Consider the following 55,160-nt stretch of genomic DNA (forward strand, 5'->3'; position numbering starts at 1 on the left):
GCTTGCGCGGTTGCGCGGGGAGTCTTAGAGGTCGTTCTCTTTCCGAACCTCGTGTGCGGATTCCGCTGGTCAAGCATGGGATTGCGACTGTCGCGGAAGCCTGGACTCGTTGCTGATCGAGTTGCCGTGGGGGTGTCGGATGCCGTCGATGCGGGCGGTTCTGGAAGCGCGACGGAAGGCCGCGGCCGTGCGAGTGGAGGAGCTTGAAGCCGAACTCGAGCGGGTGCGGGAGGACTTGGCGGACGCCGAAGAAGTCTGGCCGAGGAGGAAGCACCTGCCGATACGGCCGTCGGTCCGTCACGGAGGAAGCCGGTGGGACCGCGCCGTGCGGTGCCGCATCGGGAGAACGCGGCCGGACTCGAGGATCTCTCGGTGGACTATCAGGCGGTGATGGCCGCTGCTGCGGAGGCCGGAGCTGACGGGTTGGGTGCCCGGCGGGCAGCAGTGGTGCTGGGCTGGGACAGTGGGTCCGCCTCCCGCGTCGAGGGCGCGAGGGCTCGCTTGAAGCGGCTGGTGGAACGGGGCTGGCTGATCGAGGAGAAGCCGGGCAGGTTCACGCTGCCCGAGCGGGAACAGCCCGATGATGATGCCGGGCGGCCAGGCGGCGGTTCATGAGGGCGATCATCGACCAGCGGATGACGGCTTCGCTGGTGTCGGTGCGTCGTTCGTAGTCCCGGACCAGGCGTCGGCTGCGCAGGAGCCAGGCCAAGGACCGTTCCACGACCCAGCGGCGAGGCAGTGGCTGGAAGCCGCGGACGTCGTCCGGGCGGCGGACGATGTCGAGGACGATTCCCAGGTGCTGGGCGGTCCAGTCGGTGAGGTGGCCGGTGTAGCCGCCGTCGGCCCAGACCCGTGCCAGGTGCCGGAAGTCCTTCTTTGCCGCGGGCAGAAGGGTCCGGGCGGCGTCCCGGTCGGTCGTAGATGCGGGGGTGACCTGCACGTTTAGGAGGAGTCCGAGGGTGTCGGTGAGCAGGTGCCGCTTGCGGCCGTTGATCTTCTTGCCCGCGTCGAAGCCGCGTGAGGCGTGGGCGACGGTGGCGTCCGCCTTCACCGACTGCGAGTCCACGACCCCCGCGCTCGGCTCGATGCTGCGGCCCTCGCCGGTGCGGACGGCTTCCCGCAGCCGGTCGTGCAGCTCGGTGACCAGTCCCGTGTCCCGCCAGCGGGTGAAGAAGGCATAGACGCGCGGCCAGGGCGGAAAGTCCGCGGGCATCGCCCGCCACTTGATGCCGTTGTCGACGAGGTAGCGCACCGCGTCGATCATCTGCCGGTGGCAGTAGCCCTCCGGACGCCCGCCGCGGCCTGAAAGCCAGCCCGGGACCGGCAGCAGGTCCCGCACCACGGCCCACTCGGCATCACTCATGTCCGAGATGTATCGGGGCCGGCGCTGCGGCCATTCGACGGCGTTCCCGAACCTGTGGGCGAGGCAGTCACACCCACGAGTGGACGAACTGGACTCGGTGACCACGACCACGCGACACTTCGACAACAGGGCCTCTTGGTTCTCGCTGGACTCGACATCCGCGAGCTACCAAGAGGCCCTTCCTTCATGCACCCGCCCCGGACAACTCACCCGAACCAGCACCGCGTTCGAACCTGTCCGACCACACGAGCGGATAGAGAACAGGCAGTTAGGCCGTGGGGACGGCGTCCGCCCGCAGGGCGTCGACGGCCTCGGCCGCCGTGTAGGTGGAGGCGAAGGTGAACGCCCGTGGGGAGGGGCCGTTCGTCCGCAGGTCCGCCAGCCGCTCCAGACCCTCGTCCACCGTGGGTATGTGCCCGGCGGGCACCCACCACAGCACCAGGTACGCCTCGACGTGCCGGTCGAACCACTCGCGTCGCCGCCGCATCACCTCCAAGTGGCCGCTGCGGTACGTGAATTCCCACAGCGCCTCGGGCGTCTCCCACACCGACATGGTGACGATGACGTCCTCACCGGCCGGGCGCAGTGCGGTGGCGTCGTGCGCCCCCTCCTCCACGAGTCGCCACACGAACCCGGGCGCGCCGTCGGCGGCGCCGTTCACGGGGTTGAGCAGCTCGACGAACGACTCCATGCGCGGGTCGTCCAGGGGGAAACGCAGCTTGGCGAGGTTGAGCTCGGCGAGGTGGGCGGCAGGCACGGCTGAGGTCATGACCTCATCCCAGCACGAGCCGCTTTTCTATGTCAATGATTATTGTTTTTAGAAGCCTCGATGATCACGCAGCACTCCCCCGGCCTGGCGTCCATCCGGGCGCGCACCGCCCCGTCCGCCCCGATCAGCCCCTCCAGCAGCGCGAGGTTCATGCCGCACACCAGGGGCGGAAAGCGCTCGGCCACGGCGTGGAACGGGCAGTTGCGCATGCGGACGACGCGGGAAACCGACCCGCTCGCCTCCTCGTCCGCGCCGTCACCCGTGGCCTCGATGTGCGGTTCGTAGCCGCGCGCGGCCAGCAGCTCCACCGCCGCGTCCAGGTCCTCGCAGGGCTCCGCCGGTCCGCGCAGGGCCTCGCCCCTGCGGCGCGCCGCCGCGCACAGCCCGTCGTCCAGACCGGCCTCCTCGGCGGCCTCGGCGAGGAGTTCGGCGGCGGTGCGGTAGTCGCGGGCGGGCAGCGAGATCGAACGTTCGGCCCGCGCCCGCGTGTAGACCTTGGCGGGACGGCCCGCCCCCGGCCCCGAACGGCCCGTCAGGCGCCGGCTGCCGCTCTCCAGGAGCCCGGCCTCTGCCAGCTTGTCCAGGTGGTGCGCCGCGAGCGTGCGTGCCACTCCGGTCGCCTCGGCTGCCTCGTTGCGCCCGACCTCACGGCCTTGCCCCGCCACGTACTCGTACAGGCGACGCCGCACCGGATCCTGCAGTGCCGCGATCGCGTCGATGTCCTCCACCTGGCCATTCTAGGAACAACGGCCGGCGGGAGACTCTGCTCGGCCGGAGGCGTGGGCCGCCGCTTCCTCCAGCAGAAAGGACGCCACGAGGGAGGTGACCGCCTCGGGCCGCTGCAACGGCAGCATGTGGTCGCAGTCGGGAAACGAGACGAACCGGCTGCCCTCGATCGTCGCGGCGAACGCCAGCAGCTCCTCGCGCGGGTTCAGGTGGTCGTGGCCACCGCTGAAGACCAGCGTGGGCACCCCGGACAGCCCGCCGTGCAGGGGGCGGCGGCGGGTGATCAGGGCGGTGGCCAGCAGGTCCACCTTGCGCGGCACGTGGGCCGCGTTGCGCATGAAGCGCCGCAGATAGCCGCGGGTCAGCGCCCGGCGGTGGACGTGGTGGCTCTCGTCGAGGCACAGCAGTCCGTCGGCCATCAGGGCGGCGAAACCCTCCGCGTCGCCGGCCCTGGCACAGCCGACGGCGGTTCGCAGGTGGCTCTCGATCTCGTCCGTGACGTCGCCGGGGACGCCGCCGAGGAGCAGCCGTGCGACACGCTCGGTGTGGCCCTGCGTGTACTGCAGGGCGACGGCGGCGCCCAATGAGTAGCCGTAGAGGCGGACGCGGGGGGCGCCGAGGTCCTCGACGATGGCCTCGATTCCTTCGCAGAGGAGGTCGAGGCCGTCCCCGTTCCGGAAGGCGGCGGGGTCGAGGCCGGGCAGGTCCACGGTGACCAGGCTCGTCCTGGGCAGGACGGTGTCTTCCAGGTAGGCCCAGTCGTGCATGCCCTCCAGCACCCCGCCCAGCGCGACGACCGGCTCGGCGCGTGTCTCCGGGGCGGGGTCCGACTGCCGCAGCACGCGGTAGTTGTACGGCACCCCGTGCGCGGTCACTGTGCGGACGTATTCCTCGATCATGCTTCTTTCCGGTTCGGTCACAGCGATCGTTCAGGGGCGGGGGCGAGCGGTCTCGGGCAGGGGCCGAGCGGTCTCGGGCGGTCAGTCGCGGGCGAAGACGAGTACGGAGTTGTGCCCGCCGAAACCGAGCGACGTGCTCACCGCACAGTCCAGGCGGGTCGGCCTCGCGGCCCCGGCGACCACTTCCACGGGTACGCGCGGGTCCTGCGTCCGGAGGTTCACCGTCGCCGGCACCAGCTGCTCCTCCAGGGCGAGCACGGTGAACGCCGCCTCGATGCCGCCCGCGGCGCCCAGCGTGTGACCGGTCATGGACTTGGTCGAGGTCACCAACGGACCCTCGCCCAGGACGCGGTGCAGCACGGCGGCTTCCACCAGGTCGTTCATGACGGTGGACGTGCCGTGGGCGTTGACGTGTCCGATGTCGCCGGGGGCCACGTCCGCGTCGGCCAGCGCGGCGCGCAGCGCCAGCTCGATGCCGGCCTCGCTCGTGGCGACGGGCGAGGAGGCCTCGCTGGAGGTGGCCGCCCCGTACCCGCGAACGGTGGCCATGGCCTTCGCGCCGCGCGCCCTGGCGTGTTCCACACGCTCGAGGACGAGGATCCCGGCCCCCTCCCCCACCACGAACCCGTCCCTGTCGACGTCGAACGGACGGCAGGCGGCGGTGGGTTCCGTCGTCCGGGTGGACAGCGCCTTCGCGTTGCACGTGCCGGCGAAGACGGCGCGGGAGCACATGGACTCCGCGCCGCCCGCGACGGCGATGTCGCAGGCGCCCGCGCGCAGCAGGTGGAGGGCGGTCCCGATCGCGTCGGTGCCGGAGGAGCACGCGGTGGCCACCGCGAGGCTGGGCCCGCGGGTGCCGAGGTCCCGGGCGACGCTGCCCGCCGCGCCGTTGACGACGGTCAGCGGCGCCATCCTCGGGGACACCCGGCGCGGGCCGCGCTCGGTGAGGACGCGGTGCTGCTCGTCGTAGAAGGTGAGGCCGCCGTGGGCCGAGCCGACGACCACGGCGACGCGCGCGCTGTCCCACACGTCGGGGCCGAGTCCGGCGGCCGCCACGGCCTCCCGGGCCGCGACGACGGCGAGCTGCGCGAAGCGGTCCATGAGCCGGTGGCTGGCCACGCCGAGCACGGCGTCGATGTCGAGGTCGCCGTCGTCGATCGTGTACATGAAATCGCAGGGCAGATCCTGCAACGGGTCCGGCCGCCGGACCCCTTGGGGGACGGTGGCGGTGGTGACCTGGTGCCAGGTGTGCTTCACGCCGACGCCGGCGGCGGTCACGAGGCCGAGACCGGTGACGACGGCCGCGGGCGCGGAGGCGCTCGTGGTGCCGGCCGTCATGCCGCGGCTGCCTTCTGGCGCACGACGGACATGAGCGTCGCGACGGTGTCGCGCGACGAGAGGGTCTTGTCGGCCAGATCGATGGCGCACTCGTCCTCGATCAGCAGGAGCAGTTCCTCCAGGGCGAGGGAGTCGATGGCCAGCTGATAAAGGGGGACGTCCGACGACACGTCGTCCAGACGGACCCCGAAGTTCTTCTTCATGAGAACCGTGACACGCTCGGTGGCTTCCACGTCGGTACCGCTCCTTGGTCGCGATGGTCGACTGGGGAACGCGCCACCGCACGGGAGGTCACGGGTCACGGGCGGGGAGGGGTGCATTCTCCGGTGCGTCCCGTCCCGCGTCATTCACTCGCGGGCGGAGTGTCGGCATAGCGGCGTTGACGGCGCGGGGGCGGCAGCACCGGGGGGACGGCTGAATGCCGCCTATTCGCGGACGTGTGCATGCCAATATGCTGTGCGACCTTCGCGTCCTGGGGGTGTCGTGAACGGTCTTCGTACTCTTCGTACGCTCCGCACGGTCGGATTCTGCTTGGTGATCGCGTGCGCCGCGGTGGTGTCACCTGCCGCGGTCGTGTCGTCGGCCGCGGCCGCGGAGCCCGGCACGACCGCGGGGCCCGGCACGGCGGCGCACGCCGACTGGTCGGCGCTGCCCGTGCCGCCGGCCGCCGCGCCTCCGGCCGTCTCCGATCTCGCCGCACGCGGGCCCGACGAGGTGTGGGCGACCGGATCCGAGCAGGCCGCCGACGGGCAGCGCCCGATGCTGTACCGCTGGGACGGCACGGCGTGGCGCCGGGACACGACGTTCCCCGGCGCCGAGGAGCCGGGACGCCTCGGCAAGGTGCGGTTCGTGGGCGAGGAGACGTGGATTTTCCGTACGCGGGACGGGGCCGGGGAGATCCTGCGCCGGTCGGCGGAGGGCACGTGGAGCACCGTCCCGCTGCCCCAGACCCTGTGGGCGTACCAGGACTTCGTCGCCGTGCCGGGTGCCGCGTGGGTGGTCGGCGAGGACAGCACGGGACTGAAGGTGCTGCACTACGACGGGTCCCGCTGGACCCTGCAGCCCACCCCGGACGGCGTGCTGTACCTGATGGGGATCACCGCGCGTACGGCCACCGACGCCTGGGCCTGGGCGGACACCAGCACCGGAGCCGGAACGGTTGTCCTGCACTGGGACGGCACACAGTGGCGGGACGCCGAGGTGCCGCTGCCGACGAACAGCAACGTCCACACGATGCTGCTGGAACTGGCCGGGCGGATGACGATCGTCGGCAGCCAGTACACGGACAGTGTGGGCCGCACCTACCTGATGACGTGGAACGGGCGCGACTGGCGCACCACGTACCCGGCGCTGGGTGACACCGACGCCTCCGGCATGGTGCGCGGCCCGGACCGCGCGCTGTGGCTGCCGGTCCGCAGCGACCGGGCGTTCCAGTCGAAGTACGCGCGCCTGGACGGCCGTCGCATCACCTACTCCTACGGTCCTGAGCGCACCAACGCGATCCTCGTCAAGCCGCGGGCGCTGGCCACCGTCGGGGACTCGCTGCTGTCCTTCGGGACCGTGGAGATCTACGGCTCGAAACCGAATCTGATGAGCGAGCGGCTGGGAGGCCGGCGATGACCCGTACAGGGGCTGTCGGACGACGTCTACTCGTCGCCGTGCTCGCCGTGGCCATGACGGTCGTGGCCGTGATGGCCACGGCCGCGGCGGAACCCCGGTCCTGGCAGCACGTTCCGGTTCCGGAGCAGGTGCGGCCGCAGGCCGGCTTGAACGAGGCCGTGGCGGTCGGTCCGGACCGGGCGTGGGCGGTGGGTGCCGACGCCGTCGGGCGCGAGGCGCCGGGGTTCCCGCTGGTGCTGCGCTGGGACGGAACCGCCTGGCAGCGCCAGAGCCTGCCCGGTGTCGGCTGGCAGGGCGAACTGCTGTCCATCGCCGCGGAGTCGGCGACGGAGGCCTGGGCGGTGGGGCGCGACGCGGCGGGCGGCGCGCGTCTGCTCCGCTTCGACGGCAAGGCGTGGCGCGAGAGCCGGGCGCCGCGCGGCGTCGCACTGGCCAAGGTCGTGGCCGGTGGCGGCGAGACGTGGCTGATCGGTTCGCGGGAGGGCGCGCAGGTGCTGCTGCGCCGGGACGGCGGCGGCTGGCGGGATCTGCCGGTGCCACCCGGGTCGGTGTACGGGCTGCACATCCTGGCGGCCGACGACGTCTGGGCCGCGGGCTCCAGCGGGTCGGGGGCGACCGTGTCGCACTGGGACGGGAAGGCGTGGCAGCAGACGGTCGTCGACGGGTTCCCGCGGGCGGGCGTGGGCACGGTGCTCGCGACGTCGCCGACGGAGGTGTGGGCGGGCGGCACGGCCGGGTTCGTCGGCGGTCCGCCCGGCAAGCCGATACCGCCGCTGCTGGTCCGGTGGGACGGGGAGAACTGGAGCCGGGTGACCGTGCCCACGAACTTCGGCGCGATCACCTCGCTGGCGCCGTCCGCGTCCGGCAAGCTGGGCTGGGTCGCGGTGGCCCGCTCCCAGAAGTGGGGCCCGCCGGGCACGTACCCTCCGCTCGTACCGGGGCCGGACTTCCTGGCCTGGGACGGGCAGTCCTTCGCCGAGTACAGCGAACCGGCGGTGCCGGGCGAGGGCGACTCCTCGGTGCTGCAACTGGCGCCGGTGCCGGGCACGGAGTCGGTCTGGGCGGTCGGCCGTGCGGCCGGACCCGAGGGTACGTTCGCGCCGCGCATCCTGCGGTTCGACTGAGACCGGGGCGACCGGGGCGACTCGGGCGACTGCGGCGCCAGGTGCGCGGCTACGCCAACTTCGCGCTCTGGGCGTCCACCACTGCCTTGCCGATCTTTGCGTTGCCGGGGCGGGCCTGGGTGAAGGCCATGCCGTCCACCGCGTAGTACAGGGCGATGGTGTCGCCGTGGCGGGCCGCCTGGGCGCACATGGTGTGGGTCATTCCCTCGTACTTCGTCGTCACCTTGAAGGCGAGGGACTCGTCGGCGCCGTTCGGCTCGGGCGCGGTTTCCGCGGTGATCGACGAGTACGAGCCCGTGTTGCGGCCCGCCTTGGCGGAGAAGCCCGTGCCGCAGGAGCGGACGGCCTTGGACAGGTCGGCCAGGGTGGTCTTCGCCTCGCCGTCGCCGTAGGTGGCGAGCGTGACGTAGGTGAAGTCGCCGGGGCCCTTCGCTCCCGTGGCGAGACGGATCAGGTCGGCCTTCGGGGTGCCGAGGGGGAGTTGGTTGGTCGCGTAGGCGACCGGGGCGCAGGCGGCCTTGTCGACCTTCAGTTGCTCCTGGGACGAGGCGAACGCGTACTTCTTGTCCGGCTTCTTGACCGTGAACCCCTTGACCTCGTGCTCGGTGAGCGCGGCACGGCGCAGCTCCGCGGCCGGGTCCACCGGCTTCTCCGGGGACTTCGCGGAGTCCTTCGACGTGCCGGTGGAGGTGTCCTCGGATGACGAGGAAGACGAGTCCGAGTCTCCGCAGGCGCCGAGGGTCAGGGCTGACACCAGGGCCAGAGCGGGCGCGGCCAGGGCGGTTCGGGTCCGCTTCATGAGGGGTGGGGCTCCTGTCTTCGGGCTCGACTCGGCGTACGCCGGGCGCGTCCGCGGCACTCTAGTGCGGGGCGGCCCCACGGGGCACACGCGCCCCACGTCGGGGCTGGTTTTCGCCGTCCGGCTACGGCCGGCCCGCCGTCCCGTACGCCTTCTCCGGCAACTCCCCCACCAGGCCGCCCTTCGCCTCCGTGTACCCCGCCCGTCCGGCGGCGTCCCGCGTGAGCGGAATCGGGTGGTCCGGTGCCCTGAACGCTTCGCGTCCCGTGATGCCCAGGTCGCCTTCGTGGCGGTGACCCCGCTCGGTCAGGCGCGAGATCAGGGTCGGCATGACCGACTCGTCCGCCACCACGATGTCCACGTCGATGATGGGCTTGGCCGCGCACCCCGGCACGGCCGTACTGCCGACGTGTTCGATGCTCGCCGCGATGTCCGCGGCATGCGGGGCGAGTTGGCCGTGCAACTGTCGGAACCGGTCGGCCCAGTGCGGAGTGTGGTCGGTGACCACGATCGTTTCGCTCACCGCGCCGGTCTCACCTGGACGGGCGGGCCGCTTCGTGGCGGCGGACCAGACCCCACTGGTAGGCGAGGGAGACGAGCTCCACCCGGTTCCGGGCGCCCAATTTCGCCATGATGCGGCAGGCGCGGGTCTTGGCCGTGGTGCAGGAGATGAACTGCTTGTCGGCGATCTCCTGGTTGGAGAGGCCGGTGCCGATCAGCACCAGCATCTCCCGCTCGCGCGGCGTGAGGCTGTCCATCGGAATGCCGGGGGCCTGGTCGGCGGCCCTTTCGCGTAAGACACATTCGTCGATGACCCGCTGCACGATGCGGGGCGACAGGTGCGCCTGCCCCTGGGAGACCACGCGGATCGCGCGGAACAGCTCCTCGGGCTCGGCGTCCTGGAACAGGAAGCCGCACGCGTGTGCCGCGAGCGCGTCGAACACCTGCGAGTCCGCCGCCGGCGCGGCCATCGCGAGGACGCGTACGCCGGACAGCTGCGGACGGGCCGTGATGCGCCGGGTCGCCTCGATGCCGGTCATGACGGGCAGTTGAGGGTTCATGAGGACGACGTCCGGGCGGAGCCGCTCCGCGAGCTCCACGGCCCGGGCACCGTCTCCGGCCTCCCCGACCACCGCTATGTCCGGCTGCGCGGCGAGCAGCGTGGCGCAGCAGGTGCGCAGCAATGCGTCGGTGTCCACGAGGAGCACGGAGATGCTCATGGCTTCTACTCCCTAGGCGAGCGGCGAGGGATGGACGGGCGGGGCGGGGACGGGCTCCGCCGGGGGACGGCGGTGGGGACCGGCGCGGCTGTGCCCTCTCCCTCTTACTGACGAATCAGGGCAGGGAGATGTGAGGTCCGCCGGTCGTCTCGTCTCGCGCTGTCGTCCGGTCCACGTCCCTCAGGACGTGCTCGCCGTCGGCTGTGCTCCAGGTGCCGGTGCCGGAATCCTCGGGATGTGCTGGGCGTGGAACTGCTCCAGTCGCCGCTGCGCGAGCAGCAGCGTGCCGCGCTGGCGGCCCGGAACCTGGCGGCGCAGGGAGACCAGGGCGGGGCCCAGGGCGCGAACCGCCTCGGCGTCCTTCACGCGGTCCCAGAGATGGTGGGCGCGGTCCGCTGCCGCCTCCACCTCGGGGGAATCGGGGGCCTGGCCCGACGTGAGGCGGGCGGACGCCACGGCGAGCCACGTTTCGCAGCTGCGCGCGGGGTCACCGGCGAACCTCGCCAGGTCCGCCCGTACTTCCATCCAGTGGATGACCTCCTTGGACCCGGGGCCGTGCGTGCGCAGCGCGCTCTGTTCCCAGGAGGCCGCGAGCGAGGCCGCCTCGCCGTGCCGGCCCGCCTCGACGGCAGCGGTGATCGCCGCGTGCGGGTCCATGGGGGCGTCGGCGGACTGCGCGGGCCGCCGGGGCGGGCTCGGGGGCGTTGCGGGGTCGTGGAAGGGCAGCAGGTCGGGGGCGTCGTCGCCGAGGCCCTGCGCGGCGGCCTGCTGGTGGAGCTGGAGGGGCGGCGGGCGGTGGCCGCTGCGGAGGATCGTGGCGACGGCCTTCATGTACGCGGGAATCGCGGGTGTGCGGCGCCGGGCGGGCGGGGCGATCCGACCGTGGAGCGCGACGCCGGGTCCCGCGTCGAGGGCGTGTTCGGTGAGGGCCTGCCAGCTCTCCGTGTCGGCGTGCAGGTCGGCGATCACCGTGGTGCTGCCGGCCGGGCGGTGCCGCAGTTCCTGCGTGAACCAGTGCCACGGGAAGCCGGTGTAGCGCACCGTCGCCGTGGTGGTGCGGGCGAGCGCGACGTGCAACTGCCGCTGGCGGCGGTCGAGGTGGACCTGCCCGATGAGGTAGACCGTCAGGTGTCCGGGGGTCACGGCCGCGGCTCTCAGGCGGGTCAGCACCGTCTGCGGGTCCAGCGGGTCCGCCAGTTCCACGATGCTCGCGGTCGGCGTCCCGGCGAGCGTCTCCGTGGGCACGGCCGCGAGGACGGGAAGCACGGAAGCCGCGTCCACCAGGCGTCCCTTGCCCACCGGGGCGGCCGCGACGAGCAGCACGGTTCCAGGCATGGGTCCCTCCCTCTCGATCATCACGTCAGCACCGTATCCGCATCTCACGCTCGACGCGCCCATCGAGATTTTCCCGTAGTACGGCGGCCGGTACGGAGACCGGTGGGGTGACGGTACCGGGTGCGGCTCCTGCGGGGGTGTGGTTCGGGGTGCGGACCCCAACTGCGGCCTGCGCTTTTGGAGTCGGCGACGACGATACGGGCGCGGTGGCGCCGCAGAATCGGCCCGGACCGACCTGAAGGGAAGGGCCGCGCTCGATGACGGTGCGACGTACGCGACGTCCGATGCTGGGGATCCTGGGCGGGATGGGACCGTTGGCCACGGCCGCGTTCTACCGCAAACTGGTCGAACGCACCCCGGCGGACGCCGATCAGGGGCATCTGCCCGTGATCGTCTGGGCCGACCCCGGCGTCCCCGACAGGACCTCCGCCCTGCTCGGCGAGGGACCCTCCCCCCTTCCCGCGCTCGTGGAGGGCGCCCGGGAACCGCGGCGCCCGGGTGCCACGTGCATCGCGGTGCCGTGCAACACCGCGTACGCGTACGTGGAGCAGGTGACGCGGGTGACGGGAGTGGAGGTCGTCGACATGATCGACGCGGCGCTGGAGCAGGCCGCGCGCAGTGCGCGGGCCGTCCGGCGCGTGGGCGTCCTCACCACCCGCGGCACCCGCGCCGCGGGCCTGTACGAACGGGCGGGCGCACGCCTCGGGCTCACCGTGGTCCAAGTGCCCGACGAGGCACAGTGCGCATACGTGGATCCCGCGATCCGCGCGGTCAAGGCGGGGGCGGACATGGCCGGGGCCGCGCGGTGGATCGCCGCCGCCACCCGTGTCCCGCAGGAGCTGGGCGCGCAGGTGGCCGTCGCCGCCTGCACGGAGATTCCCCTGGTGGCCGGGGAGGTGGCCCGGGTGTTGCCGATGGTCGACTCGGCGGAGGCGCTCGCCGACCGCGTGGTCGACCGGCTGTGGCGACCCTCTCCGCGGGAGTTCGTTCCGGGGGACGGGAACGGCCGCGTAATCTCGTGTCCACGTACGGATGCGCAGGAACGCACCGGTCCTAACCTGCGGAGATGATCAGGCACATGTCGACGCACCCCGCCCGCGGTCTGAGCCGGGTGCTCGAGGACCTCGGGCCCTCGCTCCTGGATCTGCTCCTCGGCGACCCCGCGGCCGCGACGGAGCTCGGCGGCGTCGGCATCCACGACCCGCACGACGAACAGCACCACCCCGATCGGGCCATCGTGCTCGGCGTCGGCGTGCACGGGGCGGAGGAGACCGCCCGGCTGATGCGCGCGCTCGCGGGCGCGGGCGCCGCCGCGCTGGTCGTGCGCGAGCCCGTCGACACGGCGGACCTGGAAGCCGTGGCGCAGGAGACCGGAATCGCTCTGCTGGCGCTGACCCGCGGGGCGTCCTGGGCCCAGCTGGCGGCGATGCTGCGGACCCTGCTGTCGGAGGGCGACGTGGGCGGGGTCGACGAGCAGACCCTGGGCGGCGTGCCGTCCGGTGACCTCTTCGCACTGGCCAACGCGATCGCGACGCTGCTGGACGCACCGATCACCATCGAGGACCGCCGTTCGCGCATCCTGGCCTTCTCCGGACGTCAGGACGAGGCGGACCCGGCCCGGGTGGCGAGCATCCTGGCCCGGCGGGTGCCCGAGCGGTATCTGCGCCTCCATGAGGAGCACGGCGTCTTCAAGGAGCTCTACCGCACCGACCGGCCCGTCCACATCCCGCCGCCGACGCTGGGCGACGAGGTCGCGCTGCCGCGCGTGGCGATCGCGGTGCGGGCGGGCGACGAGGTACTCGGATCGGTGTGGGCGGCGTTGCGGAAGCCGCTCACCGAGGAGCGGGAAGAGGCGTTCAAGGAGGCGGCCAAGCTGGTCGCCCTGCACATGCTCCGCTTCCGGGCGGGCGCCGACGCCGAGAACCGGCTGCGCGCCGATCTGGTGACGACGGCGCTGGAGGGCGGCTCCGGGGCGGTCGCGGCGCTCGGCCGGCTGGGTCTCGCCGACGAACCCCTCCTCGTCCTGGCCATGGGGCTCGCACCCGCGTCCGCGACGAGCGGCGACCACGCGCAGCTCGCCGCCGAGCGGCAGCGGCTGGCCACGGCGCTGGCCGTGCATCTCACGGCGGTGCGGCCGCGGTCGGCCGTGGCGCTCCTCGGCGATGTCGCCTACGCGCTGTTCCCCGTCGCCGACGACTCGGCGGCCGCGCGGGAGCGTGCCGTCCAGGTGGCGGCGAACTTTCTGCGGCGCACGGGCGATCGCGGCGACGCGGTCGTCGGCATCGGCTCGGTGGCGCCGGAGCCGGCCGCACTGGCCAGGTCCCGTACGAACGCGGACCGCGCGCTGCGCGTGCTGACGAGCCGTCCCGGTGACGGCGGCAGGCGCGTCGCCGCCATCGCCGACGTCCACATCGACGCGCTGCTGCTCGAGATGCGGGACCTCGCGGTCGCCAACCGCGACGAACTGTCGGGCCCGCTCGCCCGGTTGACGGCGTACGACCGGCGGCACAACGCGCATCTCGTCGAGACGCTGCGGGCGTGGCTGGACGCGTTCGGCGACGTGATCGGCGCGTCGGCGAGCGTCTTCGTCCACCCCAACACCTTCCGCTACCGGATCCGGCGCGTCGCCGAGGTGGGGCAGATCGATCTGCGGGATCCGTCCGCGCGGTTCGCCGCGATGCTGCAGTTGCGGCTGATGGGGGCGTACGACGGGGGCGGCGACGCTTCCGGGGCGGGCCGCCGGACGGGCGACTGATCAGAGCCGGACGCCTGGCGGCACCGCCAGGTCGGCGTGCGTGTCGTGGAAGGTGTTCGCCCGTTCGACGGTGCGTACCCAGTCATCGTTTCGGTCTGCCGTACGAAAGCGCGGGCCACATGTGTGATGCACGTACGAACCCCGTTCCTCGCGTCCTGCCTAGCGTGGTGGTCATCCGCGGTCACCCCATCCCTGGAGGACTCCCCCGTGCAGGCCGACCATCCTTCCCTCCCTGCGCCGCCACCCCTCGGCGCGCTCCTCGACGACCTCGGAGAGCTCGTGACCTGCGAGTCGTACTCCGCCGACCACGCGGCCGTGGCCCGCAGTGCGCGGGTCGTCGCCGATCAGGGCAGCAGGCTGCTCGGCGCGCGGCCGCGGACCCTGGAGGTCGGCGGGGTCACCCATCTGCAGTGGAGCTTCGGGACCCCGCGCGTGCTGCTCCTCGGCCACCACGACACGGTCTGGCCCATCGGCACCCTCAAGACCCACCCGTTCTCGGTGCGGGAGGGCGTCGCGCGGGGGCCCGGCATCTTCGACATGAAGGCGGGGCTCGTGCAGATGTTCCACGCCTTGTCGATGCTGCCCTCCCTCGACGGCGTCTCCGTCCTGGTCACCGGGGACGAGGAGGTCGGCTCGGACACCTCGCGCGCGCTCATCGAGGACACGGCGCGCGTCTGCCGGGCCGCCCTCGTCCTGGAGGCGTCGGCGACCGGCGGCGTCCTGAAGACCGCCCGCAAGGGCGTCTCCCACTACGAGATCACGGTCCACGGCCGTGCCGCCCACTCCGGCCTGGAACCGGAGAAGGGCGTCAACGCCGCCACGGAGCTCGCCCACCACCTCCTCGCCCTGCGGGGCATCACCGACGCGGTGAACGCCCGCACCGGGCCGGGCACGACGATCACGCCGACGGTGATGTCGGCCGGTACGACCACCAACACCGTTCCGGCCCGCGCCCGGCTGAACATCGACGCACGCGTCCCCACCTCGGCCGCCCAGACAGCGGTCGACGACCTCCTGAAGGGCCTCGTCCCGCACGACCCCGAAGCCCGCCTGGAGGTGTCCGGCGGCCCCAACCGGCCGCCCCTGGACGCCGCATCCTCCCGGAGCCTGTTCGCGCTGGCCGCAGGCATCGCGGACCGCATCGGCCTCGGCCCGCTCCGGCAGACGGCCGTCGGCGGGGCGTCCGACGGCAACTACACGGCGGGCGTCGGCTGTCCGACGCTCGACGGCCTCGGTGCCGTGGGCGACGGCGCGCACGCCGACCACGAGCACGTCGTGACCTCCGAGATGGTGCCCCGCACCCAACTCCTCGCCCACCTCGTCGGAGCGCTGCTGTGAACCACCTCGACATCCGGGAACTCCACACCATGGAGGAGTTCGAGGCCGTCTGCCGTCTCTACGCCGACATCTGGGGCACCGAGCCGGGCACGGGCCCGATCTCCGCCGAGGTGATGCGGGCGCTGAGCCACGCGGGCAACTACGTCGGCGGAGCGTTTGAGGACGGACGCATGACGGGCGCCTCCGTCGCGTTCTTCGCGGAGCCCGCGGGCACCACCCTCCACTCCCACATCACGGGCGCCGCCATGGGCCGCGGCATCGGCCTGGCCCTCAAGCTGCACCAGCGCCAATGGGCCCTGGACCGCGGCCTGAAGCGCATCACGTGGACGTACGACCCCCTCATCCGCCGCAACGCCCACTTCAACCTCACCAAACTCGGGGCGCGTCCCGTGGAGTACCTGGAGTCCTTCTACGGCGCCATGGACGACGCCATCAACGGCGGCGACGAGTCGGACCGCGTCCTGACCGCCTGGGACCTGTCGGCGCCGCGCCTCGCGGCCGAACACGACGGCATACCCCTGCCCGCCGGCGCCGCACACGCCGTGCGCGACCACGAAGGACTCCCCCGGCTCGGGTCCACCGACGCCGAGTTCGTCCTGATCGACCTGCCGGACGACATCGAGGCGCTGCGCCGCACCGACGCCGCCGCGGCCCGCGCCTGGCGGCTCGCCGTGCGGGAGACCCTCGGCGCCCTGCTCGCCGACGGCGGCCGCGTCCTCGGCCTCCACGACCGGCGCAGCTACGTCGTCCACCGCGCGCCAGCCACCTCCGCCCACCTGCCCCATGGGAGCAACCAGTGACCAAGTCGAAGATCACCGGCGTCGAACTGCGCCGCATCGCGATGCCGCTCGTCGCGCCGTTCCGCACCTCGTTCGGCGTAGAGTCCGCCCGTGACGTGCTGCTCGTGCGGGTCGTCACCGCCGACGGCGAGGGCTGGGCCGAGTGCGCGGCGATGTCCGAGCCCCGCTACTGCAGCGAGTACGTCGACGGGGCCCAGGACGTCCTGCGCAAGTTCCTGATCCCCGCGCTGCCCAAGGACGGCGTGGACGCGGCGGCCGTGGGCCGGGCCCTGGAGCCCTTCACCGGCCACCACATGGCGAAGTCCGCCCTGGAGAGCGCGGTCCTCGACGCGCAACTGCGGGCCGGCGGCGAGTCGTTCGGGTCGTACCTGGGCGCGGCGCGCGACCGCGTCCCCTGCGGTGTCTCCGTGGGCATCATGGACTCGGTCCCCCAACTCATCGACGCCGTCGAGCGGTACGTCGCCGAGGGGTACGTGCGGATCAAGCTGAAGATCGAGCCGGGCTGGGACGTCGAGCCCGTGCGCGCGGTGCGCGAACGCTTCGGGGACGATCTGCTGCTGCAGGTCGACGCGAACGCCGCGTACACGCTCGTCGATGCCCAGCACCTCGCCAAGCTGGACGACTTCGGTCTGCTGCTGATCGAACAGCCCCTGGCCAACGACGACATGGTGCAGCACGCGCAGCTCGCCAAGCTCCTGCGCACCCCGATCTGTCTGGACGAGTCCATCGAGTCCGCCGCGCACGCGGCCGCCGCGATCTCGCTCGGGGCCTGCTCGATCATCAACGTCAAGCCGGCCCGGGTGGGCGGCTATCTGGAGGCCCGGCGGATCCACGACGTCGCGCGCGCCCACGGCGTCCCCGTGTGGTGCGGCGGGATGCTGGAGACCGGTATCGGCCGGGCCGCCAACGTCGCGCTCGCGGCGCTGCCCGGGTTCACGCTCCCCGGCGACACCTCCGGCTCGCACCGCTACTTCGCCACCGACATCACCGAGCCCTTCGTGCTCGCGGACGGCCACCTCGACGTCCCCACCGGGCCGGGCCTGGGCACGGAGCCACTGCCGGACGTCCTCGCCCAGGTGACGACGGCCATGGAGTGGATCGGCCTCTAGGGGGTAGTGCATGGCGCGGCCCGGCCGCTGTGGACCTCGGCCGCGCCGCGCCGTAGTTCGTCCGCCGTCCCACGGACGCGGTCGACAAGCACCGTGGTGTCCGCCGCGTCCATGCCGGGAATCCGGTCCTTTCAGAGAGGCCGGGGGACTCCGTACCTCGACGAGTTCCACCCTGAATCAAGTGCGCGATGCATCGCTGCCCTACCCCCTCGATGTGCATGGAAATGGGCCGCCGTACATTCCTGACCGCTCTTTCCTTGCGCGACCAGTATCGTGCCGGGGCTCTCAAGGCGTCCAATATCGGTTCGTACTGAGCACTAGTCCGGTCAGTTATGGGGGTTTGTGCCCCCGTTCCGGAGAGCGGAACGGGCGGGCCCCGTGTCCTCCGGATGGCGCAGCCGACGTGCGTACCCGCGTCCCTGCCGGTCTGCTGAGTGAGATGGGCCACCACATAGAGAGCCCGCGCGAAGCGGGCACCACACGACGTGACGTACTGGGCATGGCAGCGGTGCTGCTGGCGGGCGGCGCCCTCACGGCGGGGGCGGCCGCACCGCGGCCGGTCGAGGAACTCGACTCCTGCGAGGCCGACTACGACGCCGAGTTCGAGTCGGCGCTCGCCGACGGCGACGCGGAGTTCCCCGAGGACGAGGAGCGCGGCTTCGCGGCCGGTCCCCGCCGGTTCACCCTCCCGCTGCGCCGCAGGTACCGGATCACTTCCCGGTACGGGGCGCGCGGCAACTGGCTCGCCGGCCACCACACCGGTATCGACCTCGCGGTCCCCCGCGGCACCGCCGTGTACGCGGTGGGCGGCGGGGTCGTCGTGCTCGCGCGCTGGTCGGGTGCGTACGGCAAGGCCGTCACCGTACGGATGCCGGACGGGCACTACGCGGTGTACGGACACCTCTCCCGCATCCGGGTGCGCAAGGGTGCCCGCGTCCGCGCCGGGACGCGCCTGGGGAACAGCGGCAGCACGGGGCGTGCCACCGGGCCCCATCTCCACCTGGAGATACGGTCCCGGCGCCACTACGGCTCGGACGTCAGCCCCTACCGCTATCTGGCGCGGCGGGGAGCCCGCCTCTGGTAACACTTCCGGCACCGGAGGCCTTCAGGAGCCCAGGGACTTGAACGCCCGCGTCTGCTCGACGATGGCCCGTTCCGTGGGCAGCCGTTCGATGGACGAGGCGCCGAAGAAGCCGACGATGCCGGTGGTGTGCTCCAGGACGTACCGGGCGTCCTCGGGCTCGGCGATGGGACCGCCGTGGCAGAGCACGAGGGCGTCCGGGTTGACCCGCTTGGCGGCGTCGTGCATGTCCTGCACGGCGGCCGCCGCCTGGTCGAGCGTCATGGCGGTGCCCGCGCCGATGGATCCCTTGGTGGTGAGGCCGACGTGCGGGACGAGGATGTCGGCGCCCGCCCTCGCCATCTCGGCGGCCTGCTCCGGGTCGAAGACGTAGGGCGCGGTGAGCAGGTCGCGTTCGTGGGCGGCACGGACCATGTCGATCTCCAGGCCGTACCCCATGCCGGTCTCTTCGAGGTTGACGCGGAACGTGCCGTCGTACAGGCCGACGGTGGGGAAGTTCTGCACGCCGGTGAAGCCCATGGCCTTGAGCTGGTCGAGGAAGAGGTCCATGCGGCGGAACGGGTCCGTGCCGCAGACGCCCGCGAGGACCGGGGTGTCGCGGACGACGGGCAGGACCTCCCGTGCCATGTCGACGACGATCTCGTTGGCGTCGCCGTACGGCAGGAGTCCGGCCAGGGAGCCGCGGCCCGCCATCCGGTAGCGGCCGGAGTTGTAGATGATGAGCAGGTCGACGCCGCCCTCCTCCGCGCACTTGGCGGAGAGTCCGGTGCCCGCGCCCGCTCCGATGACGGGCTGTCCCGCGGCGACCTGGGCGCGCAGCCGGGCGAGTGCTTCCTTGCGGTTCATGGGGTTGCTCCTCGAAGCGGTGGGTCAGCGTGCGGCCTGTGAGGCGGCGCGTTCGCCGATCAGCTGGTGCAGGCGGTCGGCCATGGCCACCGCGAAAGCCCCGTCGTTGATGTGGGAGTCGACCTCGTGGAGGCGGACGCCGCTGCCGCAGACGGTGGCGCGCAGCGCGTCGAGGCCCGTCCTGTCGGCCACCGGGTCGGCGAAGGGCGCGTCCGGCATGTCCACGGCCGAGAGTCCGCGCAGGGGCCAGAAGAGTTCGGCGGGGCCGCGGGCCGCGGCGAGCTTGTGGCCGAGCATGGCGCCGAGGGCCGCCATCTCCCGTGCGGTCGTCCGCATCAGGGTGACCGTCGGGTTGTGGACCAGGAACCGCCGGCCCGCGAAACGCTCGGGAACGCTGTCCGCGGGGCCGAAGTTGACCATGTCGAGGGCTCCGGGCGCGACGACCTGCGGAATGGCGGCGGCACCCGCCGCGGTGAGCCGGTCGGGGCCCGCGCTGAGCACTCCCCCGACGAGTTCGTCGGCGAGTTCGGTGGTCGTCAGGTCGAGGACGCCGTCCAGCAGACCGTCGGCGGCGAGCTTCTCCACGGCGCGGCCGCCGGCGCCGGTGGCGTGGAAGACCAGGACCTCGTAGCCGAGTTCGGCGAGGCGGGCGCGGGCCGTGTCGACGGCGGGCGTGGTCACGCCGAACATCGTGGCGGCGACGACCTTGCGCCGCGGGCCCGCGAGCTCTTCGTAGCTGCGCTCCTGGCGGCGTGCCATGCCGGCCGCGGCGGCCGCCGCGTTGCCGAGTATGTGGCTCGACACGGAGTTGATGCCGGAGATGTCGACGACGCTGTACATCATCGTGAGGTCGCTGCTGTCGACGTACGGTGCCACGTCACCGCCCGCCATGGTGGAGACCAGGACCTTCGGCACGCCGATGGGCAGGGCGCGCATGGCCTGCGCGGCGATGGCCGAGCCACCGCTGCCCGCCGCGGCGAGCACCGCGTGCAGCTTGCCCTGGTGGTGCAGGTCGAGCACGACACGGGTCAGTCCGTCGGCCATCGCGGCGACCGCGGCGCCGCGGTCCCCGGCGGCGCGCAGCGAGCCGAGGTCGTGTCCTGCGGCCCGGGCGACCACGTCGGCGGGCACGTCGGCCACGGGCGCGTGGGCGGGCGGCGGCAGGACGCCGACGTCGACGAGCAGGACGTCACTGCCGTACTCCCGGAGCCGTTCGCGCAGCCACGCGTACTCCTCGCCCTTCGTGTCCAGCGTGCCGACGAGGACCACGGTCGCCATGTACTCCACACTCCTTCAGGTGCTCGGTGCTGTGATCCTGCGACCGGTCCCCGTCCCGGGCAACGGCCAGTGGGACCCGATTGGCCTGCGCGGCACGCGAGTAGGCGAAGATGAAGGGCATGGCGAAGATCCCGACGGCCCGTTTGTCGCGGCTGCTCACCGGCTGGTCATCGGAGGGCGCGGCTCCACTTCCGCGCAGGCTCGCGGACGCTCTGCGGGAGCTGGCGGAGCGGGCGGACGTGGCTCCCGGCTCGACTCTGCCCTCACAACGCGAACTCGCGGGCGTGCTGGGGGTGAGCCGCTCCACCGTGACCGCCGCGTACAGCCTCCTGGAGGCCGAGGGCTGGCTGGAGAGCCGGCGCGGCAGCGGTTCGCGGCTGCGCGGCTCGGGGGCCCTGGAGCAGCCCGCGGACGAGGACCGGCAGGGGGGCGAGGGCCGGCTCGCCAGTTTCGACGCGCGGACGAGCGGCGCCGATCTGTCGAGCGGTGCGCTGGACGGGCTCGGCGCGGTGGCCGACACGGTCGGCGCGCTGACGGGCGCGGAGCTCGCCCCGCTGCTGCGCGCGGACGGCTATCTGACGCACGGGCTACCGGAGTTGCGCGAGGGCATAGCGGCGTACTACCGCGGGGCCGGGCTGCCCACCGAGCCGGAGCAGATCCTGGTCACGGCGGGGTCGCAGCAGGCCGTGTGGCTGGTCGCGCAGGCGCTGGTCGACCCGGGTGACACGGTCGTGGTGGAGAACCCGACCTACCGTGGCGCCCTGGAGGCGCTGCGGTCGCGCGGCGCGCGGCTCGTCCCGGTCGGCGGGGACGGGCCGGGCGGGGGCGGCGCGGGATCGGACGCGGCGGCCCTGCGGCGGCTCGGCGCGAAGGTGCGGCCGCGGCTCGTCTACCTCCAGCCGTCCGTGCACAACCCGACCGGCCGCAGTCTGGACGGCGCGGCGCTGCGGGAGTGGGCGTCGGCGCTGGGCGAGCGCGAACTGTTCACCGTCGAGGACACGGCGTGCGCGGAGCTCGGCCTCGCGGACGACGGTGCGCCGGTGCCGCTTTCGGGCCGCCTCCCCGCGACGTCCACGATCACGGTGGGAACGCTGTCGAAGCTGTTCTGGGGCGGGCTCCGGGTGGGCTGGGTGCGGTCGTCGCCGCACATCGTGGCGCGCCTCGCGAAGATCAAGACATCGGTGGACCTGTCGTGTTCGGTCGTGGACCAGCTGGTGGCGTCGCGGCTCCTTGCCGGGCTGCCGCAGGCACGGACCGCTCGCCGCGCGGTGCTGCGCGGGCAACTGAAGGGCGCGGAGAAGCTGTTGCGCTCGCGCGCCCCGCACTGGGAGTGGGACCGGCCGGCCGGTGGACCCGCCTTGTGGGTACGGGTGCCGGGCACCGACACGGAGGCGCTCGCGCAGCTGGCTCGGCGCCGGGGCGTGGCCGTCGTGCCGGGCTCGGCGTTCTCCGCGGTGGACGGGTTCCGCGACCGGCTGCGGCTGCCGTACGCACACGGCGTCGACCTGCTGGAACGGGCCCTGCCGACGCTGCTCGACTGCGCGGCGCGGAGCCGGGTGCCCACCGGGAGCTGATCCCCCGTCACCGGGGCGGCGGGCCGAGCCCGTTGTCAGACCCTGCTGTCAGCATGACGGCATGGGATTTTTCGACGACTTGGTGTACCCGGCGGGGGAACGGCTCGAGGACCCGCCCGGGGGACCTGCGGGGCGGCGCGGCGAGTCGGTCCGGCTGGGCCCTCCGGACGACGATGTGGCCCGGCAGCGGCCGCCGCTCGACTGGTTCGCTCCGGCCGTGGTGCCGCAGCCCGCGGTGGCGGGGAGCGGACCGGCGGCGAAGGTGCTGCTGTCCGGCTGGTCCGTGTGGCCCGGCTCGGTCACGCTGCACCTCGCCGTGCACCGGACGGTCATCCGCCAGGGAGACGGTGAGGCCCGGCAGCAGTCGGGGCTGCGAGTCGGTCTCCTGCTGGGCGACGGCCGGCGCGTGACGTCGCTCGATACGGACGGGTCGGAGTTCACGAGGGTGCTCGGTCCGGCGGCACACGTGGCTGCCGCCCGGTCGGGGAGGTCGACGGGGCTGATTCCGCTGGACTCGGGCGGGATGGGCGACTCCCTCTTCAGGACCGAGGTCGACCTGTACCTGCCGGAGCTGCCCCCGGCCGGGGAGACGCGGCTGGTGGTGGAGTGGCCGGACGAGGAGATCCCGGAGACCGGTACGCCGGTGGACGCCGACGTCCTGCGTGCCGCGTCCGCCCGCGCCGTCGAGGTGTGGCCCGGCCTGCCGGCGCCCCGCGCCACCTCGGGGGACCGATTCCTCGTCTTCAGCCGGTGGGGAGGCCCGCCCGGCTTCCTCGCCCGCCCGATGTCCGCGCACGAACTCGGCGTCCTGCGCGAGCGCGAGAAGGCACGGCGGCGGTACGTGCCGCGGGGCGACTGGGAAGGCATGGGGTACGAGGACTGGCGCGACGCGGCGCTGATCCGGGCCCGGCTCGACGGGGGCGCGTCCGCCGACGCCGACGTGTGGTCCGGCTCCACCCCGCTGCACATGGCCGCCCGGCACGGCGGCGCGGAGTCCATGCGCCTGCTCCTCCCCCACGTCACACACGTCGACGCGCCCGACGACGAGGGGCACACCGCGCTGTGGCACGCCGTCTGCGAGGGCGACGAGGCCTGTGTCCGTGCGCTGATCGGCGCCGGCGCGGACGTCTGGACACCGCAGACAGGACCCTGGTCGCCGGGGCGGCTGCTGCTGACGACACCGCTCGCTCCGGTCGTCGCGGAACTGCCGGGCGCGGCGGCGCTGCCGGACGAGGAGCTCGCGGCCTTCCGCGCCGCGGACGCGCTCGTCGCGGCCTTCACCGACGAGGGCCGGTGGACGGAGGGGCTCGGCGTCGCCTTCGTGCGTGGTCTCGATGGTGCCGAGGTCGTCCGCCGCCTGGGCGCCGACCCGGCGCGCTGCCCCGAAGTCCTCCCGGAGCACGCCCCGTTCGACGACCTGGACGAGGACGACGAGATCGACGCCGACGGTGACGACACGTTCCTCCGCTTCGTCTCGGTGAGCGAGGTTCCGGGCGACCCCGGCGGCTGCGTGATCACCCAGGACGGATACATGCCGAGCGACGAGACCCTGCTGGGCGCGGTATCGGCCGGTACCACCGCCTACGGTCTGTACTTCAACCCGAAGGGCGGCACCCACGGGACACTGGCGCGGGACGGGGTGTGCGTGCGGCACGAGGAGGTCGGCCTCTCCCCCGACGCGACGGACCCGACCGCGTACTGGCACTTCCGTTTCTGGCGGACCGGCCCGGACGTGCCGTACGACGCGCGCGATCTCGCCTACGCCTGCGCGGCGGCCGGGCTCCGTGTCGTCGACGGCCGCCCGGCCCTCGACGGCACCGCGCCGCGGCGCCGGGTGGAACTGCCCGCCGACGTCGTGCGCTGAGCGCGGGAGTCCCTAGGGTGATGATCACGGAACAGGAAGGGGGCCGGGCGTGCTGGAGCGGCTCAACGAGGCCATGGAGTACATCGAGCGCCGGCTCGGCGGGACCGTCGACGTGGCCGAGGCGGCCCGGATCGCGGCCACGTCCGAGTACCACCTGCGCCGGATGTTCTCCGCGCTGGCGGGCATGCCGCTCTCGGAGTACGTCCGGCGCCGGCGGCTCACGCTCGCGGGCGCGGAGGTGCTGGCGGGCCGTGACACGCTCCTGGAGATCGCGGTCCGCCACGGCTACGGCTCGGCCGAGGCGTTCGCGCGGGCGTTCCGCTCCATGCACGGCGTCGGGCCGGGTGAGGCCCGGCGTACCGGCGCCGCGATCGGCTCCCAGTCCCGGATGACCTTCCGCCTCACGGTCGAGGGGAGCAGCGACCTGCGGTACCGCGTGGTGGACAAGCCGGACTTCACCGTCGTCGGGCCCAGGGCCCGCGTGCCGCTGGTGCACTCGGGGCCGAACCGGGCCATCGTCGACTTCGTCCGCGGGATCGCGCCGGAGCACCTGGAGCGCCTGGAGAAGCTGTCGGACCAGGAGCCGCGCGGTGTCCTCGCCGTCTGCGACGGCCTGGACCCGAGCCGCGCCGAGGGCACCGAACTCGACTACTACCAGGGCGTGATCACGACGGCGGCCGCCCCGGCGGGCGCGTCCGTCCTGCCCGTGCCCGCCGGGACCTGGGCGGTGTTCGCGACGTCGGGGCCCGCGCCGGAGGCCATCCAGCACCTGTGGCGGGACGTTTTCACGGAGTGGTTCCCGTCGAACCCGTACCGCAGCCGCCCCGGCCCGGAGATCCTGCGCACGCACATGTCGCCGGACCACACGGAGGCGGACGCCGAGCTGTGGCTTCCGGTCGAGCGGGAGCAGGAACGGCCCGCGCAGGACTCCTGAGCGGGACGCGGGGAGCACACAAAGCGACGTGATTACGGTGCGTAATCGATGAGTTGACGGTTCATCAGCTCCGCTTCCCGGTCAATCACATCACCCTATGAGGGTACGAACGGCTCTGAGCGGGAACGATTGACACATGACCTCGGTGCCGCCCAGGACCCCGGTGGCGTCCGGCGCCGGTCTTCGTACGCCACGCCACCGCCATTTTGATTACTCTCCGTGAAGGGAGAAGACACTGCTGGACTGGGAAACGGGCACCGCCGACTTCACCTTCGGCCTGCATCACCGCGTGGTGAACGGCACCGATGTCCTTGCGTTTTGGGGCGAACTGGACGCCTGGGCCGACCAGGAGCTCGCCCCCCGTGTCATGGCACTCATGGACCGGGCCGGCCCTCGGGTCGTCGCGGACCTGCGGGAAGTGACATTCATGGATGCCGGCGGCCTCCGCCTGCTCGTGCGGATCCGGAAGCGGGTCGCCCCCGACCGGGGCACCTTGTGGCTCGTGCCGGGCAGCGCGCGCAACCGGCGACTGCTGCGCATCACCTCACTCGACAAGGCGTTCACGATTCCGGCCGGCGCGCCGGTGCCGTGCACGCGAGCCGGCTCCCGGATCGGGTTCCGCTGACGCGGCCCCGGATCCGGGTCACAGGTCCGGGCCGCGCGTCCGGGCAGCCCGGCCGAGCCCCACGTCCGGGGCTCACAGAGGTCGGCATGAGGCAGGGCGCCGGGGGCATCCGGTAGCCATGCATCTCCCATCCATGCGCCTCCCTTCCGTGCGTCTCACGTCGGCCACCGTGCGCGGCAAGGGCAAAGCAAGGCGCGCAGCCAAGGGACGAGGCGTGGCCGCGGTGGCACGCGCCGGTTTCGTCGGACGTGGCGTCCTGTACCTTCTCGTCGGCGCGCTGGCCCTGCGCATCGCCTTCTCCGACGGCGGTGACGGCCGCCAGGCGGACCGGGGCGGCGCCCTCGCCGAGATCGCGGAGCGTCCCCTCGGGCACGTCATGCTGTGGCTGCTCGGCGGCGCCCTGGCGGGCATGGCGCTGTGGCGGCTCTCCGAGGTCTTCTTCGGGCAGGCCGGGCCGGACGGGAACACCGCGGGCAAGCGGGCCATCGCGGGCGCTCGCTGCCTCTTCTACAGCTTCGTGACGTACTCCGTCATCGCCTACGCCGCGGGCGACCAGGGCAGCGGCAGCGGATCGAGCGACAAGCAGACCCAGGACGCGACGGCGAAGGTGCTCGACTGGCCCGCCGGACAGTGGATCGTCGCCGCAGCGGGCGCCGGCGTGCTCGTGGCGGGCGTCTGGATCGCGGGCCGCGCCCTGCTCCGCAAGTTCCGCGACAAGCTGCGCGTCTCCGAGATGTCGCGGCGGATGCGCCAGGCGACCGATGTCCTCGGCGTCACCGGCGGGACCGCACGCGGCGTGGTGTTCGGCGTCGCCGGCGGCTTCGCCATCACCGCGGCGCTCCGGCACAAGCCGGGCCAGGCCAAGGGCATGGACAACACGCTGCGCTCCTTCGCCGACACCGGCGTGGGGCCCTGGCTGCTCGCACTGATCGCCGTCGGCCTCGTGGCCTTCGGACTCTTCTCGTTCGCCAGCGCACGCTGGCGCAAGTTCCGCTAGGGCGCACCGGCGCCAGTTCTGGTGTACCCACCCCGGTCTGCCCGGCAGGGCGGCATTCCTCGCCATGTGCGGCATGGAATGCCGCCCTGCCTCTGAGTGACAAAAGGGGCATGCGGGCGCCCGACATGTACGATGACTCGGTGACTTCCCATCCCCGAATGAGCCTCGCCGAGCGCAAGCGCCGCCTCGTCTCGGACGAACTGACCGAGTCCGCGCTGCAATTGCTGGCGCTGAAGGGGTACGACGCGGTCACCATCGATGAGATCGTGGCCACCGCCGGAGTCTCCCGGCGCACGTTCTTCCGGTACTTCGCGTCCAAGGAGGACGTGGTCGTCCAGTTCCTGGCCGACATGGGCACCGGAATGCGCGCCGAGCTGGCGGACCGTCCCGCCGGCGAATCCCACGCGGAAGCGCTGCGGAACGCCGTGAAGGTCCCCCTCGCCATCTGTTCCGACCGCTCCGACCACTCCGAGCGCGCGCTGAGCGTCGTCCAGCTGATCCTGCGGACGCCCGCCCTGCTGGCCCGCTTCCTGGAGCGGCAGGCTCAGTGGCGCGACGACCTGACGGAGGAGATGGGCCGCCGGACGGGGCTCGACCCCGAGGCCGAGCTGTACCCGCGGCTGGCCGCCGGGATGGCCCTCACCGCGTTCGACGCCGTGCTGCGGCGGTGGAGCGGCAGCGACGGCGCCGAGGACCCGGCAGGACTCCTCGACCGGGCCTTCGACGTGATCGGCCCGGCCCTGGACACCGTGCCGTCGTAACCGTGCCGGCGTAAGAGCCTGTCCTCGACCCCGCCCGCCGCGGTCCCCTACCGGTCCTGACCGGTCAGAGTCCGAACTCCTGCGGGGACACGTTCAGCGCCACGCACGCCTCGCGAAGGACCTGCTCCTCCGCCGGTGCGATGTACCCGTCCGCGCCGGCGACGACGAAGCCGGTCTGCACGACCGCCTTGGCCTCCATCGGCTTCTTCGCCGCCTTGGCGATCTCCTGCATCGCCTCGGTCTTGCCCTGCTGGAAGTTGAGCGACAGCTGGTCCACGTGCTTGTTGAACCGCTGCCGCAGCTGGTCCGGCGGGAAGTTCTGCAGCACGTCGTTCTGCACGATCAGCGACTCCACGTGCTGGCGCTCGGCCGGGTCGACCGAGCCGTCGGCCGCCGCGACAAGGGCGCACATGGCCATGCTCGCGTCGCGGTAGGCACCGCTCTTGAGCTCCGTCTTGAGGGAGGCCAGCTGGGACTTGAGCACGCCCACGAGCTGAGCCTTCGATCCCCCGCCGGAGCCCGAACCCGGTCGTCCGTGGCCGCCGGAGCCGCGCGCCCCCTGCGACTGCTGCAGACCCTTGGCCTGGTCCTTGATCCGGTCCCACATCGCCATCCGTGCCACCTCGACTGCTTCGCTCGTCCACGCGCTTGTGCGCGTCACTCCGCCAACGCCTTCCCCGCCGTCGAAGTTCCGTGCCCGACCGACTCGTTCGAGGGCTCCTTCGGGGGCTCGATGGAGGGCTCGGTCGATGGCCCGGTCGTGAGCTCGGTCGACGGCTCGGGACGTCCGCTCCGCAGGACCCTGTTGACGCGTGCCGTGTCGAGAACGCCCTCCCAGCGGGCGACGACGAGGGTGGCGACGCTGTTCCCCGCGAGGTTCGTCAGGGCCCGGCACTCGGACATGAACTTGTCGATGCCGAAGATGAGCATGATGCCCGCTGCGGGCACGGTGCCGACGGTGGACAGCGTGGCGGCCAGGGCGATGAATCCGGCGCCCGTGACGCCCCCGGACCCCTTCGACGTCAGGATCATGACGGCGAGCAGGCCGAGCTGCTGGCCGAGGGTGAGCGGGGTGTCGGTGGCCTGGGCGATGTAGACCGCCGCCAGGGAGAGGTAGATGGAGCTGCCGTCGAGGTTGAAGGAGTACCCGGTCGGCACGGTCAGGCCGACGATGTCCCTGCGCACGCCGAGTCCTTCGAGCTTGCCCATCAGCCTCGGCAGCACGCTCTCCGACGACGACGTGCCGAGGACGATGAGGAACTCCTCGCGCAGATGGTGCAGGAGCCGGAGGATGTTGATCCGCAGCAGGGCGAGAACGCCGCCCAGGACGACCACGACGAAGAACAGTGACGTGCCGTAGAACAGGCCGATCAGCCTGCCGAGGCTGGTGAGCGTGGAGACGCCGTACTTGCCGATGGTGTAGGCCATGGCGCCGAACGCGCCGACGGGGGCGGCGAGCATCACGTAGTGGAGGATCTTGAAGACGACCGCGCTCAGCCGGTTGACGCCATCGACCAGGGGCGCGCCGACGGGACCGACCGCCTTCAGCGCCACCCCGAACAGGACGGCGAAGAAGATGACTTGAAGGATGTTCCCCTCGGCGAACGCCCCGACCGCGCTGGACGGCACGATGTCGGTGAGGAAGTGCCACCAGCTCTGGGCCTCGCCGTCCTTCACGTACTGCGCGGCGTCGCCGGAGAGCCGCAGGTCGCCGGGGTGGGCGTGGACGCCGGCGCCGGGCCGGAAGAGGTTGACGGCGAGCAGTCCGACGGCGAGCGCGGCGAGGGTTCCGGCCTGGAAGTAGAGCAGGGATTTCAGGCCCACCCTGCCGACCCGGCGCAGGCTGTCGACACCGCCGATGCCCGCGACGATCGTCAGGAAGACGATCGGGGTGATCAGCATCTTGATCGCCGAGACGAACGTGGTGCCGACCGGTTCCAGGGCGACGCCCGCGGAGGGCCGGAGCCAGCCCGTCAGGATGCCGGCGACGATCGCGGTCAGGACCCAGAAGTACAGCTGGCGGTACCAAGGGGCGGGGTGTGCGGTTGCTGCCATGGCGTGACTCCTCGGCGGGGAACGTGTCAGAGCAGTTCGAGGAGCTTCTCGGTGAACTCGGCGGTCGTGCTGTCGCCGCCGAGGTCCGGGGTGCGCACGTCGGTCTTGGCCAGCACCGCGGCGATGGCCGCCGTGATCTCTTCGGCCGCCGCGCGGTGTCCGAGGTGGTCGAGCATCATCGCCGCCGACCAGATGGCGCCGAGGGGGTTGGCGATGCCGCGGCCCGCGATGTCCGGCGCGGAGCCGTGGACCGGCTCGAACATCGAGGGGAACTCGCGCTCCGGATTGAGGTTGGCGGCCGGGGCGATCCCGATGGAACCGGCCACGGCGGCGGCCAGGTCGCTGAGGATGTCACCGAAGAGGTTGGAGGCGACCACGACGTCGAAGCGGGCCGGGTCGAGGACGAACTTCGCGGCCAGCGCGTCGATGTGCTCCTGGTCCCACACCACCGTCGGATGCTCCGCGCCCCGCTCGGCGACCAGCTCGTCCCAGAACGGCATGGTGTGCACGATGCCGTTCGACTTGGTGGCCGAGGTGAGCCTGCCGCCCCGCCGCGCGGCCAAGCGGAAGGCGTGGTCAAGGACGCGGGTGACTCCCGCGCGCGTGAAGACGGCTTCCTGGACGGCCATCTCCTCCGGGAAACCGCGGTTCAGCCGTCCGCCGATCTCGCTGTACTCGCCCTCGACGTTCTCGCGTACGACGACGAAGTCGACCTCCCCCGGAGTGGCGGCCCACAACGGGCTCTCGACCCCTTCGAAGACGCGGATCGGCCGCACGTTGACGTACTGGCGGAAGCCCCGCCTGATCGGGATCAGCAGCCCCCACAGCGAGACGTGGTCGGGCACACCCGGATAGCCGACCGCGCCGAGCAGGATGGCGTCCTTGTCGCGCAGCTGGTCGAGCCCGTCCTCGGGCATCATGGCGCCCTCGCGGACGTAGCGCTCGCACGACCAGTCGTACGTCGTGTACGAGCAGGTGAAGCCGTGGCGGGTGCCGACCGCGTCGACGACCCGCTGTGCGGGAGGCAGCACTTCGGCCCCGATGCCGTCGCCGGGGATGAGTGCGATGTGGTGGTGGGTCATGCCCCGATTGCAGCAACGGGAGTGTTCGAGCGTCCAAGACGCTCTGCCGATCTGCCTTATAGGGCTCGCCTATATGCACGCGTCTCCGTGGACTCCGCCAGCGCGCACGTGAGGAACGTCCGCGCCGCGGGCGACTGCTCGGCCCTGCGACTCACCAGCGCGATCCGCAGCGTCGTCCGCGGCTCGATGTCCAGGACCAGCGCACCGGCCCGCTCGGCGGTCGTGCGCCAGGACTCGGTGACGACGGCGAGGCCCACCCCGGCGAGCACCAGCGGCAGGATCGCCACGCGGTGCTCGGTCTCCGCCGCGATGGCGAAGTCGATGCCACGCTCGCGGAGCCCGTCGACGTACGCGCGCATGCCGGTGCCCCGCTGCCCGACGATCAGCCGCCGCCCCGCGAGCTCCTCGCGGGCCACCGGACGGCCCGCGGGGAAGGGCCCGTCGGGCGGGGTGACCAGGACGAACCGCTGCTCGCCCACGTCATGGGAGAGCACTTCCTTGTCGGCGACGGGGCCGGACGTCGCGAGGAGGCCCAGTTCGGCGGCGCCGGTGCGGACCATGTCGACGACGTCGCGCGAGGTGAACGCCGCCCGGATGTGCACGGACACGCCGGGGTAGCGGCCGGTGAAGCCGCGGACCATCGTGGTGAGCGGCTCCACCGCCTGGGAGGGCATGGCGGCGATGTCGAGCCGCCCCTCGCGCAGTTCGTGCACCGCGGCGACGCTGGCGCGGGCCGTCTCCAGGCTGCGCACGGCCGCGCGGGCGGGTTCGATCAGCGCCGTGCCCGCCTCGGTGAGCACGGCGCGACGCCCGATGCGGTGGAACAGGCTGCTGCCCAGGTCCCGTTCCAGCGCACGAACCGCCTGGGACAGCGACGGCTGGGAGAGGTAGAGGGCCGACGCCGCCCGGTTGAAGCCGCCGTGGTCGACGATCGCGAGGAAGTACTCGAGCTGACGAACATCCATGCGCCCATCCTCGCGCCGGCGGCACCGCCGCACGGCCATCAGGTCCGCCGGGCGCGAGGGCGGTCGGGAGTCAGTCCCGGTCGACGTGCTCCCGGACGATCTTGCGGTTGGTCGCGTCGATGTCGTACGTCGTCTTGTTCCAGTCGTCGGTCGTGACGACGTCGACGGACCACCGCACCATGTCGCCCTTGTCGGAGTCGTCGAGCTCCACCGAGGTGACGGTGCCCTTCTTCTTGTCCGTGGCGGTCTGCGCGGCCTGCTGCGCGGTGACGGTCGCCTTCTTCAGCCGGTCCGCGAGCTCGCGCTTGTCGTCCTGGTCCTGGTCCTTGTCGGCCCGCGCCTGCCCGGCCTTGCCGGTGACCGCGTCGACGTCGACGTCGTGGGCGGCGCCGTCCGCGGTCGCCACCTCGGTCTCCCAGACCGGCTTGTCCGGCGTGCCCTTGAGCTCGATGGAGACCGGCTTCGCCTTGTCGACCGTCGCCACCGCCGCGTCCAGCGCCTTGTCGTAGCCGACCTTGGCCTTCGGGACGAGCTCCTTGCGCTCCCGCTGGTCGTCCGTGAGGTTGCCCCCGTCGGACGACGGGGAGGTCGAGGGCGACGCCGCCCGTCCGGCGGTGGAGGTGTCGGTCTTGGTGTCGCCGTCGTCGTTGCCGCAGCCGGTGAGCAGTGCTCCGGCCGCGGCAGCGACGCAGATCAGGCCCGTGCCCCGGGTGAGCGTGGGGCGGCCGCGCCTGGCGGCGGATGCATTTCGTTTTGTGACCATATGGGTACGTTAAGCGACCCGCCCGTTCCTCACCTGTGGAGACGGGACACGTACCCCGGTCGTGTACGAAACGCCTCAGACGACGGCTCCGGTCCCCCGCTCCTTCCTCCTGCGCGCCTCCAGGGGGCTGTACCCGTCGGGTACGTCGCGCGCGCCACCCGTGCCGCCCGATCGGCCCGGCCGTGCGGGCGGCGGCGCCGGGTTGCGGCGTTCGAGCGCGACGGCGATCGGGACGGCCGTGAAGACGGTCGATGCCATGCCGACCAGGACCCCGGCGATCAGCGCCAGCGAGAAGTCCGCGAGGGAGTCGCCGCCGAGCACGGCGAGTGCGGTCAGGATGAAGAGCGCGCCCATGCCGGTGTTCACGGTGCGCGGCAGCGTCTGCACGACGGCCTGGTTGGCGGTGGCCTCCAGGTCGCCGCGCGGATCGCGGCGGCGCACCTCGCGCACGCGATCGAAGACGACCACCGTGTCGTTGACCGAGTAGCCGATGACGGTGAGCAGGGCGGCGAGGAAGACGCTGTCGACGGGCTTGCCGAGCCAGGCGAACAGGCCCACCACCAGCAGCAGGTCGTGGACCATCGCCGAGACGGCCGCCACCGCGAGCGTCCAGCGGAACCGCACGCTCAGGTAGATCAGCTGGGCGGCGACGGCGATGCCGAGGGCGATGAGCGCCTTCTGGCGCAGTTCGTCGCCGAGGCTCGGCCCGATCATCTCGTCGCGCTCGACGGTGACCGTGCCGCCGGGCTCCGCCAGGGCCTCCTTGACGCGCTGCTGTTCGGCGTCGGTGAGGCGTTCCGTGCGGACGGAGATGTCGCCGTCCCCTGACTCCTGCACCACCGCGCGCGGGAAGCCCGCGTCGGACACGGCGCCGCGGGCGGTGTCGGCGTCGACGGGCCTGCTGGTGCTGTACTCGACGAGGCGGCCGCCGGTGAACTCGACGCCGAACTCCAGGCCGCGCAGCGCGATGCCCGCGACCGCGACGACGATCAGGAGGCCGCTCGCGCCGAGCCAGCGGCGCCGGTGGCGCACCAGGTTCGGCTTGCGCCGGGCCAGCCAGGTGCGGACGCGTCCCGTGGCGGCGATGCCCGTCAGACCGGGCCGTTTGCGCACGAACTCGCGGCGCACGGCGAAGTCGGCGAGCACACGCGTGATGACGAGCGCGGTGACCATCGACGCGAGGACGCCGATGGACAGGGTGACGCCGAAGCCCTTGACCGGTCCGGTGGCGAAGAAGAACAGCAGCCCCGCGGCGAGCAGCGTCGTCACGTTCGAGTCGACGACCGCGCTCCACGCCTTCGCGAAGCCCGTGCGCACGGGTTTGGCGAGGTCGGCGGAGCGGACTCCGAGGTACTCCTCCCGTGCGCGTTCGAAGACGAGCACGTTGGCGTCGACGGCCATGCCGATGGCCAGCACGAACCCGGCGAGCCCCGGCAGGGTGAGCGTCGCGCCGAGTGCGACGAGGGCGGCGTACGAGATGAGGCCGTACAGCGCGAGGGCGAGGGCGGCGAGCGCGCCCATGAGCCGGTAGACGACGGTGATGAACAGGGCGGTCAGGGCGATGCCGATGACGGCGGCCGTGGCGCTCGCCTCGATGGCGTCGGCGCCGAGCGTCGCGCCGACGGTGCGCTGCTCGACGACGTCGACGGGGACCGGCAGCGCGCCGCCCTTGACGAGTGCGGCGAGGTCGCGGGCCTCGGACTGGCTGAAGTCGCCGGTGATCTGGGTGGTGCCGCCGGTGATGCCGGTCCTGCACGGCACGCTCGGGTTGACGCCCGGAGCCGAGATGATCTTGTCGTCGAGGGTGATGGCGACGCGCCGCTCGGGGGCGTTCTGCGGTGCGCAGGCCGCCTCGCCCGTGATCCTCGCCCAGGTGTCGCCCGCGTCCTTGCGGAAGTCGAGGGTGACGAGCCACCCGGCGAGGGACTGCTGGTCGAGCGTGGCCTGGGCGTCCTTGACTCCCTGGCCGGTGAGCGCGGTGGGGCCGAGTGTCAGGTAGGCACCCTTACGGTCGGGGTCGGGCAGGGTACGTGATCCGTCGGCTGCGGGCTTGGCCGTGCCCTTCTCGGTGGACTCCCCCGTGACGGGGTGGACGGTCAGCTGGGCGGTGCGGCCGATGACCTCGGCCGCCTTGCGCGGGTCCTGTACTCCGGGGAGTTCGACGATGATGCGCTTCTCGCCGGAGCGTGCGATGCCGGGTTCGGCGACGCCGAGTGCGTCGACGCGCTGCCTGAGGACTTCCAGGGCGCGGTCGGTGGACTCGGCGTCCGCCTTGGTGGTGGGTGAGTCCTTGGTCTCCAGGACGATCTGTGTGCCGCCGCGCAGGTCGAGGCCGAGGCGGGCGGACTGGGTGAGGGCGATGTAGAGCGACAGGGCGACGGCCGCGAGCGCGACGATCGCCCGCCACAAGGGCGCGCGGGACATGGGTTCTCCACGATGAGGGCCACGATGAGGGCAGGACGGAAGGACGCGTGACGGGGCGTCGCGAACGCGGTGCTGTGCGTACGAGCGCGCGTGCGTGCGCGCATGCGTGCCGGGTCAGGCGTCGGAGTGGGTCTGCGTGCTCATCGCCGGGGCGGGCCGCGCGGGGCGGCTTGTGCCCCGGCCTGTCGCGGAGTGGCCGGAACGGCCCGGAGGCGGACGTCGGGTCCGCCGAGGGCGCGGTGCGGCGCCGTGTCGACCGCCGTGCGCGGTGGTCCTATCGGCTGCGGCCCCGGGAGGTGGGCGTCGAGCCGGTGCGTGACGGTGACGTGGAGCGCCGGTATGTCATGGGGCGCGGTCTGCTTCTCCGCGTGCGCCACGACGGTGTGCCGGGCGAGCGGCCCGTCGGCCGGTGTCCCGTACGCCGCCGCGGAGGGGACGAACAGGGCGAGGACGGTGACGAGGAGGGATACGGCGGATGAGGCGAGGCGCGCGGAACGGCTCGGCTGCGACACGCGTGCCCCCGTCCCCTCGACTCTGCCCGTCGGTTCTTCCCGTCGGCTTTCCTCGGTCCTTCCGGGTGCACACGGTGCTGCCCCGCCCTGCTCAACGTACGGGTCACCGCCAATCGTTCCGCTCCCGTGCGGAGACTCACCTGCCGTACTCCACCAGGCTGGTCGGCACCACGATCTGACGTGGTTCGGTGGGCGCGGCCGGGTCGTGCAGCCGGTCGGCGAGGAGCCGGCCCGCCGCGCGCCCGAGTTCGTCGCTGTCGTACGCCACGAGGGTGAGGGGCAGGCCGAGCGCGTCGGCGAGTTCGAAGTCGTCGAACCCGGCGAGGGCGACACCTGCACCGCCACCACTCCCCGCACCCGCGTCCCGTATCGCCCGGAACGCCCCTATCGTGTTGCGGTTGTTGGAACAGAACAGTGCGGTCGGGGGCTCGGGCAGGGCGAGGAGTTCGGCGGCGGCGCGCGTGGCCTGCCGCGGTTCGGTCTGCCCCTGGCGTACGAGGCGTGCGTCGACGGCGAGTCCTGCCTCGGCGAGGGCCGCCGCGTACCCGCGGAGCCGTTCGGTGCCGGTGTGGACGGCGGGCGGCGAGCCGAGGAAGCCGATGCGGCGGTGACCCCGCTCCAGGAGGCGGGCCGTGGCGGCGCGGGCGCCGCCGAAGTCGTCGACCAGGACGCAGTCCGCCGCGAAGCCCTCGGGCGGGCGGCTGGCGAGGACGACGGGCACGCCGTCGGCCACGGCCGTGGCGAGGTGCCGCTGGTCGGCGCCCGCGGGCACGGCGATGATCCCGTCGACACGGCGGGCCACCAGGTCGGCGACGAGTTCCCGCTCGGCGTCGAGGTCCTGGCCGGTGTTGCCGATGACGGTCTTCAGGCGGTGCTCACCTACCACGGAGTCGACGCCGAGCGCGAGGCGTGAGTAGAAGGGGTTGGCGAGGTTGGTCACGACGAGCCCGACGAGCCCGGTGCCGCGGCCGAGCCGGAGGCTGCGGGCGACCTCGTTGGGCCGGTACCCGAGCGCGTCGGCGGCGGCCCGAACTCGCGCGCGGGTGGTCGGCAGAACCCGCGGATCGTCCCGCAGCACCCGCGACGCCGTCATGGCACTGACCCCGGCCCGCTCGGCGACGTCCCGGAGGGTGGGCTGCCCGCGATGCGCGTCGCGCGGAGCGCGGGCACGGCCGTCGTGCGGTGCGGGCATGGTGCGGGTCCTTCCGGTTCGTCCGGTGTGCGGTTCCGGCGCGGCGGGGCCGGGACCGTGCGGCGAGGGGGCGGGCTGGTGGTGACCGGCCCTCAGCGCACCGTCGCCGCGTGTGCCGCCGCTCCGACCAGGGCCGCGTCCTCGCCGAGGGCCGCGGGGCGGAGCGTGACCGGAGTATCTCTCAGGCCGGCGCGGAGTGCGGGGCGCAGGAGGTCCCATGACGTCGACATCGCGCCGCCGACGACGAGCACGGTCGCCCCGAAGTCGCGCAGGTGCGGGGCGAGTACCGCGCCGAGGGTCGTGAACGCCTCGTCGAGGACGCGTCGTGCTCGCCGGTCCCCGGCCCGCGCCCGGTCCGCGATGTCGCTCACGTCCAGGTCGGGGTCGACGGGTGCGTCCGCGCCACCGTAGTGGGCCAGGATCGCGCGGCGCGACACTGTTTCCTCCAGAGGTCCGCCGCCCGTCTCCACGAGGTCGATGCGGCCCTGCGGGGGTATGCCGGGGCCCTCGTGCCGGGCGCGGCCCGCCACCAGGAAGGCCGAGCCCACGCCCGTGCCGAGGGTGATGCCCGCGCAGCGTTCGTGGCCGCGCGCCGCGCCCGAGCGCCACTCGCCCAGGAGGAAGGCGTGCGCGTCGTTGAGGAAGACCGCGTGGGCGGGGCGCGGCCACACCGCGTCGAGCAGGACCGCGCGTACGTCGACGCCGTACAGGTCGTCGAACTTCCCGACACCGGCGAAGCGGGCGATGCCCTTGTCGTGGTCGAAGGGGCCGGGGACCGCGACGCCCCACACCTCCCCGGCGGGCGCGTCCAGTTCCCCGGCGCAGCGCACCAGCGCGCCGAGGACGTGTTCGGCCGAGCCACGCGCGCGTACCGTCTCACGCACCCTGCGCAGCACGGTCGCCGTTCCGGGGTCCGCGAGCGCCGCGGTGACGTGTGTGCCGCCGAGTTCCAGGACGGGTCTCATATGGTTCCCCGGGAGCCGGTTCCCCGCGAGCCGGTTCCTCGCGAGCCGGTCCGCCCGCCCCGCTCCGCGCGGACCAGCGCCTTGACGACCTTCACCGGGGACTCGCCGATCGCGGCCAGGCGGTAGGGCCCGACCGCCGCGGGCACCGTCAGCGTCTCCGAGCGGTACAGCATGTGCCGCTCCCCCGCCGCCGTGTGCAGCGCGACGCCTTCGCCCTCCACCACGTTGAGGACGTGGAAGCGGTCGGCCGTGTCGTCGTCGGCTTCGGCGCCCACGTCGAGGGCGTGCCGCCGCACCTCGAAGAACATCTCGTCCAGCGCGCCCAGGAGTTCCTCGCGCCGGCCCGGGCCCTCACGCAGGACGCGCGGTTCCTGGACCAGGTCCTGTGCGACGGCGTCGCCGCGGCGGACGGTCTCCAGGTTGGCGAGACCGTGCTCGTACGGGAGTTGCCGGGGTCGGCCGTCGGCGTCGGGGCGCAGCCAGTCGTAGAAGCGCAGGGAGTAGAGGTACGGCGTGGCGCTGATCTCCAGGACGACGTTCCCCGCGCCGGAGGCGTGCGGCGTGCCCGCCGGGATCAGGAAGAGCCGGCCCTGTTCGGCGGGGAACGTCATGACGTGGTCCTCGGGGTCCATCGGCACCCCGTCGTGCGCGGCTTCCTCGATCTCCTTGCGGAAGAGGTCGAGGTCGACGTCCTCGCGCAGGCCGAGGAAGACGCGGGTGTCCGGGCCGCCGACGGCCATGTAGTACGTCTCGTGCTGGGTGTAGGACCAGCCGAACCGCTCCTTCATGTACCGCGCCTTGGGGTGGCAGTGCACGGACAGGTTGCCGCCGCCCAGCGTGTCGAGGTAGTCGAAGCGGATCGGGAAGGAGGTGCCGAAACGGGCGGCCACCGGCGGACCGAGCATCGCCTCGGGGTGCAGGACACACAGCAATTGGAAGGGTACTTCGGCCTGTTGACCGGCGTGCGTGCCGATGAGGACGCCCGCCTCGGGAGCGATGAGTTCGTAGCCGAGCGCGGTGTTGCGTGTGGTGGGGTCGAAGCCGAGGCGGTCCTGGGCCCAGTGCCCGCCCCAGGGCGTCGAGTTGAAGTAGGGCCGGGTGCGCACGGGCCGGCGGGCGAGGCCGGAGAGAGTGGCGCGGAGACCGGTGCCGTCGATGTACGTGGGGCGTTGCGGGTCCTGCACGTCGAGCCATGCGTCGAGGCGGGGCGCGAGGGCGTCCCGGTGGCGGTCGAGGATGGGCCAGTCGATGTAGAAGAGCCGTCGCAGGGTTCCCGGGTCGTCCGGAAGTCCCAGGTTGCGGCCGGTGCCGGTGGCGACGGCCGCCTCCGCGTGCCGTTTGGGCAGGTCGGCGTACCAGAGCAGGTCGTGCGGGAGGAGCGAGGCGCCGGGACCGTGGACGAGGAGCACGTCGCGGCCCTTCGGCGGCCGGGGCCGGGGAAGGTCGTCGAAGAGGTCGCGCAGAACCCCTTGCGCGAGCTTGGCGTAGTAGGGGTCTTCGGTGTCCGCCGCGGATTCGGTGCGGCGGCGCACCTCGGCGGGCGGGGCGTGGTGGGCGCGCAGGTCGAGGGTGCGCACGGCGGTGCCGCGTGCGGTCAGCTCGTCGGTGAGCCGTGCGGCGAGGTCGTCCCAGGCGGCGGTCGGCGGGCCGTCCACGGCGACGGTGGCGGGGCCCGTGGGCAGGCGCGCGGCGACGGCCTGCCAGCCGGTGGCGAGGACGGCCCCGGGCGCGGGCGGGTAGCGCGGGTCGAGCCGGTACACACGTTCTCCTTCGTGCGGACAGGACATGCGGATTGCGGGCAACGCTCGGGCGGGTTCCGGGTTCCCGGGTTCCCGGGTTCCCGGGAGTCAGGGACGTACGAAGAGCACCGCCGTCGTGCCGAGCGTCGGCACGTCGAGGGTCGTCTCGCCGTCCGCGTGGGGCAGCCGGTCGGACGCGGTGCCGAGGTAGTCCGCCCGGTGCGCGGCGGCGACCGGGAAGCGGGTGCGGATACGGCAGGTCAGGGGCTGTTCCGCGAACGACTGGAGGCGCAGCAGGACGCGGCCGGGGCGCGGTGTCGTGGCGCCGACGAGCCGGACGCGCGGGTCGTCGATGTCGACGAAGGAGTGGGCGTCGGGCAGGTCCGGCGCGCCGTCCGAGCTCCCCCGGGCTCGGACGGCGCGCATCGGGCGGCTCCAGGCGGCGGCCGTCTGTGGCCCGAGGCCGCCGGCACCGGAACCGCTGGTACAGGAGCCGTCGGCACCGGAACCGCTTGCCAGGCTGTAGCGGTAGGTGAATGCGAAGCCCTGCTCGGCGGGGAAGTTGGTGTCCCACAGGTTGTTGTGGATCCAGGAGAAGACGGTGGCGGGCTCGTCGTGGCCCATGGTCTTCGGGAACGGCGCGTAGGGCAGGGCGATGTTGCCGAACTGGACGAGTGGCGCGTCCTGCGTCGACCAGGCCACCGTCAGCTCGTCGTCGCCGAGTGTCACCCAGCGCCGCACCGCCCGCATGTGCAGCGCGGAGCCGGGCACGACGGGCAGCCCGGTGCCCGTGACGCCGCCCGACGCCTCCATGCGGACGACCGGATCGTTGAAAGCGAAGGGGAACGCGAAATAGGCGCTCTCCTTGCCGAGTCGGGCGTCCTTGTCCAGGCGGTTCTCGATGTCGAGGCGGGGCACGCCGTGCCGGAGCGTGAGCGTGGTGCGCAGCCGGTTGGCGCCCGCCGGGCGGGTCTCGTAGGTGAGCGATTCCGCGGTGGGCGTGGAGCGGCGGGCGATGAGCGCGGCGGGCGGCGGGACGGCACGGGCGCCGAGGTGTTCGAGGCGGTCGGACGCGGTGGTGCGGCTGGAGTTGTGATTGAAGGCGCCCGCGGTGGTGTAGCTGTCGTGGAGGTAGCCGTTGAAGCCGGTGATGGCGTCCTGGCGGACGAGTTCGCGGCCGGTCCTCCTGTCGGTGATGGAGGCGACGCAGGCGTGCGCGAGGTCGACGCGGACCGTGAAGTACTCGTTCTCCAGGAGGGTGGGGTCGGGGTGCGCGTGCGCTTCGGCCGCGGTGTCCGCGGGGTCCTCGCGTTCGGTGCCGCCGGTCGGGTTCCAGCCGGTGGCGGTCTTCACCGTCGAGCTCCGCCGTTCTTCAAGGGACTCGTGGGACTCGTGAGGCTCGTCGGGCACGGCGATGACGTCGAGGCGCACCGTCCCCGCGGGCGGCACGTCGTCGAGGCGGACGAGAAGGAAACGGCCCGCGTCGCGGTGGTCGTCGTTGGTCTGCGGCTGCTCCTCGTAGGGGAGGCGGCGTCCGTCGCGGGCGTCGCGGACGGTGACGCGCTGTTCGAGTGGCACGGTGCTTTCGGGCAGGAAGACGCGGACGACGTCGGTGCGCGGCCATGAGCAGGTGTTGACGACGTGATACGTGGCCGCCGCGTCCGGCGCCGCGGCGAGCCGCTGTCCGAGTCGGGCGCTCGCACGGGCGAGGAGCGCGTTGCCGTCGTCGTGGGCGCGCATCGCCTGCCCGTACTTCCAGTGCCACTGGTGCTCCCCGGAGTGGCCGCCCTCGTCGCCGTGGGTCCACGGGTCGCCGGCGCCCCAGGTGTGCTCGTCGAAGAGCGACACCGCCTCGTAGACCCCGGCGGCGTCCCTGCTGTCGTCCTCGGCCCCCGTGGCGCCGAGGAGGGCGGCGAACGTGCCGATGGTCTGGGCGTCGGCGACCACGGACTGGGCGGTCCTGGCCAGGGACAGCGGGCGCGCCCCCGAGCCGACCCCGTCGACCCACCAGTCGGTCCAGTCGCCCTCGAAGGTGCGGATCTCGCCGCCGAGCCTGGCCTCGGCGTCGGTGAAGAAGTCCTCGTTGCGGGAGAGCCGCAGTCGCGGGAAGGCCCAGGTGTCGTTCCAGCGGCGGACGGTGTCGGCGATGATGCGGCGGGGCGGCGCGTTGTCGCCGAACTTGCCCTGGACGCGCAGGTGGAGGACGTCCCACGGGTAGGGCTCGCGTTTGACCTCGGTGTGGTCCATGGCCCAGCCGAAGATGCCGCCGCGGTAGGGGTAGGGGTGGGTGGCGAGGGAGGTCAGGTAGGCGGGGAGCAGGTCGTCGACGTCCGCGTAGTCCGTGTCGAAGCCGAGGAGCGGGCCTTCCATGTAGGCGAGGCCGTGCGGGGTGTCGGTGACCCACACCAGGACGCTGTTGCCGCTCGGCGCGCGCCACCGGAAGAGGCGGGGCAGTTTCTCGCCGCCGACCAGGTGGGGGACGGAGCGTCCGGCCCAGTTGTGCGCCACGGACAGGTACGTGACGCCCGCAGCGGCGAGGGCGTCGACGAGTCCGACGACCGCGCCGGGCACGTCGGTCTGCATGGCGGAGGTGAAGTCGACGCCGTGTGCGTCGCGGACGGTGCGGGCGAGGCGCAGGAGTTCGTGCAGTTCGTCCGTGGAGCAGGTCTCGGTGTGCAGGTTGAACGGCAGCGCGGTCAGTTCGATGCGTCCCTCGCGGACCCGTCGTACGAACTCCTCGACCTGTTCGGCCGGACGCGCGTCGGCCCACTGCTGGAACGACCACAACGACTCGACGCACCACCGGAACTGTGACGCGGCGGGCCAGTCGTCGGTCGCGCGGGTGAGTTCCAGGCAGGAGTCGAGGAACGACAGGTGCTCGGCGAGGACCTGCCCCTGCGGGTCGGTGTAGCCGATGTCGAGGTGGGAGTGGTGGACGAGGTGGAGGGTCCAGCGGCGCTGCGGGGTCAGACGTACGTCGATGCCGTCCCGTGTGTCGGGGAGGCCGATGGTGACGCGGGCCGGTGCGTCGACGGCGGGCAGCAGCAGCCGTACGGAGCGGCCGGGCCCGGCGACGCGCTCGCAGCGCAGGGCCGCGCCGGACTCCGTACGTACGCTCAACTCCCCCGGTGGCGCGGTGCCGTTGACGGTCGCGACCCGCAGGGACTGGAGCAGCGTGCCGTCGTCGGCGTACCGCATGAGGGGTTCCTCGGTGAGCCGCAGGGCGGTGCCGTCCGCGAGCGTTCCCTCGGCGCTCACGACGTCGGCGCGCAGGCTCGCGCGGATCCGGTCGTCGTCCCAGTCGGTGGTGCGGACCAGAGCCCGTGTCGTCATGCGGATCTCTCCCGGGGGAAGGGGGCGTGTCGGGTCAGCGGGCGGATGCGGTGATGCCGCGCAGGAACAGGCCGCGGAACACCAGGAAGAGGAGCAGCGTCGGCACGGACACGATGAGCGCGCCGGCCAGGATGACGGGCGGTCCCGTCGACGCGTAGGCGTTGTTGAGGGTGGTCAGGGCGGCCATGACGGGCTGAACGTCGGGGCTGCGGCTGAGGGTGATGCCGAGGAGGAGGTCGTTCCAGACGGCGGTGAACTGGAAGATGAAGGCCGCGCCGAGCCCCGCCCTCATGAGCGGCACGTGGATGCGCCAGAAGATCCGCCCGAACGACGCGCCGTCGATCAGCGCCGCCTCGGTCAGCTCGGGCGACATGGTCGTCATCTGGTTGCGGACGAGGAAGAACGCGAAGGGCACGGCCCATGCCGCGTACACGAGCATCAGGCCGATCCTGGTGTCGTACAGGCCCGCGTCGGCGTAGAGGCCGAAGAGCGGCGCGAGGAACATCTGCAGCGGGAACAGCGTGCCGGAGTAGATCAGCCAGAACCAGAACGCGGGCCTGGGGATGGGCAGGACGACGACGGCGAACGCCGCCATGGCCGCCACGAGGACGGCGACCAGGCCGCACACGACGGCGTAGAGCAGCGAGGCCTGGAAGCTGTCGCCGATGCCCGCCACGTCCCAGGCGGTCTTGACGTTCTCCCACAGGCCGAGGCCCTGGACGGTCCACTCGGGTTTGCCCACGTACTCGGCGGCCGGGGTGAGGGCGTTGACGACCAGCAGGTACAGCGGGATCAGCCAGAGCACCACGCATCCGGCGACGAAGACGTTGCGCACCGTGCGTCCCATGGCCCCTCCTCAGCTCTTCGCCGTGCCGGTGTCGGGCATCTGGTGGCGCAGGTACATCCAGGACGAGGCGACGACGATCGCGGAGAGGACGAGCGCGATCGCCGAGCCGTAGCCCACGTGGAACAGCCGGAACGTCTCGCGGTACATGCTCAGCGCGAGGGTCTCCGAGGAGCGGGACGGGCCGCCCTTGGTGAGGATCCAGATCATGTCGAACGCCTTGAGGCTGTTGACGATGGCCATGCCGACCACCACGACGGTCACGGCGCGCAGTTGGGGCAGGGTGATGTGCCGGAACATGCGCCAGCCGCTCGCGCCGTCCAGTTCGGCGGCCTCGACGGTCTCGCGCGGGATGGCGCGCAGGCCGATCGCGAAGAGGACGACGTTCAGGCCGGTGGCCTGCCAGGTGCTGGCGACGATCATCGCGAGGGTGTTCTGCGGCCACTCCAGGAGCCACGTCTGCGCCCAGCTGTCGAGGCCGACGCCGCGCAGCACCTGGTTGACCGCGCCGTCGGACGTCAGCATGAAGTTCCACAGCACGGCGGTGGCCGCGCCCGAGATCGCGAACGGCAGCACGATGATCAGCTGCGCGATGCCGCCGAACCGCATCCGGTGGGTGGCGACGGCGATGAGGAGTCCGGCCAGGACGGGCAGGAGCAGGGTCCCCGCCACCCACATCAGCGTGTTGAGGACCGACCTGCCGAAGACCGGGTCGTCGGCGAGGCGGGCGTAGTTGTCGAGCCCGGTGTAGCTGCTGGTGAAGCCGTTGTCCTCGAAGAGGCTTCCGTAGACGCTGCGGAAGAACGGGTAGACGAGCAGGACACCGACGAGAGCGAAGGCGGGCAGCGCCCAGGGCAGGGCGGCGAGGGGGCCGCCGAGCCTGCCGCCGCCCGCCTTCGCGGCCTGGTGCGGGGTGCGCGTGGGCACCCTGCGGCGCACACGGACGGGCTTCGTCGCGCCGTGTGCCGGGGTCGCGGTTCCGGTCATGTCTCCTCCGCCTCCCGCCAGACCTGCCAGGCGTCGTCGGCGCGGTCCTGCATGGTGCGGAGCGTCTCGCGGTATGAGGACGGGTTCAGCAGGAAGCCGGCGAGGTCGTCGACGGTCGCCTCGACGAGTTCGGGCGGGCCCTGTTCCCAGAAGCGGTTGAGGAGCCACAGTCTGTCACCGCGCACCTTCTCGGCGAGGCCTGCGATGACGGGGTTGGCGGGTGCGACCTTCGGGTTGGGGCAGCCGTCCTGGAGAGTGTGCGAGAACGCCTTCATGACGGTGGGGTGCAGCCAGGTCCCGGTGGCCTTCAGCGCCTCGGTGCGGTCGGGGCCCTTGACGGTGGCGACGAGGGCGCTGGACTCGAAGACGACGCTGGGGCGGGCGCCGGGGTCGGCCATGGGGAGCACGAACGCGTCGAGGTTCTTGCCGGGTCTGCCGCCCGCGGCCGCGAGGGTGGAGCCGAGCCAGGTGCCGCAGGCGACCATGCCCACCGTGCCGCGCACCAGGGCGGCGGCCGCGTCGGTGTGGCTCAGGTCCATGGGTGTGAACCAGTCCTTGTCGAAGAAGGAGGCGATGGTGCGCAGGGCGCGTTCGGCCCGCGGGTCGGTGTAGCGCTCGCGGCCGTTCATCAGGTCCTGGTAGAACCGCGGGTCCTGGCGGCTGAGGATCTCCTGGAACCAGATGAAGGAGGGCCAGCGGTCGGCCGCGGTGCCGTGCAGCGGCGTGATGCCCGCCTTCTTCAGGCGCCCGCACGCGCCGAGGAACCCGTCCCAGGTCTGCGGGGCCTCGATGCCGTGCTCGCGGAAGACCTGCGGGTTGTAGAAGATCACCCAGTAGGCGAGGTTCATCGGCAGGCCGTACACGCGTCGCCGGTAGGTGAACGCCTCCCGCAGCGAGGGTTCCACCCAGCCCCTGGCGGCGGCCCTGTCCCACTGGCCCGTCAGGTCCTCGATGCCTCCGGTGCGGGCCAGGTCCTGGAGCCGGTAGCCGGACCAGTACTTGAGCATGTCCGGCGTCTTGTCGGTGCGCAGCGAGGACCGCACGATCTGCTCGAACGACTCGAGGGACGGGTTGACCTCGGGCACCAGGCGCAGCGCCGCGACGGACTTCATGGCCGCCCCCGCGGCGGTCATCGGCTTCTCCCAGGCGGTGCTGTCGCCGAGCACGGCGACCTCGCCCGAGGGCAGTCCCTCGGCGGTGGCGCAGGCGGTGGCGAGCGCGCCGGCCGCTGCGGCGACGAGCAGGGTGCGGCGGTCCATCGACGCGTGACGACTACCTGACATGGATGGCTCCCTCAGGTGTGCCTGCTGCCCCTTGTTAGCGTTAACACGGGCATCTTGGAGCTTCACCGGGGGCGCGTCGGATGTCAATGGGGCGGGAGCCGGCCGGGACGCGAACTCGCCCTTGGATCAGGGGTGTTCAGGACGGGTGGGACAGCCGGTCGATCTCCCGGACGACGTACTGGGCGTGCGGTTTCACCTGCGGGAGGAGGTCGTCCCAGCGCTCCTCCGCCAGGCCGAGGTAGACGGCGCGGGCGCGGGCCATAACCGGCCGGTGTTCGACGGGAAGACGGGCGAGGACCCAGTCGGCCGCCGCGTCCTTGGACGTGATGTCGCCCGTCGCGAGCGTCGTCCAGATGCGGGCGAGGGTGAGCAGGACGTTGCGGGTGTCGGTGTCCAGCTCGGCGAGCAGGCCGGGGACGCCGGCGACCATCGCTCGGGTGACGTCCGCGGGCGGGACCGGGTCGAGGACCTGCTCCGGCGACGGCCCCCGGAGAGCGGTCCCGCCGCGCAGCACCATGGTGAGCAGGACCGCGAGGTCCGGGTCGGATCCGGGTTCGGGAGTCAGGCCGCGCAGGTACGCCTCGCGCAGCCACTCCCCGTACTGGAATTCGCTGCGGGGAGGGTACGTCCAGGGGCGGACGTCGTCCTGGACGGTGACCGTCAGCTCGACGGGGCGCAGGGGCTCGCCCGGGGCGCCGCTGCCGGAGAGGGCGAGCAGCCCGTCGGTCAGGGCCTGGCGCTGTCCCGCGGTGGTGGGGCGGCGGGCGACGACGAGCAGGTCGATGTCGCTGTGCGGGCGCAGGCCGCCGAGGACGGCCGAGCCGTGCGGGTAGACGCCCACGAGGTCGGCGTCGCCCAGCACGTCGCGCACCAGGCGCACCACGTTGTCGGTCTGCGTCACTCGTCACTCCGTCCGCCTCGCGTCACCCTCGCCTCGCATCGTAGGCGCGTGGCGGGCCCGGCCGTGCGCAGGGCCGGGTCCGCCTGGCGCCGGATCAGAACGGCTTGGTCGGCAGGTACTTGCCGTCAAGCGTGATCACCGCGCGCTCGCCGCCCTCGGGGTCGGCGACCTTGCGTACGTCCAGCTTGAAGTTGATGGCGCTGATGATGCCGTCGCCGAACTGCTCGTGGACCAGGGCCTTCAGCGTGGTGCCGTAGACCTGGAGCATCTCGTAAAAGCGGTAGATCGTCGGGTCGGTCGGAACGGAGCCGGGGATGGAGCCGCGGGTCGGGATCGTCTGCAGCAGCGTCGCCGCCTCGTCGTCCAGGCCGAGCAGTTCGGCGACGGCCTTCGCGGCGGGTGCGGGAAGCGCGTGCTGGCCGAGCACCGCGGCGGTGACGAAGGCGACGGACAGTCCCGCCGCGTCGGCGATCTGCTGCCAGGACAGGTCCTCGCGCACCTTGGCCTCGACGGCGCGGACCGCGAGGTTCTGGCGGGCGGTGGGGTCGAACTGGGCGTGGATCATGTGGGTGTCCTTTCGGGTTGTGGTGCAGGTATGAGGGGGGCGGTGCGGGGGCTCAGGCCGCCGCGGCCGCGGTGAGGTGCTCGACGGAGCCGGTGGGGATGTCGTAGACCCAGCCGTGCAGTGTCAGCTCGTCGCGGGCCAGGGCGCGGGCGACGGAGGGGTGGGTGGTGAGGCGGGTCAGCTGGGCGCGTACGTTCTCGCGCACGAGGGCCGGTACGCGGTCCGCCCCGGTCGCGGATTCGGGGGTACGGGCGACGGCGTCGTCCGCGTGGCGCAGCCATTCGGCGACGGCTGGGGCGCCGCTCAGGTCGTGCCCCTCGGCGAGGGCGGTCATGGCGCCGCACGCCGAATGGCCGCAGACCACGATGTGGGTGACGCCGAGCACGGTCACCGCGTACTCGACACCGGCGGCCACGCCGTCGGCGGCGAACGGCGTGTGAGCCGGTACGAGGTTGCCCGCGGTGCGGATGACGAACAGCTCGCCCGGCTCGCGCTGGGTGATCAGCTCGGGCACGACGCGGGCGTCCGAGCAGCCGATGAACAGCGTGTCCGGTGTGTGGCGTGCGGCCAGGCCCGCGAAGAGCTCCGCCTTGGCCGGGAAGACGTCCCGCTGGAAGCGTCTCAGCCCTGCCGCGAGGTCATGCGTGGGGTCATGCGTGGCGTCATGCGTGGTGTCTTGCGTGGAGTCCTGCAAGGTCACTCCCTTCTCTCGTGAGAACAACCCTGCACGACCTGCACCTATAGCGTCCAAGACGCGCTACCCATGTCTTCCATCGATGGCATCTATAGTTCGGCTCATGGCACCTGAACTCCGTCACCTGCGCTATCTGCTCGCCGTCGCCGAGCACGGCAACTTCACGCGGGCGGCCGAGGCGCTGCACATCTCGCAGCCGACGCTGTCCCAGCAGATCCGTCAGCTGGAGCGCGCGGTCGGCGTCCCGCTCCTGGACCGCGGCGGCCGCACCGTGCGCCTCACCGACGCCGGCGCCGCCTACCTCCCCCACGCGCGGCGCGCCCTCCAGGACCTGGCCGCGGCCGAACGCGCCGTGCACGACGTGAGGGACCTGTCCCGCGGCTCCCTGCGCCTGGCCGTGACGCCCACCTTCACCGCCTATCTCGTCGGCCCGCTCACCGCCCTGCTCCACGCCCGCCACCCCGGCATCCACGTGTCCCTGCAAGAGCTCCCCCAGGAGCGCATGGAGCCCGCCCTGCTCGCCGACGAGCTGGACCTCGGCATCGCCTTCCAGGGCTCCCACCTGCCGGGCCTGTCCGCGGCGGACCTGTTCACCGAGAGCCTCAGCCTCGTGGTCGGAGACCCGCACCCGCTCGCCGGGCGCACCGCTCCCCTGTCGCTCGACGAGCTGGCCGCCGTCCGACTCGCCCTGCTCACCGGCGACTTCGCGACCCGTGTGCACATCGACGCCCATCTCGCACGGCACGCGGTCCGGCCGGACGTCGCCGTGGAGGCCACCTCGATCAACGCCCTCACCGAGATCGTCCGGCACGCCCCGCTGGCCACGGTCCTGCCCGACGCCCTCACCCGGGACCGCCCCGGCCTGCACACCGTCCCCCTCACCCCCGCCCTGCCCACCCGCACCGTCACGCTGCTGCACCGCGAGAGCGGCTACCGCACCGCCGCCGCGCGGGCCTTCACGGAGCTGGCCCATAAGTGGGCCCACACACAACACCCAAAGGTTTGAGGGCGTGATTACAGGACACCCGGATTTCAGGAGAGGTTGATCATTGTGACTCCCTCCGATATTCATCGTCTTGCGTCAGGTATCGATCAAGGAGTCCTGAATGAACAACGACATGTGGAGCTACGTTCCGACTGCGGGGCACGGCCCGGACAGTGACCTGACGGGCTACAAGGTCGAGGCGGCGGACGGCCATATCGGCAAGGTCGACAAGCACTCCGACGAGGTCGCAAATCAGTACATCGTCGTCGACACCGGTGTATGGATCTTCGGCAAGGAGGTTCTCCTGCCCGCAAGCACCGTGACGGCCATCGACAACGAGGAGCGGCGCATCCTGGTCTCGCTCACGAAGGAGCAGATCAAGAACGCTCCCGAGTTCGACAAGGAAAAGCACCTCGGCGACCCCGCCTACCGCGACCAGCTCGGCGGCTATTACGGCTCGGGTCACTGATCAGGCGTACACTTTAATCGTTCCGAGGGTTGGAGGATCCATGATCGCACTCGGTCTCATTCTACTCGTCATCGGTCTGCTGACCGGTGTTTCCATCCTTTGGACCATTGGCGTCGCACTTCTTGTCATCGGTGCGGTTCTTTGGGTCCTCGGTGCTGTCGGACACTCGGTGGGCGGCCGCAAGCACTATTGGTAAAAGGAAACGTGGGAAGGGGGCCCGGGCTCAACCCGGGCCCCCTTCCCATGTTTTTTTACACAGCATTTTTTCAGTGGTGACCGTGCGCCGTGTCGGAAGCACCGCCGAAGAGTCGTGCGACCGCACGGAACGGCAGAGTGACCACCGTGGCGATGGCTCCGCCAATGGCTCGGAGAACGTCTGCAATGGCCTTCAGCATGGTCGGGCCTCCAAAGAGCGCTGGCTCAATAGCTGTTTTCGCTGTACGGGTTTCCGCACAGCGCTTGCTCCCCACGGTTGCCCCGCGAAGGCCGGGAAAAACAGTGCTGCTCCGCCGCGCGCCGACAGTAGGGTGCCGCTCATGGCATGCCGAATCACTGAACTGGTCATCGACGCGGCCGACCCCGAACGCCTCGCCGCGTTCTGGCGCGAGGTCCTCGGCTACATCGAGCTGGGGAGGGAGGACGACGGCAGCATCGAGATCGGGCCCGAGAGCGGCGCCGGCGGCCCCCAGCCGACTCTCGTCATCGGCCCCACGCAGGACCCCCGCAACGGCAAGCTCAGGCTGCACATCGACGTCAACGCCACCGACCGCGACCAGGACGCGGAACTGGAACGGCTGCTCGCCCTCGGCGCCACCCGCGCCGACGTCGGCCAGTCCGGCACGGAGAGCTGGCACGTGCTCGCCGACCCCGAGGGCAACGAGTTCTGCCTCCTGCACAGCCGGGTGCGACCCGTGTGACGCGCCGCCTCCCCTCCTTACTCCCTCTGCGGCCGACCGGAGGCGGATACCGCAGGGGGTCGCCAGGATGACTCCATGGTCAACAGCACAGCACGCACCGACAGCACGGCACGCACCACCGACCCCACCCCGCGCGGTGACGGCCTCGACGCCGTCACCACGCGCTGGGCCGCGCGCGACACCGCCTCGGCGCACGGCCGCCTGCGCGACGCGCTGCTCTCCTGGCGGACCTCGCTCCCTCCGTCCTTCTCCGCCCCGCCCCCGGGACAGCCCGGCGAGCACGTGCGGCTCGTCGTCGCCCCCGCCGCCCCGGGCGCACCCGAGGACGCGCTGCTCCTGCACCTCAACGCCGACGAGGTGGAGCGGCTCATCGAACGGCTCGGGCGGGGTACACGGGTCCCGTAGCACCCCGGCCCCACCGCGGACACCGTGGAACCCCAGACCCCGGGAAGCGCAGATTTCGGCATTTTTCCCAGAAAGGCAGACCCCGATGGCTGCAACGAAGGACGTCGTCGACCTGATCCTCCAGGACCACCGGACGATGGAGGACCTCTTCCGCAAGATGCGCAGCGTCGAGGCCGACCGCGCGGCGGCGCTGAGCGAGTTCGCCGACCTGCTCATCGCCCACGCCCTGGCCGAGGAGGCGGAGGTCTACCCTGCGCTCCGCCGGTTCAAGAACATCGACGACGAAGAGGTCGAGCATGGCGAGGAGGAGCACGAGGAGGGCAACAAGGCGCTGCTCGCCCTCCTCGAGGTCGAGGACGTCGGCTCGGACGAGTGGGACGAGAAGCTGGAGAAGCTCGTCGAGGCCGTCAATCACCACGCGGACGAGGAGGAGCGCACCATCCTCAACGGCGCCCGTGAGAACGTCGCCATGGAGCGGCGCGAGGAGCTCGGCGCCGCCTTCCTCGCGGAGCGCGAGAAGCAGCTGGCGGCGGACTGCGGCAACGCCGACAACATCCGCCGCATCCTCAAGGACTGAGCGCCTGTGTCATGACCGTCGCCGTCACGGCCCGGTGCCCCCTGGGCACCGGGCCGTTCGTGTGGTTGTCACCGAAGTGCCAAGACTCCGGGCGGGGATGCGCATCCGCGCGCGTAGTGGGCTGCAAGATCGTGAACTACGTTGCACGAGCTCCACCCCCCACGCCCTCTCCCCCGGAGGAGAACCCTCATGCGTATGCCCAGACCGCAGCGCACGGTGGCGGCCCTCGCCGCCGTCACGGGAATCGCCGCCCTCGGCCTCGGCGCGGGACCGGCCGCAGCCGCTCCCGACACCCGTGACCCGCTGCGCTACGTCGCCCTCGGCGACAGCTACAGCGCAGGGTCGGGTGTGCTGCCCCTCGACGCCGGCGCCCCGCTCCTGTGTGCCCGCACCTCGCTGAACTACCCGCACCTCCTCGCCGCCTCCCTCGGCGCCCGCCTGACCGACGTGACCTGCGGCGGCGCGCAGACCAAGCACTTCACCACGTCCCAGTACCCGGGCGTCGCCCCGCAGTTCGACGCGCTGAAGAGCGACACGGAGCTGGTGACGCTCACCATCGGCGGCAACGACAACAGCACCTTCATCAACGCGATCCTGGCCTGCGGCAGCGCGGGCCTCCTGTCGGGCGGCAAGGGCAGCCCCTGCAAGGACCTCAACGGCGACAAGTTCAAGGACCAGATCGACGCGACGACGTATCCGGCGATCAAGAACTCCCTGAACCAGATCAAGGCGAAGTCCCCGAAGGCGAAGGTCGCGATCCTCGGCTACCCGTGGATCACCCCCGCGAAGGCCGTGCCCGGGTGCTTCGCCAAGATGCCGCTGGCCGAGGGCGACGTGCCCTACCTGCGTGACCTTCAGGCGCACTTGAACGGCGCCGCGCGGCGGGCCGCCGGGGAGACCGGCACGACGTTCGTCGACATGGCCGCCGCGTCCGACGCGCACGACGCGTGCCGTCCGGTGGGGCAGCGGTGGATCGAGCCGGTCCTGTTCGGCACGAACTTCGTGCCCGTGCACCCCAACGCACTGGGCGAGGCCGGGATGGCCAAGCAGACGGCGGCTGTCCTGAAGCTGTCCTGACCGGCCGCCCTGGAGCGGTCCTGACCGCGGGGGCTGCGATCATGGTCGGGTGAACGGGATCAAGTGGCGTACCAGCAAGAACCGCACCCTGCGGACCGGGACGGGCGGCACGCTGCTGCTCGCGCTCCTCGTCGGGTGCTCGACCGCCGGGTCCGGCACGTCCGCCGGACCCGGCGAGGACGACGTACGGCAGCCGCCCGTGAACGCGGCCTTCGACTATCAGCTGGGCGGCCCGTACAAGCCGCCGGCGAAGGTGCGCGCCGTCTCGCGCGACCGCACCGCCGACCCCGCCCCCGGCCTCTACAACATCTGTTACGTCAACGCGTTCCAGGCCCAGCCCGGCAAGAAGGCGGCCCGCTGGTGGCAGCGCGAGCACAGTGACCTCGTCCTCCGTGACGAGGAGGGCCGGACGGTCGTCGACGAGGACTGGCGGGAGCCGCTCCTCGACATCTCCACGCGCAAGAAGCGCGAGGCGCTCGCCGAGATCGTCGGGGAGTGGATCGACGGCTGCGCGGACGCGGGCTTCGACGCGGTCGAGCCCGACAACCTCGACTCCTACGAACGCTCCGACGACCTGCTCACCACCGACGACGCGGCCGCCTTCGCCCGGCTCCTCGCCCGACGCGCACACAGCCAGGGCCTGGCCATCGCGCAGAAGAACACCACCGATCTCCTGGACCGGCGCGAGCAGATCGGCTTCGACTTCGCGGTGACAGAGGAGTGCGCGCACTACAAGGAGTGCCCCGACTTCACGTCCGCGTACGACGGGAAGGTCTTCGACGTCGAGTACGTGACGAAGGACTTCGACGCCGCGTGCCGCACCTGGGGCAAGAAGCTCTCCGTCACCCTGCGCGACCGCGACGTGCGCCCGAAGGGCGAGGACGGCTACGTGTACCGGCACTGCTGAGGGACCTCAGGCTGTCAGTCGACCAGCGCCGCCAGCTCCTCCGCCGTGCGCGGGCCGTCGTCCGTGCCGGTCGGCAGGCCGTGGGCGCGCAGGAGTTCGGCGACCGCGACGCCCCACGGCAGGTGCAGGCCGGCCTGGGCGAGGAGGTCGCGTCGGGCCAGCATCTCCGCGGCCGGGCCCGTGCGCACGCCGGACGGGGTGAGCAGCGCCGCGTCGTCCGCCCAGCGCAGGGCCAGGTCCACGTCGTGGGTCGCCATGACCACGGTCGTGCCCGCGTCCCGGAGGCCCTGCAGGGTGTCGAGGAGCCGCTCCTGGCCGTCGGGGTCGAGTCCGGCGGTCGGCTCGTCGAGGATGAGGACGCGGGGGCGCATCGCCACGGCGCCCGCGATCGCGGTCCGTTTGCGCTGGCCGTAGGAGAGCAGGTGGGTGGGCCGGTCGGCGAGCGGGGTGATGTCGAGGGCGGCGAGCGCCTCGGCGACCCGCGCCCTGACCTCGGGGTCGGGCAGCCCGAGGTTGAGCGGCCCGAACGACACGTCCTGCTCGACCGACGCGGCGAACAGCTGGTCGTCCGGGTCCTGGACGACGAGCTGCACGGTCGTGCGCAGCCGGGTCAGGCCCTTGCGGTCGTACGTGACCGGGGTGCCCTCCAGGGACAGGCTCCCCTCGGCGGGGCGCAGTCCGCCGCTGAGCAGGCGCATGAGGGTGGTCTTGCCGCTGCCGTTGCGCCCGAGGAGCGCGAGCGCGCGTCCGTCGGCGACGTCGAAGTCCAGGCCGCTGAGGACGGTGGGCCCGTCCTCGTACGCGTACGCCACCGCGCGCAGGGCGACGACGGACGCGTGCGGTCCGGCGGGAGCGTCCGGCTCGTGCAGAGCCCTCGGCTCGCTCATGGGAGGAACCTTTCCAGTACGAGGGTGAGGGCCACCAGGCCCACGAGGAGTGCCGTGCCCGCCGCGATGAAGGGGCGCGAGATGCGGGCCTCGGGCACGAGGACGCGCAGGGTGCCGTCGTAGCCGCGCCCGGCGAGGCCCGCTTGCAGGCGACTCGCCCGGTCGAAGGCGCGCACGAACGCGGTGGCCCCGAGACCGGCGAGGGAGCGCCAGGTGGCGGCGCGGGTGGTGTGGCCGAGGCGGGCGGCCTGCGCCTGCCGGATGCGGCTCATGGAGTCCAGGAGCAAAAAGCTCATCCGGTACGTGACGAGGGCCACGTCGACGACGGGTGCGGGCACGCCCGCCTTGACGAGGCGGGGCAGCAGGTCCGACATCGGCGTGGTGAACGCGAAGAGAAGCACGCCGAGCGAGGCCGCGGAGGTCCGCAGGAGCAGCCCGCCCGCACGCGCCGGGCCGCCCTCCGCGAACGTCACGAACCCGTCGGGGCCGCCGACTTGGACGAGCAGGGTGAGCGCGCCGGTGACGCAGAAGCCGAGCGGCACGCGGTAGGCGCGCCACAGTTTGCGGGGCGGCACGCCCGCGGGGCCGAGCAGCAGGACGAGTGCGGCCGCCAGGACCAGGACGGCTCCCGGCCAGGGCGGCAGCGAGATCGCGAGAACGGTGAGGCCGAGTCCGAGCACGGCTTTGTCCACGGGGTGGCGGCGGCGCCAGCGACTGCTGTGCGCCGCCGCGTCGATGGGCAGCACGCCGGGTCAGACCTGCTCGGTCTCGGCCCGGGCGCCGCCCGCGTCGACCGGTTCCCCGGAGGGCTCGGCCCGCGACTCGGCGCGCTCCTGCTCCGCACTCGCCTGTTCCGCACTCGCCTGCTCCGCGCCCTGCCTGCGGCCCCTGCGGAGCCCGAAGTAGTAGGCGAGGACACCGGCGCCGAGGGCGGCCTGGAGAGCGAAGAGCGCGGACTCGACCTCTCCGGACGGGGGTTCGTACAGCGGCGAGAACCACGGCTCGTAGTCCGGCTCGATCTCCGTGATCGCCGTCTCGGCCTGGGCGTCGGCGCCGGCGAACGGCTCCTCCTCGTCGTCGCCGAGTCCGAGCGCGATGGGCAGCACGGCGAGTGCGGCCACGATCAGGAGCAGCAGGGTGTTGATCTTCGCGTTACGGCTCATCAGGCACTGGCCCCCGTCTGCGTCTCGGTCGGCTTGGTCGGCTCCGTCGTCGCGGTCGGCTGCTTGCGCTGCAACAGCACGCCGAGCCGGGTCAGTTCGCCCTTGCTCGACTGCACGAGCAGCCGCATCACCAGGACGGTGAGCAGGCCTTCGCTGACCGCGAGCGGGATCTGCGTGACGGCGAAGATGCCGCCGAACTTGCCCAGGGCGCCCAGGAACCCGCTGCTGGGGTCGGGGAACGCCAGGGCCAGCTGGACACTGGTGACGCAGTACGTGGACAGGTCGGCGACGAACGCGCCGAAGAACACGGCGAC

At 72.3% G+C, this 55,160-nt stretch carries 56 protein-coding genes and 1 pseudogene (1 of these 57 running past the window's edge); 23 read left to right on the forward strand and 34 right to left on the reverse strand.

All coding sequences use genetic code 11. The features are described 5' to 3' along the window. Nucleotides 1-148 precede the first annotated feature (148 nt). Nucleotides 149-615, forward strand: a pseudogene (locus DEJ49_RS36240) (hypothetical protein). Here the strand turns inward: DEJ49_RS36240 and DEJ49_RS01010 are convergent. From DEJ49_RS01010 to DEJ49_RS01040, 6 genes are all read right to left on the reverse strand, one after another. Next, complete coding sequence (locus DEJ49_RS01010; RefSeq protein WP_150181912.1) at nt 554-1,363, reverse strand: IS5 family transposase; 810 nt, start codon at nt 1,361-1,363, stop codon at nt 554-556. The pseudogene DEJ49_RS36240 and the gene DEJ49_RS01010 overlap by 62 nt on opposite strands. 268 nt (nt 1,364-1,631) lie before the next feature. Next, nucleotides 1,632-2,132, reverse strand: coding sequence for a DUF3291 domain-containing protein (locus tag DEJ49_RS01020; protein ID WP_150181913.1), 501 nt, complete (start codon nt 2,130-2,132; stop codon nt 1,632-1,634). Nucleotides 2,133-2,164: 32 nt separating this feature from the next. Continuing rightward, the gene (locus tag DEJ49_RS01025) at nt 2,165-2,860 is read right to left on the reverse strand and encodes a helix-turn-helix transcriptional regulator (protein ID WP_150181914.1); all 696 of its coding nucleotides are present in this window, start codon (nt 2,858-2,860) and stop codon (nt 2,165-2,167) included. A gap of 9 nt (nt 2,861-2,869) precedes the next feature. After that, entirely contained in the window at nt 2,870-3,757 is an 888-nt protein-coding gene (locus DEJ49_RS01030) for an alpha/beta fold hydrolase (protein WP_150181915.1), read from the reverse strand. An 81-nt stretch (nt 3,758-3,838) separates the two neighbouring features. Then, nucleotides 3,839-5,095, reverse strand: a complete 1,257-nt coding sequence (locus tag DEJ49_RS01035; protein WP_150181916.1) for a beta-ketoacyl-[acyl-carrier-protein] synthase family protein — start codon at nt 5,093-5,095, stop codon at nt 3,839-3,841. After that, nucleotides 5,092-5,328, reverse strand: coding sequence for a phosphopantetheine-binding protein (locus DEJ49_RS01040; RefSeq protein ID WP_223832672.1), 237 nt, complete (start codon nt 5,326-5,328; stop codon nt 5,092-5,094). Before DEJ49_RS01040 ends, DEJ49_RS01035 begins: the two co-directional genes overlap by 4 nt. A gap of 298 nt (nt 5,329-5,626) precedes the next feature. Between DEJ49_RS01040 and DEJ49_RS01045 the strand changes: the two genes are divergently transcribed. Together DEJ49_RS01045 and DEJ49_RS01050 are read left to right on the forward strand one after the other, a co-directional pair. Continuing rightward, a complete protein-coding gene (locus DEJ49_RS01045; protein WP_223832673.1) occupies nt 5,627-6,715 on the forward strand; it encodes a hypothetical protein in 1,089 nt (362 codons plus the stop codon). Then, nucleotides 6,712-7,839, forward strand: coding sequence for a hypothetical protein (locus tag DEJ49_RS01050; protein ID WP_150181918.1), 1,128 nt, complete (start codon nt 6,712-6,714; stop codon nt 7,837-7,839). The genes DEJ49_RS01045 and DEJ49_RS01050 overlap by 4 nt, the downstream gene beginning before the upstream one ends. A 49-nt stretch (nt 7,840-7,888) precedes the next feature. Here the strand turns inward: DEJ49_RS01050 and DEJ49_RS01055 are convergent, their stop codons facing one another. The 4 genes from DEJ49_RS01055 to DEJ49_RS01070 form a co-directional block, all read right to left on the reverse strand. Then, on the reverse strand, nt 7,889-8,638 hold the full coding sequence (locus DEJ49_RS01055) for a hypothetical protein (RefSeq protein ID WP_150181919.1): 750 nt from the start codon (nt 8,636-8,638) through the stop codon (nt 7,889-7,891). Between the two features lie 124 nt (nt 8,639-8,762). Then, nucleotides 8,763-9,161: a GrpB family protein gene (locus tag DEJ49_RS01060; protein ID WP_150181920.1), complete on the reverse strand. Its 399-nt coding sequence runs from the start codon at nt 9,159-9,161 to the stop codon at nt 8,763-8,765. 10 nt (nt 9,162-9,171) lie between these two features. After that, a complete protein-coding gene (locus DEJ49_RS01065; protein ID WP_150181921.1) occupies nt 9,172-9,858 on the reverse strand; it encodes a response regulator in 687 nt (228 codons plus the stop codon). Nucleotides 9,859-10,038: 180 nt separating this feature from the next. Further along, nucleotides 10,039-11,193, reverse strand: coding sequence for a hypothetical protein (locus DEJ49_RS01070; RefSeq protein WP_150181922.1), 1,155 nt, complete (start codon nt 11,191-11,193; stop codon nt 10,039-10,041). Nucleotides 11,194-11,477: 284 nt separating this feature from the next. On the opposite strand from DEJ49_RS01070, the gene DEJ49_RS01075 reads away from it, so the two are divergent. The 6 genes from DEJ49_RS01075 (at nt 11,478) to DEJ49_RS01100 (ending at nt 18,279) form a co-directional block, all read left to right on the forward strand. After that, on the forward strand, nt 11,478-12,263 hold the full coding sequence (locus tag DEJ49_RS01075) for an aspartate/glutamate racemase family protein (RefSeq protein WP_223832674.1): 786 nt from the start codon (nt 11,478-11,480) through the stop codon (nt 12,261-12,263). Continuing rightward, a complete protein-coding gene (locus DEJ49_RS01080; RefSeq protein WP_317850437.1) occupies nt 12,260-13,948 on the forward strand; it encodes a PucR family transcriptional regulator in 1,689 nt (562 codons plus the stop codon). Before DEJ49_RS01075 ends, DEJ49_RS01080 begins: the two co-directional genes overlap by 4 nt. A gap of 207 nt (nt 13,949-14,155) precedes the next feature. Continuing rightward, on the forward strand, nt 14,156-15,286 hold the full coding sequence (locus DEJ49_RS01085) for a M20 family metallopeptidase (protein WP_223832675.1): 1,131 nt from the start codon (nt 14,156-14,158) through the stop codon (nt 15,284-15,286). After that, complete coding sequence (locus tag DEJ49_RS01090; RefSeq protein ID WP_150181924.1) at nt 15,283-16,086, forward strand: GNAT family N-acetyltransferase; 804 nt, start codon at nt 15,283-15,285, stop codon at nt 16,084-16,086. Before DEJ49_RS01085 ends, DEJ49_RS01090 begins: the two co-directional genes overlap by 4 nt. A 41-nt stretch (nt 16,087-16,127) precedes the next feature. After that, complete coding sequence (gene menC, locus DEJ49_RS01095) at nt 16,128-17,195, forward strand: o-succinylbenzoate synthase (RefSeq protein WP_150187971.1); 1,068 nt, start codon at nt 16,128-16,130, stop codon at nt 17,193-17,195. A 499-nt stretch (nt 17,196-17,694) separates the two neighbouring features. After that, nucleotides 17,695-18,279 carry a M23 family metallopeptidase gene (locus tag DEJ49_RS01100; protein ID WP_223832676.1) on the forward strand — a complete coding sequence of 195 codons (585 nt, stop codon included), beginning with the start codon at nt 17,695-17,697 and terminating at the stop codon, nt 18,277-18,279. A 21-nt stretch (nt 18,280-18,300) separates the two neighbouring features. Here the strand turns inward: DEJ49_RS01100 and DEJ49_RS01105 are convergent, their stop codons facing one another. Continuing rightward, complete coding sequence (locus tag DEJ49_RS01105) at nt 18,301-19,122, reverse strand: phosphoenolpyruvate hydrolase family protein (protein WP_150181925.1); 822 nt, start codon at nt 19,120-19,122, stop codon at nt 18,301-18,303. Between the two features lie 24 nt (nt 19,123-19,146). Beyond that, nucleotides 19,147-20,400: a Tm-1-like ATP-binding domain-containing protein gene (locus DEJ49_RS01110; protein ID WP_150181926.1), complete on the reverse strand. Its 1,254-nt coding sequence runs from the start codon at nt 20,398-20,400 to the stop codon at nt 19,147-19,149. Nucleotides 20,401-20,519: 119 nt separating this feature from the next. Here DEJ49_RS01110 and DEJ49_RS01115 point away from each other — a divergent pair, with 119 nt between their 5' ends. From DEJ49_RS01115 to DEJ49_RS01140, 6 genes are all read left to right on the forward strand, one after another. Beyond that, complete coding sequence (locus tag DEJ49_RS01115; protein ID WP_190329230.1) at nt 20,520-21,974, forward strand: PLP-dependent aminotransferase family protein; 1,455 nt, start codon at nt 20,520-20,522, stop codon at nt 21,972-21,974. Between the two features lie 61 nt (nt 21,975-22,035). Next, nucleotides 22,036-23,838 carry an ankyrin repeat domain-containing protein gene (locus DEJ49_RS01120; protein WP_150181928.1) on the forward strand — a complete coding sequence of 601 codons (1,803 nt, stop codon included), beginning with the start codon at nt 22,036-22,038 and terminating at the stop codon, nt 23,836-23,838. 49 nt (nt 23,839-23,887) lie between these two features. Beyond that, the gene (locus tag DEJ49_RS01125; protein ID WP_150181929.1) at nt 23,888-24,772 is read left to right on the forward strand and encodes an AraC family transcriptional regulator; all 885 of its coding nucleotides are present in this window, start codon (nt 23,888-23,890) and stop codon (nt 24,770-24,772) included. Nucleotides 24,773-25,064: 292 nt separating this feature from the next. Next, nucleotides 25,065-25,397: an STAS domain-containing protein gene (locus DEJ49_RS01130; RefSeq protein ID WP_190329231.1), complete on the forward strand. Its 333-nt coding sequence runs from the start codon at nt 25,065-25,067 to the stop codon at nt 25,395-25,397. A gap of 214 nt (nt 25,398-25,611) precedes the next feature. Next, nucleotides 25,612-26,394, forward strand: coding sequence for a DUF1206 domain-containing protein (locus DEJ49_RS01135; protein ID WP_150181931.1), 783 nt, complete (start codon nt 25,612-25,614; stop codon nt 26,392-26,394). 158 nt (nt 26,395-26,552) lie between these two features. Then, nucleotides 26,553-27,155 (forward strand): TetR family transcriptional regulator, encoded by a 603-nt coding sequence (locus tag DEJ49_RS01140; RefSeq protein ID WP_150187973.1) that lies wholly within the window; start codon nt 26,553-26,555, stop codon nt 27,153-27,155. Between the two features lie 64 nt (nt 27,156-27,219). Here DEJ49_RS01140 and DEJ49_RS01145 read toward each other — a convergent pair whose 3' ends face one another. The 17 genes from DEJ49_RS01145 to DEJ49_RS01225 form a co-directional block, all read right to left on the reverse strand. Next, a complete protein-coding gene (locus DEJ49_RS01145) occupies nt 27,220-27,768 on the reverse strand; it encodes a tellurite resistance TerB family protein (RefSeq protein ID WP_150187974.1) in 549 nt (182 codons plus the stop codon). 44 nt (nt 27,769-27,812) lie between these two features. After that, nucleotides 27,813-29,210, reverse strand: a complete 1,398-nt coding sequence (gene dctA, locus DEJ49_RS01150; protein WP_150181932.1) for a C4-dicarboxylate transporter DctA — start codon at nt 29,208-29,210, stop codon at nt 27,813-27,815. A gap of 26 nt (nt 29,211-29,236) precedes the next feature. Next, a complete protein-coding gene (locus DEJ49_RS01155; protein ID WP_150181933.1) occupies nt 29,237-30,292 on the reverse strand; it encodes a tartrate dehydrogenase in 1,056 nt (351 codons plus the stop codon). Nucleotides 30,293-30,348: 56 nt separating this feature from the next. After that, on the reverse strand, nt 30,349-31,257 hold the full coding sequence (locus DEJ49_RS01160; protein ID WP_150181934.1) for a LysR family transcriptional regulator: 909 nt from the start codon (nt 31,255-31,257) through the stop codon (nt 30,349-30,351). A gap of 70 nt (nt 31,258-31,327) precedes the next feature. Further along, a complete protein-coding gene (locus DEJ49_RS01165; RefSeq protein WP_150181935.1) occupies nt 31,328-32,020 on the reverse strand; it encodes a PepSY domain-containing protein in 693 nt (230 codons plus the stop codon). A gap of 75 nt (nt 32,021-32,095) precedes the next feature. Further along, nucleotides 32,096-34,444: a protein translocase subunit SecD gene (secD, locus tag DEJ49_RS01170; RefSeq protein ID WP_150181936.1), complete on the reverse strand. Its 2,349-nt coding sequence runs from the start codon at nt 34,442-34,444 to the stop codon at nt 32,096-32,098. A gap of 140 nt (nt 34,445-34,584) precedes the next feature. Continuing rightward, nucleotides 34,585-34,956: a hypothetical protein gene (locus DEJ49_RS01175; RefSeq protein ID WP_150181937.1), complete on the reverse strand. Its 372-nt coding sequence runs from the start codon at nt 34,954-34,956 to the stop codon at nt 34,585-34,587. 136 nt (nt 34,957-35,092) lie between these two features. Further along, nucleotides 35,093-36,148: a LacI family DNA-binding transcriptional regulator gene (locus tag DEJ49_RS01180; protein ID WP_150181938.1), complete on the reverse strand. Its 1,056-nt coding sequence runs from the start codon at nt 36,146-36,148 to the stop codon at nt 35,093-35,095. Nucleotides 36,149-36,240: 92 nt separating this feature from the next. Further along, complete coding sequence (locus DEJ49_RS01185; RefSeq protein WP_150181939.1) at nt 36,241-37,113, reverse strand: ROK family protein; 873 nt, start codon at nt 37,111-37,113, stop codon at nt 36,241-36,243. After that, nucleotides 37,110-38,873 carry a class I mannose-6-phosphate isomerase gene (locus DEJ49_RS01190; protein ID WP_223832677.1) on the reverse strand — a complete coding sequence of 588 codons (1,764 nt, stop codon included), beginning with the start codon at nt 38,871-38,873 and terminating at the stop codon, nt 37,110-37,112. The genes DEJ49_RS01185 and DEJ49_RS01190 overlap by 4 nt, the downstream gene beginning before the upstream one ends. Before the next feature lie 87 nt (nt 38,874-38,960). Next, nucleotides 38,961-42,185, reverse strand: coding sequence for a glycoside hydrolase family 38 C-terminal domain-containing protein (locus DEJ49_RS01195; protein ID WP_150181940.1), 3,225 nt, complete (start codon nt 42,183-42,185; stop codon nt 38,961-38,963). A gap of 34 nt (nt 42,186-42,219) precedes the next feature. Then, nucleotides 42,220-43,032, reverse strand: a complete 813-nt coding sequence (locus DEJ49_RS01200) for a carbohydrate ABC transporter permease (RefSeq protein WP_150181941.1) — start codon at nt 43,030-43,032, stop codon at nt 42,220-42,222. A gap of 9 nt (nt 43,033-43,041) precedes the next feature. Then, nucleotides 43,042-44,016 (reverse strand): carbohydrate ABC transporter permease, encoded by a 975-nt coding sequence (locus DEJ49_RS01205; protein WP_150181942.1) that lies wholly within the window; start codon nt 44,014-44,016, stop codon nt 43,042-43,044. After that, on the reverse strand, nt 44,013-45,299 hold the full coding sequence (locus DEJ49_RS01210) for an ABC transporter substrate-binding protein (protein WP_150181943.1): 1,287 nt from the start codon (nt 45,297-45,299) through the stop codon (nt 44,013-44,015). Before DEJ49_RS01210 ends, DEJ49_RS01205 begins: the two co-directional genes overlap by 4 nt. A gap of 136 nt (nt 45,300-45,435) precedes the next feature. Next, nucleotides 45,436-46,200: an aminoglycoside adenylyltransferase family protein gene (locus DEJ49_RS01215; protein ID WP_150181944.1), complete on the reverse strand. Its 765-nt coding sequence runs from the start codon at nt 46,198-46,200 to the stop codon at nt 45,436-45,438. A gap of 94 nt (nt 46,201-46,294) precedes the next feature. Then, nucleotides 46,295-46,765: a cyanase gene (gene cynS / locus DEJ49_RS01220; RefSeq protein WP_150181945.1), complete on the reverse strand. Its 471-nt coding sequence runs from the start codon at nt 46,763-46,765 to the stop codon at nt 46,295-46,297. A 52-nt stretch (nt 46,766-46,817) separates the two neighbouring features. After that, a complete protein-coding gene (locus DEJ49_RS01225) occupies nt 46,818-47,459 on the reverse strand; it encodes a carbonic anhydrase (RefSeq protein WP_150181946.1) in 642 nt (213 codons plus the stop codon). A gap of 103 nt (nt 47,460-47,562) precedes the next feature. On the opposite strand from DEJ49_RS01225, the gene cynR reads away from it, so the two are divergent. The 3 genes from cynR to DEJ49_RS35840 all read left to right on the forward strand — a co-directional run bounded on the left by cynR (nt 47,563) and on the right by DEJ49_RS35840 (nt 49,109). Next, complete coding sequence (gene cynR, locus DEJ49_RS01230) at nt 47,563-48,465, forward strand: transcriptional regulator CynR (RefSeq protein WP_150181947.1); 903 nt, start codon at nt 47,563-47,565, stop codon at nt 48,463-48,465. Nucleotides 48,466-48,565: 100 nt separating this feature from the next. Continuing rightward, on the forward strand, nt 48,566-48,913 hold the full coding sequence (locus DEJ49_RS01235) for a PRC-barrel domain-containing protein (protein WP_150181948.1): 348 nt from the start codon (nt 48,566-48,568) through the stop codon (nt 48,911-48,913). A 40-nt stretch (nt 48,914-48,953) separates the two neighbouring features. Further along, complete coding sequence (locus DEJ49_RS35840; protein ID WP_165284346.1) at nt 48,954-49,109, forward strand: DUF6131 family protein; 156 nt, start codon at nt 48,954-48,956, stop codon at nt 49,107-49,109. A 70-nt stretch (nt 49,110-49,179) separates the two neighbouring features. On the opposite strand, the gene DEJ49_RS36695 is transcribed toward DEJ49_RS35840, so the two are convergent. After that, nucleotides 49,180-49,308, reverse strand: coding sequence for an LPFR motif small protein (locus tag DEJ49_RS36695; protein ID WP_263398772.1), 129 nt, complete (start codon nt 49,306-49,308; stop codon nt 49,180-49,182). Between the two features lie 141 nt (nt 49,309-49,449). Here DEJ49_RS36695 and DEJ49_RS01240 point away from each other — a divergent pair, with 141 nt between their 5' ends. From DEJ49_RS01240 to DEJ49_RS01260, 5 genes are all read left to right on the forward strand, one after another. Further along, a complete protein-coding gene (locus tag DEJ49_RS01240; protein ID WP_150181949.1) occupies nt 49,450-49,830 on the forward strand; it encodes a VOC family protein in 381 nt (126 codons plus the stop codon). Nucleotides 49,831-49,905: 75 nt separating this feature from the next. Beyond that, the gene (locus DEJ49_RS01245) at nt 49,906-50,235 is read left to right on the forward strand and encodes a hypothetical protein (RefSeq protein ID WP_150181950.1); all 330 of its coding nucleotides are present in this window, start codon (nt 49,906-49,908) and stop codon (nt 50,233-50,235) included. An 85-nt stretch (nt 50,236-50,320) separates the two neighbouring features. Further along, nucleotides 50,321-50,812, forward strand: coding sequence for a hemerythrin domain-containing protein (locus tag DEJ49_RS01250; RefSeq protein ID WP_150181951.1), 492 nt, complete (start codon nt 50,321-50,323; stop codon nt 50,810-50,812). A 195-nt stretch (nt 50,813-51,007) separates the two neighbouring features. Then, nucleotides 51,008-51,889, forward strand: coding sequence for an SGNH/GDSL hydrolase family protein (locus DEJ49_RS01255; RefSeq protein WP_150187975.1), 882 nt, complete (start codon nt 51,008-51,010; stop codon nt 51,887-51,889). A gap of 58 nt (nt 51,890-51,947) precedes the next feature. After that, nucleotides 51,948-52,796 carry an endo alpha-1,4 polygalactosaminidase gene (locus tag DEJ49_RS01260; RefSeq protein ID WP_150187976.1) on the forward strand — a complete coding sequence of 283 codons (849 nt, stop codon included), beginning with the start codon at nt 51,948-51,950 and terminating at the stop codon, nt 52,794-52,796. A 14-nt stretch (nt 52,797-52,810) separates the two neighbouring features. Here DEJ49_RS01260 and DEJ49_RS01265 read toward each other — a convergent pair whose 3' ends face one another. The 4 genes in view from DEJ49_RS01265 to DEJ49_RS01280 are tightly spaced (at most 6 nt apart) and all read right to left on the reverse strand, a layout consistent with a single transcriptional unit that may run on beyond the window. After that, nucleotides 52,811-53,683 carry an energy-coupling factor ABC transporter ATP-binding protein gene (locus tag DEJ49_RS01265; RefSeq protein WP_190329233.1) on the reverse strand — a complete coding sequence of 291 codons (873 nt, stop codon included), beginning with the start codon at nt 53,681-53,683 and terminating at the stop codon, nt 52,811-52,813. Then, nucleotides 53,680-54,429: a cobalt ECF transporter T component CbiQ gene (gene cbiQ / locus DEJ49_RS01270; RefSeq protein ID WP_150181952.1), complete on the reverse strand. Its 750-nt coding sequence runs from the start codon at nt 54,427-54,429 to the stop codon at nt 53,680-53,682. Before cbiQ ends, DEJ49_RS01265 begins: the two co-directional genes overlap by 4 nt. 6 nt (nt 54,430-54,435) lie before the next feature. Further along, the gene (locus DEJ49_RS01275) at nt 54,436-54,846 is read right to left on the reverse strand and encodes an energy-coupling factor ABC transporter substrate-binding protein (RefSeq protein WP_223832678.1); all 411 of its coding nucleotides are present in this window, start codon (nt 54,844-54,846) and stop codon (nt 54,436-54,438) included. Continuing rightward, nucleotides 54,846-55,160, reverse strand: partial view of an energy-coupling factor ABC transporter permease gene (locus DEJ49_RS01280; RefSeq protein ID WP_150181953.1) — the 3' portion only. 414 nt of this gene lie beyond the right edge of the window; only the last 315 of its 729 coding nucleotides appear in the window; the start codon falls outside the window, past its right edge — the gene reads right to left on this strand; the stop codon is at nt 54,846-54,848. Before DEJ49_RS01280 ends, DEJ49_RS01275 begins: the two co-directional genes overlap by 1 nt.

It is taken from the genome of Streptomyces venezuelae (assembly GCF_008642335.1).
GTDB lineage: Bacteria > Actinomycetota > Actinomycetes > Streptomycetales > Streptomycetaceae > Streptomyces > Streptomyces venezuelae_F.

Bases quoted from the DNA above. Each gene is read 5' to 3' on its own strand.
- DEJ49_RS35840 (WP_165284346.1), top strand. From the start codon at position 48,954: ATGATCGCACTCGGTCTCATTCTACTCGTCATCGGTCTGCTGACCGGT.
- DEJ49_RS01105 (WP_150181925.1), bottom strand. From the start codon at position 19,122: ATGAACCGCAAGGAAGCACTCGCCCGGCTGCGCGCCCAGGTCGCCGCG.
- DEJ49_RS01010 (WP_150181912.1), bottom strand. From the start codon at position 1,363: ATGAGTGATGCCGAGTGGGCCGTGGTGCGGGACCTGCTGCCGGTCCCG.
- DEJ49_RS01250 (WP_150181951.1), top strand. From the start codon at position 50,321: ATGGCTGCAACGAAGGACGTCGTCGACCTGATCCTCCAGGACCACCGG.
- DEJ49_RS01160 (WP_150181934.1), bottom strand. From the start codon at position 31,257: ATGGATGTTCGTCAGCTCGAGTACTTCCTCGCGATCGTCGACCACGGC.
- dctA (WP_150181932.1), bottom strand. From the start codon at position 29,210: ATGGCAGCAACCGCACACCCCGCCCCTTGGTACCGCCAGCTGTACTTC.
- DEJ49_RS01035 (WP_150181916.1), bottom strand. From the start codon at position 5,095: ATGACGGCCGGCACCACGAGCGCCTCCGCGCCCGCGGCCGTCGTCACC.
- DEJ49_RS01120 (WP_150181928.1), top strand. From the start codon at position 22,036: ATGGGATTTTTCGACGACTTGGTGTACCCGGCGGGGGAACGGCTCGAG.
- DEJ49_RS01065 (WP_150181921.1), bottom strand. From the start codon at position 9,858: ATGAGCATCTCCGTGCTCCTCGTGGACACCGACGCATTGCTGCGCACC.
- DEJ49_RS01050 (WP_150181918.1), top strand. From the start codon at position 6,712: ATGACCCGTACAGGGGCTGTCGGACGACGTCTACTCGTCGCCGTGCTC.
- DEJ49_RS01100 (WP_223832676.1), top strand. From the start codon at position 17,695: ATGGCAGCGGTGCTGCTGGCGGGCGGCGCCCTCACGGCGGGGGCGGCC.
- DEJ49_RS01185 (WP_150181939.1), bottom strand. From the start codon at position 37,113: ATGAGACCCGTCCTGGAACTCGGCGGCACACACGTCACCGCGGCGCTC.
- menC (WP_150187971.1), top strand. From the start codon at position 16,128: ATGCCGCTCGTCGCGCCGTTCCGCACCTCGTTCGGCGTAGAGTCCGCC.
- DEJ49_RS01275 (WP_223832678.1), bottom strand. From the start codon at position 54,846: ATGAGCCGTAACGCGAAGATCAACACCCTGCTGCTCCTGATCGTGGCC.
- DEJ49_RS01165 (WP_150181935.1), bottom strand. From the start codon at position 32,020: ATGGTCACAAAACGAAATGCATCCGCCGCCAGGCGCGGCCGCCCCACG.
- DEJ49_RS01265 (WP_190329233.1), bottom strand. From the start codon at position 53,683: ATGAGCGAGCCGAGGGCTCTGCACGAGCCGGACGCTCCCGCCGGACCG.
- DEJ49_RS01075 (WP_223832674.1), top strand. From the start codon at position 11,478: ATGCTGGGGATCCTGGGCGGGATGGGACCGTTGGCCACGGCCGCGTTC.
- DEJ49_RS01070 (WP_150181922.1), bottom strand. From the start codon at position 11,193: ATGCCTGGAACCGTGCTGCTCGTCGCGGCCGCCCCGGTGGGCAAGGGA.
- cynR (WP_150181947.1), top strand. From the start codon at position 47,563: ATGGCACCTGAACTCCGTCACCTGCGCTATCTGCTCGCCGTCGCCGAG.
- DEJ49_RS01240 (WP_150181949.1), top strand. From the start codon at position 49,450: ATGGCATGCCGAATCACTGAACTGGTCATCGACGCGGCCGACCCCGAA.
- DEJ49_RS01020 (WP_150181913.1), bottom strand. From the start codon at position 2,132: ATGACCTCAGCCGTGCCTGCCGCCCACCTCGCCGAGCTCAACCTCGCC.
- cynS (WP_150181945.1), bottom strand. From the start codon at position 46,765: ATGATCCACGCCCAGTTCGACCCCACCGCCCGCCAGAACCTCGCGGTC.
- DEJ49_RS01145 (WP_150187974.1), bottom strand. From the start codon at position 27,768: ATGGCGATGTGGGACCGGATCAAGGACCAGGCCAAGGGTCTGCAGCAG.
- secD (WP_150181936.1), bottom strand. From the start codon at position 34,444: ATGTCCCGCGCGCCCTTGTGGCGGGCGATCGTCGCGCTCGCGGCCGTC.
- DEJ49_RS01140 (WP_150187973.1), top strand. From the start codon at position 26,553: ATGAGCCTCGCCGAGCGCAAGCGCCGCCTCGTCTCGGACGAACTGACC.
- DEJ49_RS01210 (WP_150181943.1), bottom strand. From the start codon at position 45,299: ATGTCAGGTAGTCGTCACGCGTCGATGGACCGCCGCACCCTGCTCGTC.
- DEJ49_RS01110 (WP_150181926.1), bottom strand. From the start codon at position 20,400: ATGGCGACCGTGGTCCTCGTCGGCACGCTGGACACGAAGGGCGAGGAG.
- DEJ49_RS01235 (WP_150181948.1), top strand. From the start codon at position 48,566: ATGAACAACGACATGTGGAGCTACGTTCCGACTGCGGGGCACGGCCCG.
- DEJ49_RS01195 (WP_150181940.1), bottom strand. From the start codon at position 42,185: ATGACGACACGGGCTCTGGTCCGCACCACCGACTGGGACGACGACCGG.
- DEJ49_RS01180 (WP_150181938.1), bottom strand. From the start codon at position 36,148: ATGCCCGCACCGCACGACGGCCGTGCCCGCGCTCCGCGCGACGCGCAT.
- DEJ49_RS01030 (WP_150181915.1), bottom strand. From the start codon at position 3,757: ATGATCGAGGAATACGTCCGCACAGTGACCGCGCACGGGGTGCCGTAC.
- DEJ49_RS01245 (WP_150181950.1), top strand. From the start codon at position 49,906: ATGGTCAACAGCACAGCACGCACCGACAGCACGGCACGCACCACCGAC.
- DEJ49_RS01155 (WP_150181933.1), bottom strand. From the start codon at position 30,292: ATGACCCACCACCACATCGCACTCATCCCCGGCGACGGCATCGGGGCC.
- DEJ49_RS01205 (WP_150181942.1), bottom strand. From the start codon at position 44,016: ATGACCGGAACCGCGACCCCGGCACACGGCGCGACGAAGCCCGTCCGT.
- DEJ49_RS01115 (WP_190329230.1), top strand. From the start codon at position 20,520: ATGGCGAAGATCCCGACGGCCCGTTTGTCGCGGCTGCTCACCGGCTGG.
- DEJ49_RS01255 (WP_150187975.1), top strand. From the start codon at position 51,008: ATGCCCAGACCGCAGCGCACGGTGGCGGCCCTCGCCGCCGTCACGGGA.
- DEJ49_RS01200 (WP_150181941.1), bottom strand. From the start codon at position 43,032: ATGGGACGCACGGTGCGCAACGTCTTCGTCGCCGGATGCGTGGTGCTC.
- DEJ49_RS36695 (WP_263398772.1), bottom strand. From the start codon at position 49,308: ATGCTGAAGGCCATTGCAGACGTTCTCCGAGCCATTGGCGGAGCCATC.
- DEJ49_RS01080 (WP_317850437.1), top strand. From the start codon at position 12,260: ATGATCAGGCACATGTCGACGCACCCCGCCCGCGGTCTGAGCCGGGTG.
- DEJ49_RS01055 (WP_150181919.1), bottom strand. From the start codon at position 8,638: ATGAAGCGGACCCGAACCGCCCTGGCCGCGCCCGCTCTGGCCCTGGTG.